At 70.6% G+C, this 54886-nt stretch carries 57 protein-coding genes and 1 pseudogene (2 of these 58 cut by a window edge); 25 read left to right on the top strand and 33 right to left on the bottom strand.

What is annotated here, in order from left to right:
* On the bottom strand, positions 1-228 hold the 5' portion of the coding sequence (locus tag ACTWP9_RS25285) for a response regulator (RefSeq protein ID WP_443248564.1). Its footprint begins 369 nt before the window's first position; only the first 228 of its 597 coding nucleotides appear in the window; its start codon is at positions 226-228; its stop codon lies beyond the left edge, outside the window.
* A gap of 316 nt (positions 229-544) precedes the next feature.
* On the opposite strand from ACTWP9_RS25285, the gene ACTWP9_RS25280 reads away from it, so the two are divergent.
* On the top strand, positions 545-2425 hold the full coding sequence (locus ACTWP9_RS25280; protein WP_443248563.1) for a SpoIIE family protein phosphatase: 1881 nt from the start codon (positions 545-547) through the stop codon (positions 2423-2425).
* 57 nt (positions 2426-2482) lie between these two features.
* Here ACTWP9_RS25280 and hemW read toward each other — a convergent pair whose 3' ends face one another.
* From hemW to ACTWP9_RS25265, 3 genes are read right to left on the bottom strand one after another with little or no spacing between them, the layout of a single operon-like run.
* Positions 2483-3706, bottom strand: coding sequence for a radical SAM family heme chaperone HemW (gene hemW, locus ACTWP9_RS25275; RefSeq protein WP_443248562.1), 1224 nt, complete (start codon positions 3704-3706; stop codon positions 2483-2485).
* A 57-nt stretch (positions 3707-3763) separates the two neighbouring features.
* Positions 3764-4624: a DUF3097 domain-containing protein gene (locus tag ACTWP9_RS25270; RefSeq protein WP_443248561.1), complete on the bottom strand. Its 861-nt coding sequence runs from the start codon at positions 4622-4624 to the stop codon at positions 3764-3766.
* Between the two features lie 31 nt (positions 4625-4655).
* Positions 4656-5408: an MBL fold metallo-hydrolase gene (locus ACTWP9_RS25265; RefSeq protein WP_443248560.1), complete on the bottom strand. Its 753-nt coding sequence runs from the start codon at positions 5406-5408 to the stop codon at positions 4656-4658.
* A 224-nt stretch (positions 5409-5632) separates the two neighbouring features.
* Between ACTWP9_RS25265 and hrcA the strand changes: the two genes are divergently transcribed.
* The 6 genes from hrcA to ACTWP9_RS25235 all read left to right on the top strand — a co-directional run bounded on the left by hrcA (position 5633) and on the right by ACTWP9_RS25235 (position 11110).
* A complete protein-coding gene (gene hrcA / locus ACTWP9_RS25260) occupies positions 5633-6649 on the top strand; it encodes a heat-inducible transcriptional repressor HrcA (protein WP_443248559.1) in 1017 nt (338 codons plus the stop codon).
* Positions 6649-7782 carry a molecular chaperone DnaJ gene (gene dnaJ / locus ACTWP9_RS25255; RefSeq protein WP_443248558.1) on the top strand — a complete coding sequence of 378 codons (1134 nt, stop codon included), beginning with the start codon at positions 6649-6651 and terminating at the stop codon, positions 7780-7782. The genes hrcA and dnaJ overlap by 1 nt, the downstream gene beginning before the upstream one ends.
* Positions 7783-7889: 107 nt before the next feature.
* A complete protein-coding gene (locus ACTWP9_RS25250; protein ID WP_443248557.1) occupies positions 7890-8975 on the top strand; it encodes a nitronate monooxygenase in 1086 nt (361 codons plus the stop codon).
* Positions 8972-9709 carry a 16S rRNA (uracil(1498)-N(3))-methyltransferase gene (locus tag ACTWP9_RS25245; RefSeq protein WP_443248556.1) on the top strand — a complete coding sequence of 246 codons (738 nt, stop codon included), beginning with the start codon at positions 8972-8974 and terminating at the stop codon, positions 9707-9709. Before ACTWP9_RS25250 ends, ACTWP9_RS25245 begins: the two co-directional genes overlap by 4 nt.
* A gap of 83 nt (positions 9710-9792) precedes the next feature.
* Positions 9793-10176, top strand: coding sequence for a histidine triad nucleotide-binding protein (locus ACTWP9_RS25240; RefSeq protein ID WP_443248555.1), 384 nt, complete (start codon positions 9793-9795; stop codon positions 10174-10176).
* Between the two features lie 13 nt (positions 10177-10189).
* Positions 10190-11110 (top strand): ribonuclease Z, encoded by a 921-nt coding sequence (locus tag ACTWP9_RS25235; RefSeq protein ID WP_443248554.1) that lies wholly within the window; start codon positions 10190-10192, stop codon positions 11108-11110.
* Between the two features lie 38 nt (positions 11111-11148).
* Here ACTWP9_RS25235 and era read toward each other — a convergent pair whose 3' ends face one another.
* The 3 genes from era to ACTWP9_RS25220 form a co-directional block, all read right to left on the bottom strand.
* Positions 11149-12123 (bottom strand): GTPase Era, encoded by a 975-nt coding sequence (gene era, locus ACTWP9_RS25230; protein WP_443248553.1) that lies wholly within the window; start codon positions 12121-12123, stop codon positions 11149-11151.
* A gap of 49 nt (positions 12124-12172) precedes the next feature.
* On the bottom strand, positions 12173-12532 hold the full coding sequence (locus ACTWP9_RS25225; protein ID WP_443248552.1) for a cytidine deaminase: 360 nt from the start codon (positions 12530-12532) through the stop codon (positions 12173-12175).
* 67 nt (positions 12533-12599) lie between these two features.
* Positions 12600-13481 carry a helix-turn-helix transcriptional regulator gene (locus tag ACTWP9_RS25220; protein WP_443248551.1) on the bottom strand — a complete coding sequence of 294 codons (882 nt, stop codon included), beginning with the start codon at positions 13479-13481 and terminating at the stop codon, positions 12600-12602.
* A gap of 86 nt (positions 13482-13567) precedes the next feature.
* On the opposite strand from ACTWP9_RS25220, the gene ACTWP9_RS25215 reads away from it, so the two are divergent.
* Positions 13568-15055 carry an MFS transporter gene (locus ACTWP9_RS25215; RefSeq protein ID WP_443248550.1) on the top strand — a complete coding sequence of 496 codons (1488 nt, stop codon included), beginning with the start codon at positions 13568-13570 and terminating at the stop codon, positions 15053-15055.
* A 164-nt stretch (positions 15056-15219) separates the two neighbouring features.
* Here the strand turns inward: ACTWP9_RS25215 and ACTWP9_RS25210 are convergent, their stop codons facing one another.
* The 7 genes from ACTWP9_RS25210 to ACTWP9_RS25180 form a co-directional block, all read right to left on the bottom strand.
* Positions 15220-16032, bottom strand: a complete 813-nt coding sequence (locus ACTWP9_RS25210) for a hypothetical protein (protein ID WP_443248549.1) — start codon at positions 16030-16032, stop codon at positions 15220-15222.
* A 106-nt stretch (positions 16033-16138) separates the two neighbouring features.
* On the bottom strand, positions 16139-16501 hold the full coding sequence (locus ACTWP9_RS25205; protein ID WP_443248548.1) for an MmcQ/YjbR family DNA-binding protein: 363 nt from the start codon (positions 16499-16501) through the stop codon (positions 16139-16141).
* 130 nt (positions 16502-16631) lie between these two features.
* Positions 16632-17969, bottom strand: a complete 1338-nt coding sequence (locus ACTWP9_RS25200; RefSeq protein ID WP_443248547.1) for a hemolysin family protein — start codon at positions 17967-17969, stop codon at positions 16632-16634.
* Positions 17966-18466 carry an rRNA maturation RNase YbeY gene (gene ybeY / locus ACTWP9_RS25195; protein ID WP_443248546.1) on the bottom strand — a complete coding sequence of 167 codons (501 nt, stop codon included), beginning with the start codon at positions 18464-18466 and terminating at the stop codon, positions 17966-17968. Before ybeY ends, ACTWP9_RS25200 begins: the two co-directional genes overlap by 4 nt.
* Before the next feature lie 12 nt (positions 18467-18478).
* The gene (locus ACTWP9_RS25190; RefSeq protein ID WP_443248545.1) at positions 18479-19558 is read right to left on the bottom strand and encodes a PhoH family protein; all 1080 of its coding nucleotides are present in this window, start codon (positions 19556-19558) and stop codon (positions 18479-18481) included.
* Between the two features lie 159 nt (positions 19559-19717).
* Positions 19718-20584 (bottom strand): isocitrate lyase/PEP mutase family protein, encoded by an 867-nt coding sequence (locus tag ACTWP9_RS25185; protein ID WP_443248544.1) that lies wholly within the window; start codon positions 20582-20584, stop codon positions 19718-19720.
* Between the two features lie 183 nt (positions 20585-20767).
* Positions 20768-22039 carry a PfkB family carbohydrate kinase gene (locus ACTWP9_RS25180; protein WP_443248543.1) on the bottom strand — a complete coding sequence of 424 codons (1272 nt, stop codon included), beginning with the start codon at positions 22037-22039 and terminating at the stop codon, positions 20768-20770.
* A 436-nt stretch (positions 22040-22475) separates the two neighbouring features.
* On the opposite strand from ACTWP9_RS25180, the gene ACTWP9_RS25175 reads away from it, so the two are divergent.
* Complete coding sequence (locus tag ACTWP9_RS25175) at positions 22476-23279, top strand: HAD family acid phosphatase (protein ID WP_443248542.1); 804 nt, start codon at positions 22476-22478, stop codon at positions 23277-23279.
* A 27-nt stretch (positions 23280-23306) separates the two neighbouring features.
* Here the strand turns inward: ACTWP9_RS25175 and ACTWP9_RS25170 are convergent, their stop codons facing one another.
* A complete protein-coding gene (locus ACTWP9_RS25170; RefSeq protein ID WP_443248541.1) occupies positions 23307-23612 on the bottom strand; it encodes a protealysin inhibitor emfourin in 306 nt (101 codons plus the stop codon).
* 77 nt (positions 23613-23689) lie between these two features.
* Entirely contained in the window at positions 23690-24787 is a 1098-nt protein-coding gene (locus ACTWP9_RS25165; RefSeq protein WP_443248540.1) for a M4 family metallopeptidase, read from the bottom strand.
* A gap of 302 nt (positions 24788-25089) precedes the next feature.
* On the opposite strand from ACTWP9_RS25165, the gene leuA reads away from it, so the two are divergent.
* From leuA to ACTWP9_RS25125, 8 genes and pseudogenes are all read left to right on the top strand, one after another.
* Positions 25090-26883: a 2-isopropylmalate synthase gene (gene leuA / locus ACTWP9_RS25160; RefSeq protein ID WP_443248539.1), complete on the top strand. Its 1794-nt coding sequence runs from the start codon at positions 25090-25092 to the stop codon at positions 26881-26883.
* Between the two features lie 222 nt (positions 26884-27105).
* Positions 27106-27774: a TerB family tellurite resistance protein gene (locus tag ACTWP9_RS25155; protein WP_443248538.1), complete on the top strand. Its 669-nt coding sequence runs from the start codon at positions 27106-27108 to the stop codon at positions 27772-27774.
* Between the two features lie 103 nt (positions 27775-27877).
* The gene (locus tag ACTWP9_RS25150; protein ID WP_443248537.1) at positions 27878-29230 is read left to right on the top strand and encodes a GH1 family beta-glucosidase; all 1353 of its coding nucleotides are present in this window, start codon (positions 27878-27880) and stop codon (positions 29228-29230) included.
* Between the two features lie 207 nt (positions 29231-29437).
* The gene (locus ACTWP9_RS25145; protein ID WP_443248536.1) at positions 29438-31597 is read left to right on the top strand and encodes an MMPL family transporter; all 2160 of its coding nucleotides are present in this window, start codon (positions 29438-29440) and stop codon (positions 31595-31597) included.
* A gap of 51 nt (positions 31598-31648) precedes the next feature.
* Positions 31649-32950, top strand: coding sequence for a sensor histidine kinase (locus tag ACTWP9_RS25140; RefSeq protein ID WP_443248535.1), 1302 nt, complete (start codon positions 31649-31651; stop codon positions 32948-32950).
* Positions 32947-33666, top strand: coding sequence for a response regulator (locus tag ACTWP9_RS25135; RefSeq protein WP_443248534.1), 720 nt, complete (start codon positions 32947-32949; stop codon positions 33664-33666). The genes ACTWP9_RS25140 and ACTWP9_RS25135 overlap by 4 nt, the downstream gene beginning before the upstream one ends.
* An 88-nt stretch (positions 33667-33754) precedes the next feature.
* Positions 33755-34501: pseudogene (gene recO / locus ACTWP9_RS25130) on the top strand (DNA repair protein RecO); the annotation flags it as partial.
* Between the two features lie 76 nt (positions 34502-34577).
* Complete coding sequence (locus ACTWP9_RS25125; protein ID WP_443248533.1) at positions 34578-35411, top strand: isoprenyl transferase; 834 nt, start codon at positions 34578-34580, stop codon at positions 35409-35411.
* Positions 35412-35416: 5 nt separating this feature from the next.
* Here ACTWP9_RS25125 and ACTWP9_RS25120 read toward each other — a convergent pair whose 3' ends face one another.
* The gene (locus tag ACTWP9_RS25120; protein WP_443248532.1) at positions 35417-35689 is read right to left on the bottom strand and encodes a DUF4190 domain-containing protein; all 273 of its coding nucleotides are present in this window, start codon (positions 35687-35689) and stop codon (positions 35417-35419) included.
* A 2-nt stretch (positions 35690-35691) separates the two neighbouring features.
* Positions 35692-35853 carry a hypothetical protein gene (locus tag ACTWP9_RS25115; protein WP_443248531.1) on the bottom strand — a complete coding sequence of 54 codons (162 nt, stop codon included), beginning with the start codon at positions 35851-35853 and terminating at the stop codon, positions 35692-35694.
* Positions 35854-35992: 139 nt separating this feature from the next.
* Here ACTWP9_RS25115 and ACTWP9_RS25110 point away from each other — a divergent pair, with 139 nt between their 5' ends.
* Complete coding sequence (locus tag ACTWP9_RS25110; protein ID WP_443248530.1) at positions 35993-36655, top strand: TetR family transcriptional regulator; 663 nt, start codon at positions 35993-35995, stop codon at positions 36653-36655.
* A gap of 18 nt (positions 36656-36673) precedes the next feature.
* On the opposite strand, the gene ACTWP9_RS25105 is transcribed toward ACTWP9_RS25110, so the two are convergent.
* Together ACTWP9_RS25105 and ACTWP9_RS25100 are read right to left on the bottom strand one after the other, a co-directional pair.
* A complete protein-coding gene (locus ACTWP9_RS25105) occupies positions 36674-37429 on the bottom strand; it encodes an ABC transporter permease (RefSeq protein WP_443248529.1) in 756 nt (251 codons plus the stop codon).
* Positions 37422-38363, bottom strand: coding sequence for an ATP-binding cassette domain-containing protein (locus tag ACTWP9_RS25100; RefSeq protein ID WP_443248528.1), 942 nt, complete (start codon positions 38361-38363; stop codon positions 37422-37424). The genes ACTWP9_RS25105 and ACTWP9_RS25100 overlap by 8 nt, the downstream gene beginning before the upstream one ends.
* Before the next feature lie 120 nt (positions 38364-38483).
* Between ACTWP9_RS25100 and ACTWP9_RS25095 the strand changes: the two genes are divergently transcribed.
* On the top strand, positions 38484-39260 hold the full coding sequence (locus ACTWP9_RS25095) for a TetR/AcrR family transcriptional regulator (protein WP_443248527.1): 777 nt from the start codon (positions 38484-38486) through the stop codon (positions 39258-39260).
* 102 nt (positions 39261-39362) lie between these two features.
* Here the strand turns inward: ACTWP9_RS25095 and ACTWP9_RS25090 are convergent, their stop codons facing one another.
* The 4 genes from ACTWP9_RS25090 to ACTWP9_RS25075 form a co-directional block, all read right to left on the bottom strand.
* Positions 39363-39776, bottom strand: a complete 414-nt coding sequence (locus ACTWP9_RS25090; protein ID WP_443248526.1) for a Fur family transcriptional regulator — start codon at positions 39774-39776, stop codon at positions 39363-39365.
* Between the two features lie 102 nt (positions 39777-39878).
* Positions 39879-40811, bottom strand: coding sequence for a metal ABC transporter permease (locus ACTWP9_RS25085; RefSeq protein WP_443248525.1), 933 nt, complete (start codon positions 40809-40811; stop codon positions 39879-39881).
* Positions 40808-41608 (bottom strand): metal ABC transporter ATP-binding protein, encoded by an 801-nt coding sequence (locus ACTWP9_RS25080; RefSeq protein ID WP_443248524.1) that lies wholly within the window; start codon positions 41606-41608, stop codon positions 40808-40810. Before ACTWP9_RS25080 ends, ACTWP9_RS25085 begins: the two co-directional genes overlap by 4 nt.
* 38 nt (positions 41609-41646) lie before the next feature.
* Positions 41647-42648: a metal ABC transporter substrate-binding protein gene (locus ACTWP9_RS25075; RefSeq protein ID WP_443248523.1), complete on the bottom strand. Its 1002-nt coding sequence runs from the start codon at positions 42646-42648 to the stop codon at positions 41647-41649.
* Positions 42649-42846: 198 nt separating this feature from the next.
* Here ACTWP9_RS25075 and ACTWP9_RS25070 point away from each other — a divergent pair, with 198 nt between their 5' ends.
* On the top strand, positions 42847-44229 hold the full coding sequence (locus tag ACTWP9_RS25070) for a glycine--tRNA ligase (protein ID WP_443248522.1): 1383 nt from the start codon (positions 42847-42849) through the stop codon (positions 44227-44229).
* Positions 44230-44310: 81 nt separating this feature from the next.
* On the opposite strand, the gene ACTWP9_RS25065 is transcribed toward ACTWP9_RS25070, so the two are convergent.
* Positions 44311-45048: an SAM-dependent methyltransferase gene (locus tag ACTWP9_RS25065; RefSeq protein WP_443248521.1), complete on the bottom strand. Its 738-nt coding sequence runs from the start codon at positions 45046-45048 to the stop codon at positions 44311-44313.
* Between the two features lie 301 nt (positions 45049-45349).
* Entirely contained in the window at positions 45350-45688 is a 339-nt protein-coding gene (locus ACTWP9_RS25060; protein ID WP_443248520.1) for an ArsR/SmtB family transcription factor, read from the bottom strand.
* A gap of 108 nt (positions 45689-45796) precedes the next feature.
* Here ACTWP9_RS25060 and ACTWP9_RS25055 point away from each other — a divergent pair, with 108 nt between their 5' ends.
* Entirely contained in the window at positions 45797-46897 is a 1101-nt protein-coding gene (locus ACTWP9_RS25055; RefSeq protein ID WP_443248519.1) for an NADH:flavin oxidoreductase/NADH oxidase, read from the top strand.
* An 82-nt stretch (positions 46898-46979) separates the two neighbouring features.
* Here the strand turns inward: ACTWP9_RS25055 and ACTWP9_RS25050 are convergent, their stop codons facing one another.
* Both ACTWP9_RS25050 and ACTWP9_RS25045 read right to left on the bottom strand, forming a co-directional pair.
* The gene (locus ACTWP9_RS25050) at positions 46980-47390 is read right to left on the bottom strand and encodes a hypothetical protein (protein WP_443248518.1); all 411 of its coding nucleotides are present in this window, start codon (positions 47388-47390) and stop codon (positions 46980-46982) included.
* A gap of 173 nt (positions 47391-47563) precedes the next feature.
* Positions 47564-48202 carry a LysE family translocator gene (locus ACTWP9_RS25045; protein ID WP_443248517.1) on the bottom strand — a complete coding sequence of 213 codons (639 nt, stop codon included), beginning with the start codon at positions 48200-48202 and terminating at the stop codon, positions 47564-47566.
* Positions 48203-48328: 126 nt separating this feature from the next.
* On the opposite strand from ACTWP9_RS25045, the gene ACTWP9_RS25040 reads away from it, so the two are divergent.
* Positions 48329-48682, top strand: a complete 354-nt coding sequence (locus ACTWP9_RS25040) for a hypothetical protein (protein WP_443248516.1) — start codon at positions 48329-48331, stop codon at positions 48680-48682.
* A 25-nt stretch (positions 48683-48707) separates the two neighbouring features.
* Here the strand turns inward: ACTWP9_RS25040 and ACTWP9_RS25035 are convergent, their stop codons facing one another.
* Positions 48708-49253 (bottom strand): hypothetical protein, encoded by a 546-nt coding sequence (locus ACTWP9_RS25035; protein ID WP_443248515.1) that lies wholly within the window; start codon positions 49251-49253, stop codon positions 48708-48710.
* 115 nt (positions 49254-49368) lie between these two features.
* On the opposite strand from ACTWP9_RS25035, the gene ACTWP9_RS25030 reads away from it, so the two are divergent.
* Positions 49369-49659 (top strand): hypothetical protein, encoded by a 291-nt coding sequence (locus ACTWP9_RS25030; protein WP_443248514.1) that lies wholly within the window; start codon positions 49369-49371, stop codon positions 49657-49659.
* A 15-nt stretch (positions 49660-49674) separates the two neighbouring features.
* On the opposite strand, the gene ACTWP9_RS25025 is transcribed toward ACTWP9_RS25030, so the two are convergent.
* Both ACTWP9_RS25025 and ACTWP9_RS25020 read right to left on the bottom strand, forming a co-directional pair.
* A complete protein-coding gene (locus ACTWP9_RS25025; protein WP_443248513.1) occupies positions 49675-49884 on the bottom strand; it encodes a DUF397 domain-containing protein in 210 nt (69 codons plus the stop codon).
* Positions 49881-50732 carry a helix-turn-helix domain-containing protein gene (locus ACTWP9_RS25020; RefSeq protein WP_443248512.1) on the bottom strand — a complete coding sequence of 284 codons (852 nt, stop codon included), beginning with the start codon at positions 50730-50732 and terminating at the stop codon, positions 49881-49883. Before ACTWP9_RS25020 ends, ACTWP9_RS25025 begins: the two co-directional genes overlap by 4 nt.
* Before the next feature lie 234 nt (positions 50733-50966).
* On the opposite strand from ACTWP9_RS25020, the gene ACTWP9_RS25015 reads away from it, so the two are divergent.
* Positions 50967-51377, top strand: a complete 411-nt coding sequence (locus ACTWP9_RS25015; RefSeq protein WP_443248511.1) for an ATP-binding protein — start codon at positions 50967-50969, stop codon at positions 51375-51377.
* Here ACTWP9_RS25015 and ACTWP9_RS25010 read toward each other — a convergent pair.
* Together ACTWP9_RS25010 and ACTWP9_RS25005 are read right to left on the bottom strand one after the other, a co-directional pair.
* Complete coding sequence (locus ACTWP9_RS25010; RefSeq protein WP_443248510.1) at positions 51374-52174, bottom strand: HEAT repeat domain-containing protein; 801 nt, start codon at positions 52172-52174, stop codon at positions 51374-51376. The two genes, ACTWP9_RS25015 and ACTWP9_RS25010, sit on opposite strands and share 4 nt — an antisense overlap.
* A gap of 251 nt (positions 52175-52425) precedes the next feature.
* Entirely contained in the window at positions 52426-53916 is a 1491-nt protein-coding gene (locus tag ACTWP9_RS25005; RefSeq protein ID WP_443248509.1) for an MFS transporter, read from the bottom strand.
* A 101-nt stretch (positions 53917-54017) separates the two neighbouring features.
* Between ACTWP9_RS25005 and ACTWP9_RS25000 the strand changes: the two genes are divergently transcribed.
* On the top strand, positions 54018-54886 hold the 5' portion of the coding sequence (locus ACTWP9_RS25000) for a helix-turn-helix transcriptional regulator (protein WP_443248508.1). Its footprint extends 22 nt past the window's final position; the window shows 869 of its 891 coding nt (coding positions 1-869); it begins with the start codon at positions 54018-54020; its stop codon lies off the right edge, out of view.

The following is a 54886-nucleotide window of genomic DNA, read 5'->3' as shown; positions in this document are numbered from 1 at the left end:
CTCGAAACCGTCCATCCCCGGCATCACCACATCCAGCAGGACCAACGCGAACTCCTGCCGCAGCAGCGCCTGCATCGCCTCCTCGCCCGACCGTGCCCGCACCAGCGGCACCTGGAGCACGCCGAGCACGGCCTCCAGCGCGACGAGATTGTCCTCCATGTCGTCGACGAGCAGGATGCCGGTTTCGTGTGCTGTGGCGCTGGTACGTCCAGGGGATTCTGTGGTCATCGCTGCCCCGTTGGCTGTCGTGTGCTGGCCGGTCACCCGGTCACGGGCCGATGAGGACGGCGGTGCGCGTAGAGCGAGTGCCGATCGCGAACCGATCGCCGTTCGCGGATCGGGAAAAGGGACCGAGGAAGGCGAGCAGAGTACCGGGCGGCCGACCGATGTCAACCGTTCAGGGACGGAAACGGCGGTGTTCAGCCACGATTTCCGTGACTCGGCGCGTATGACCGGCCCCCTTCTGTCACTCTTGCTCTACCGCGCCGAGCGCGGTGACCGAACGACCGGGGGAGCGCCCGGGAACTCCCGGGGGAGGGGTGCGATGGACAGCGCGCACGATGTGGATGCCACAGGGCCGGACAGGCCGGCCGCGACGTCACCGACAGGTGCCGTACAGACCGGGAGCGAGATGCCGCACGCGGTCCGTACCGAACTGCCGCCCAACGCGCTCGCGGCGGCGGCAGCCCGTGGCTTCACCCGGGCGGCGCTCGCCAGGTGGCAGGTGGGCGGTGACGCGGCCGACGACATGGTGCTGCTGGTCAGCGAACTGGTCACCAATGCCGTCGTGCACGCGGGTACGTCCGTCGGGCTGGAGTGCCGCTGCGCCGCCGGCGTCGTCTACGCGGAGGTCGCCGACCGCCATCCGGCACGCCGGGTGGCCGCACCCGGCGAGGAGGGCCACGGCCTCGGCCTGCGACTGGTCGGTGCCCTCGCCAAGGAGTGGGGCATCAGCTACCGCAGGGACCGCAAGGCCGTCTGGTTCCAGCTCGGCACCGCGCCGCAGTCCCTCGACGCCGCAGCCGAGATCCACACCGGCGAGGCCCTCCCCGGCGAGGCTCTCCCCGGCGAGGCTCTCCCCGGCGAGGCTCTCCCCGGGGAAATTCTCCCCGCCGAGGCTCCCGAGGATGTCGTGCCCCCGCCCTGCGCCGAGCCCCCCGCGGCGCCATCGGCCCTCCACCCGTATCCGTACCGCGAGTGGACGGACAGCGGCGCGCTCTGCTTCCTCGCCGAGGCGTCGGATCTGCTGACCGGGCACACCGACGAGGACAAGGTCGCCTCGCTCGCCGGGCAGTTGATGGTGCCGCGCTTCGCCGACTGGTGCGCCGTATGGCTGTGGGACGGCGAACGCTCCCGGCTGCCCCGGCTGGCCCGGGTGTGGCATGCGCAGGAGAGCCGCATCGAGGAGCTGCGGGCCCAGCTCGCCGGGGAGCCGCCCGTCGCCGCGTCCCGCGTACTGCCGGGCCAGGCCGCCCCTTGGCGCTGGCCCGCCGGTGCTGCGACGGGCAGCGGCGGTGGTGCCTCGATCCTGTGCGACCTGGTCGTCGGTGGCCGTCAGGTCGGCACGCTGGTGATCGGCCGGGCCGGGCTGCTGCGGATTCCGGACGAAGTGATGGCGCTGGTCGAGGACTTCGCACGCCGGGTGGCGCTCGCGGTGCTCTCCGCGCGCCGCTACACGCTCCAGGCGAATATCAGCCAGATTCTCCAGCGCGGGCTGCTGCCCACCGAAGAGGTGCGCGTACCCGGCCTGGACACCGCGCTCGTCTATGAACCCGCAGGCGAGGGCGCCTGGGCGGGCGGCGACTTCTACGACCTGCTGCGACTGCCCGACGGCCGCTGGCGTTTCGCGCTCGGCGACGTGTGCGGCAACGGTCCTGAGGCGGCCGTGGTCACCGGACTGGCCCGCCCGGTGCTGCGGCTGCTGGCCAGGGAGGGCCACTCCGTGCCCGAGACCCTGGACCGGCTCAACCGGGAGGTGGGCGAGCAGGCGCGGTTCCTCTCCGTCGTCTACGGCGAACTGGCCTTCCGCGACGGGCTCGTGGACTGCACTCTGACCTGCGCCGGACACCCGCTGCCGCTGGTACGGGATGCCTCCGGCACCGTACGGACGGCCGCGGCGCCGCAGTTACTCCTCGGTGTCGCCCAGCAGGTCAGCTACGAGTGCCAGTCCTTCACGCTGCACCCCGGCGACACCCTGCTGTGCGTCACCGACGGAGTGACCGAACGCCGCTCCGGCCGCCGGCTGTTCGACGACGGCGACGGCCTCGCGACCTGCTTCGCCGACTGCGCGGGCCTGGATGCGGGCGGCACGGCCGAGCGCCTGCGCCGTGCGGTGTACGCCTTCGCCCCCGACCTGCCCGCCGACGACCTGGCCATGCTGGTGCTGCGGCTCCCCGAGCGGGCCGAAGCCGCGCTCGACGGCTGACCGGCCCGGTGTGCGGAACAGGTCGGCCGGCCCGGTTTGCGGAACAGGCCCGCCCCCTCAGTCCACCAGGCCCCGGACCACCGCGTCCGCCAGCAGACGACCCCGCAGCGTCAGCACCGCGCGGCCCTCCTCGTACGGGCCCGGCTCCAGCAGACCCTCCTCGCGGGCCCGCTCGGCGGCCTTCGCGCCCTGCGGCGCAAGCAGCGAGAGCGGGCAGCCCCGGCCGAGCCGCAGCTCCAGCAGGATCCGCTCGACGCGCCTGTCCTCCGCGGTGAGCACCTCACGCCCTGCGCCGGGCGAACGGCCCTCGGCCAGCGCCTGCGCATAGGCGGATGGGTGCTTGACGTTCCACCAGCGCACCCCGCCGACATGGCTGTGCGCGCCAGGGCCCGCGCCCCACCAGTCGGCACCCGTCCAGTACAGCTCGTTGTGCCGGCACCGTGCCGCCGCGTCGCCCGCCACCGCCCAGTTGGAGACCTCGTACCACTCCATACCGGCCGCCGTCAGCCGCTCCTCCGCGATCAGATAGCGGTCCGCGTGGACATCGTCGTCGGTCATCGGCACCTCGCCCCGCCGGATGCGCCGGGCGAGCTGGGTGCCCTCCTCCACGATCAGCGCGTACGCCGAGATGTGGTCCGGTCCTGCGCCGAGCGCGGCGTCCAGGGAGGCCCGCCAGTCGTCGTCGGTCTCACCCGGAGTGCCGTAGATCAGGTCGAGGTTCACATGCGAGAAGCCCGCCTTGCGTGCCTCCGCGACGCACTCCTCGGGGCGCCCGGGGGTGTGCGTACGGTCCAGTACCCGCAGCACGTGCGGGCGGGCGCTCTGCATACCGAAGGAGACCCGGTTGAAGCCCGCCTCCCGCAGTTCGCCGAGGTAGCCCGCGTCCACCGACTCCGGATTCGCCTCGGTGGTGACTTCGGCGTTCTCGGCCAGCCCGAACTCGTCCCTGATCGCCGCCAGCATCCGGCCCAGCTCGGCGGCCGGGAGCAGGGTGGGGGTGCCGCCCCCGACGAACACCGTCTCCACCCGGCGCGGATCGTCGCCGAGCACCCTGCGGGCCAGCCGGATCTCCTCGACGGCCTGCTCCGCGTACCGCTCCCGGGAGAATCCCCCCAGCTCGGTGGCGGTGTAGGTGTTGAAGTCGCAGTAGCCGCAGCGGGTGGCGCAGTACGGAACGTGCAGATAGAAGCCGAGCGAGCGGGCGTCGGCCCCGTCGAACGCGTGCGGAGGCAGTGCGCCGTCACCGGGCACGGGCTCACCATCGGGAAGTGCGGAGGGCATGCTCTCCATTGTCCGGTACCGCTCGGATTCCGATGAGACCGCGGCCGCCCCCGAAGATCACTCCGCCGGGGCCGTGACGAAGTCGATCAGCTCCTCGACGCGGCCCAGCAGCGCCGGCTCCAGGTCCTTGTAGGAGCGGACGCGGCCGAGCAGGTGCTGCCAGGCCGCGCCGGTGTTCCGGGGCCACCCCAGCGCGCTGCACACGCCGGTCTTCCAGTCCTGGCCGTGCGGGACGCGTGGCCAGGCCCGGATGCCCGCCGAGGCGGGTTTCACGGCCTCCCAGATGTCGATGTACGGATGCCCCACCACCAGGACGTGGTCCCCGCTCACCTGGGCGGCGATCCGCGACTCCTTCGAGCCGGGGACCAGATGGTCCACCAGCACCCCGAGCCGGGCCCCCGGGCCGGGGGAGAAGGCTTCCACGACGGCGGGCAGATCGTCGACGCCCTCCAGATACTCCACGACCACCCCCTCGATCCGCAGGTCGTCGCCCCACACCTTCTCGACCAGCTCGGCGTCGTGCCGCCCCTCGACATAGATCCGCCCCGCCCGCGCCACCCTGGCCCGCGCGCCGGGGACGGCAACGGAGCCGGAAGCCGTCAGCCGCCGCCCGGCCGCCGGGGCACCATCCCCGGCGCCCGCACCCGCGCCCGCACCGGTGCGGGGACGTACGAGCGTCACCGTCCGCCCCTCCAGCAGGAAGCCCGCCGGTGTCATCGGGAAGACCCGGTGCTTGCCGAAGCGGTCCTCCAGCGTGACCGTCGGCCCCTCAGCCGTCTTCTCGCAGCGCACGACCGCTCCGCAGAACCCGGTGGTGACCTCCTCCACCACCAGATCCGGCTCGGCGGCCACCTCGGGCACGGGCCGAGCCCGCTTCCAGGGAGGCGTCAGATCGGGGTTGTCGTAGCGGCTGCGCATGCGCTCATTCTGCTACGCGCCGCACGACCCGCTACGTGCCGTACGACGCGAACCGGCGTGCCAGCTCCTCCCGTTGTGCCCGTACGAACGCCGCGTCCACCAGTGCCCCGTGCCCCGGTACGTACACCGCGTCCTCGCCGCCCAGCGCCAGCAGCCGGTCCAGCGCGGCCGGCCAGCGGGAGGGATGGGCGTCGGCGCCGGCCTGGGGGGCGCCGGACTCCTCCACGAGGTCGCCGCAGAAGACGACATCGGGGGTGCCGGGCACCAGCACGGCCAGGTCGTGCTCGGTGTGCGCGGGGCCGACGTTGACCAGCACGACCTCCCGCCCGCCCAGGTCGAGGGTCAGCTGCCCGCTGACCGCATGGTGCGGGCGCACCAGCACGTCAGCCGCCTCCCCGGCCTCGTCCTCCAGCAGGCCGTGTGCCACGGCGTCGTCCCGCAGCAGGTCGGTGTTGCGGGCCAGCAGATCGCGGACGCCGACCGCCGCGTACACCTCGGCGCCGGAGAAGACGGCAGCGCCGAAGATGTGATCGAAGTGCGGATGGGTGAGGACCACCCGCGTCACCCGGCGCCCCAGCAGCGCGGTCACATCGGCACGGATCTCGGAGCCTTCCAGCAGCGAGGACCCGGTGTCGATCACCAGCGCCTCGTTGTCGCCCCCGACGGCGCCGACCGTCGCGTCCCACTGCGGCAGTCTGCGCCGCAGCACCCCGGGTGCGATCCGCTCCCAGCGCCGGTCGTCGGCCGGCGAATCCTGCCTCGCGTCTTTACCGAACGGCTGCATACGACGACGCTAGCGGCAGCCCGACCACCGTGCCTTCGGCCGCGCGGAAGCAGCGCTGCCGCCGCAGCGGCGCGGTACGGTCGGGCCTGCGAGCAGGCGGCCCTTGCCCTGGCCGTGGTGACCGGCCGTACACTGGCTCAGGGACTTGGCACTCCGGCACGAAGAGTGCCAGAGACCGCCAGGGAATCGGACTCAGACCAGCGGCCGGACGGGAGGTGTGCGCCGTGCTCAGCGAGCGTCGACTCGAAGTCCTCCGCGCCATCGTCCAGGACTACGTGGGCACCGAGGAGCCGGTGGGCTCCAAGGCCCTCACGGAGCGCCACAACCTGAAGGTGTCCCCGGCCACCGTCCGCAACGACATGGCGGCGCTGGAGGACGAGGGGTACATCGCCCAGCCCCACACCAGCGCGGGCCGGATCCCCACCGACAAGGGTTACCGCCTCTTCGTCGACAAGCTCGCCGGAGTCAAGCCGCTGTCGCCCCCCGAGCGGCGCGCCATCCAGAACTTCCTGGAGGGCGCCGTCGACCTCGACGACGTCGTCGGCCGTACGGTCCGGCTGCTCGCCCAGCTCACCCGGCAGGTCGCGGTGGTGCAGTATCCGTCGCTGACCCGCTCGACGGTGCGGCACGTGGAGCTGCTGGCGCTGGCGCCCGCGCGGCTGATGCTGGTGCTGATCACGGACACCGGCCGGGTCGAGCAGCGGATGATCGACTGCCCGGCGCCGATCGGCGAGACGGTACTGGCCGATCTGCGTGCCCGGCTCAACAGCCGGGTGGTCGGCGAGCGCTTCACCGAGGTCCCGTCCCTGGTGCAGGACCTGCCCGAGGCGTTCGACGCCGACGACAGAGGCACGATCCAGACGGTGCTGGCCACCCTGCTGGAGACCCTGGTCGAGGAGACCGAGGAGCGGCTGATGATCGGCGGCACCGCCAATCTGACCCGCTTCGGGCACGACTTCCCGCTCACCATCCGGCCCGTACTGGAGGCGCTGGAGGAGCAGGTCGTTCTGCTGAAGCTGCTCGGAGAGGCCAAGGACCCCGGCATGACCGTACGAATCGGGCATGAGAACCAGCATGAGGGACTGAGTTCCACATCGGTCGTCTCGGTCGGCTACGGTTCGGGCGACGAAGCGGTCGCCAAGCTCGGTGTGGTCGGACCGACCCGCATGGACTACCCCGGAACGATGGGAGCTGTACGCGCAGTGGCACGGTACGTCGGACAGATCCTGGCGGAGTCATAGTGGCGACGGACTACTACGCGGTCCTCGGCGTGCAGCGTGACGCCTCGCAGGACGAGATCAAGAAGGCGTTCCGCAGGCTCGCGCGCGAGCTGCACCCGGACGTCAACCCGGATCCGAAGACCCAGGAGCGGTTCAAGGAGATCAACACCGCTTACGAGGTGCTCTCGGACCCGCAGAAGAAGCAGGTCTACGACCTTGGGGGGGATCCGGCCTCGGGCGCCGCGGGCGCCGGTGCCGGCGGCTTCGGCGGGGGCTTCGGCAACTTCAGCGACATCATGGACGCCTTCTTCGGCACGGCGGCGCAGCGCGGACCGCGCTCGCGCACCCGCCGGGGTCAGGACGCCATGATCCGGCTGGACATCGACCTGGAAGAGGCCGCTTTCGGCACCACCAAGGACATCCAGGTCGACACCGCCATCGTCTGCGGCAGCTGCAGCGGCGACGGTGCCGCGCCGGGCACCTCGGCGCAGACCTGCGACATGTGCCGCGGCCGTGGCGAGGTCTCCCAGGTCACCAGGTCCTTCCTGGGCCAGGTCATGACCTCCCGGCCGTGCCCCCAGTGCCAGGGCTTCGGCACCGTCGTGCCCACCCCCTGCCCGGAGTGCGCGGGCGACGGGCGGGTGCGCTCGCGGCGCAGCCTCACCGTGAAGATCCCCGCCGGTGTCGACAACGGCACCCGCATCCAGCTCGCGGGCGAGGGCGAGGTCGGCCCGGGCGGCGGCCCCGCCGGTGACCTCTACGTGGAGATCCACGAGAACGCCCACCCGGTCTTCCAACGCCGCGGTGACGATCTGCACTGCACTGTCACCATCCCCATGACGGCCGCGGCTCTCGGTACGAAGGTGCCGTTGGAGACGCTGGACGGTATGGAGGAGGTCGATATCCGTCCCGGGACCCAGTCCGGGCAGTCGATCCCGCTGCACGAGCGTGGCATCACTCACCTGCGTGGTGGTGGCCGTGGTCAGCTCATCGTGCATGTCGAGGTGACGACGCCGACGAAGCTGGAGCCGGACGAGGAGGAGCTCCTGCGCCGACTGGCCAAACTCCGCGGCGAGGAACGGCCCACGGGCCAGTTCCAGCCGGGCCAGCAGGGGCTGTTCTCCCGGCTGAAGGACGCCTTCAACGGCCGCTGAGGCGAGCACCCCGTTCGGCTCGGCCGGGGGTTCGGGGGTCGGGGGTGGTCTTCTGGGGCGTCGGGGGTTGGGCCGGGGCTGTGGTGGGGGCGTGACAGGATGTGGTCATGTCGACCTCGTCGTCTTCGCTCTACGAGCTGACTGCGCATCCCGTCATCCAGGCACCGATGGCGGGCGGGGTCTCCCGGCCCGCGCTGGCTGCAGCGGTGAGCGAGGCGGGGGGCCTGGGCTTCCTCGCCGCCGGGTACAAGACGCCGGAGGCGATGTACGAGGAGATCAGACAGCTGCGGCGGCTCACAGAGCGCCCGTTCGGCGTCAACCTCTTCATGCCGCAGCCCCGGACCACCGACCCGTCAGCAGTCGTCGTCTACCGCGAACAGCTCGCGGGCGAGGCCACCTGGTACGAGACCGAGCTGGGCGACACCGACGGCATGACGGACGACGCGTACGAGGCGAAGCTCGCGATCCTCTACGACGACCCCGTCCCCGTCGTCTCCTTCCACTTCGGCTGCCCCGCCCGCCGGGTACTGGAGCGTCTCGCGGAGCTGGGCACCCGCACCCTCGTCACCGCGACCTCGGTCGCGGAGGCGCAGGCGGTGCAGACGGCCGGTGCGCACGCAGTGTGTCTGCAAGGCATAGAGGCGGGCGGGCACCAGGGCACACACCGCGACGACCCGCAGAGCGACCGGGGGAGCGGCGGCATCGGACTGTTGTCGCTGATCACACAGGTCAGGGAAGCCGTGCAACTGCCCCTCGTCGCTGCGGGCGGACTGATGCGCGGTGAGCAGATCGCTGCCGTGCTCGCGGCCGGCGCTGTGGCGGCGCAGTTGGGCACCGCCTTTCTGGCCACCGAGGAGTCCGGCGCCCACCCGCTGCACAAGCAGGCGCTGACCAACCCGCTGTTCACCCGTACCGAGCTGACCCGGGCCTTCTCGGGGCGCCCGGCGCGGGGACTGGTCAACCGCTTCCTGCGTGAGCACGGTCCGTACGCGCCCGCCGCATATCCCCAGCTCCACTATCTGACGGCCGGGCTGCGCACGGCGGCGGCGAAGGCGGGCGACCCGCAGGCGATGGCGCTGTGGGCGGGCCAAGGGCACCGGCTGGCCCGGGAGTTGCCCGCCGGACAACTGGTGGAGGTGCTGGCGGCCGAGCTCGCCGAGGCGCGTGCGGCACTGCGGGAGGTGCCCTCATGAGCGCGCCGGTCTTCCTCGCCGACTCCGGACTGCTGCATCCCGGCACGGTGGTGCTCGACGGGCCGGAGGGTCGGCACGCCGTCTCCGTCCGCAGGCTGCGGCCGGGGGAGGAGGTCGTACTCACGGACGGCGCGGGCACCGGCGCGTACGGGAGCGTGACCGCCGCCGAGGGCAAGGACCGGCTGGAGGTCGCCGTCCGCGAGATCCTCAACGAGCCGGAACCGCGCCCCCGGATCACCGTCGTACAGGCGCTGCCCAAGGGGGACCGGGGGGAGCTGGCCGTGGAGACGATGACGGAGACGGGGGTGGACGCCGTCGTGCCGTGGGCGGCTTCGCGGGCAGTGACCCGGTGGAAGGGCGAGCGGGCTGCCAAGTCGCTCGCCAAGTGGCGGAACACGGCGCGGGAGGCGGGGAAGCAGGCGCGGCGCCTGCGCTTTCCGCAGGTGGCCGACCTCGCATCGGCGCGGGAGGTCGCGGAGCTGTTGCGGGCCGCCGACTTCGCGGGCGTGCTGCACGAGGAAGGCAGCACACCGCTGGCCACCGCCGAGTTGCCCTCGGCAGGGGAGATCGTGCTGGTGGTGGGCCCCGAGGGCGGGGTGGCTCCGGAGGAGCTGGAGCTGTTCGCCGGAGCCGGCGCCGCGCCCTTCCGGCTCGGGCCGAGCGTGTTGCGGACCTCCACCGCCGGGACGGCCGCCACCGCGGTGGTGCTCGCGCGCTGCGGCCGCTGGGGTTGAGCTCCCGCGGCCGCTGGAGGTGCGGGGCACGGGGGCCGGGCCGAACACCGGGGCCCTGACCGGTGCTCGGGTAACATCCCGGCATGGCTTCCAACGGAGAACCGCAGCAGGACTGCCTGTTCTGCAAGATTGCCGCGGGTGAGGTGCCGGCGACGCTGGTGCGGGAGACCGAGACGACCGTCGCGTTCCGGGACATCAACCCGCAGGCGCCCACCCACGTGCTGGTGATCCCGAGGGCGCACTACCCGGACGCGGCCTCCCTCGCGGCGGCCTCCCCGCAGTTGATCGCCGATATGGTGCGGGAGGCCGGTGAGGTGGCGCAGCTGGAGAAGATCGCCGTGCCGCACGGCGGCCCGGGCACCGGCTACCGGGTGGTCTTCAACACCGGTTCGGGCGCGGGGCAGACGGTCTTCCACGCACATGCGCACGTTCTCGGGGGCCGTGGCCTCGAATGGCCGCCCGGGTGAGGCGGTAGCCGCGATGTCGGTGCGAGAACTGGTCGTGCTGGGTACCGCCAGCCAGGTACCCACCCGGGAGCGCAACCACAACGGGTACGTCCTGCTGTGGGACGGCGAGGGCATCCTGTTCGACCCGGGTGAAGGCACCCAGCGGCAGATGCTGCACACCTCCGTCGCCGCACACGATCTGACCCGTATCTGCCTGACGCACTTTCACGGCGACCACACCCTCGGGCTGCCCGGCGTCATCCAGCACATGAGCCTCGACGGGGTGCCGCACGAGGTGACGGCCTACTTTCCGGCGAGCGGGCGCGACTACTTCGACCGGCTGCGCAATGCCACGCCGTTCCACGACACGATCAGGCTGCGCGAGGTGCCCATCGCCGGTCCCGGAGTGCTCGCCGGGGGCGCGGAGGAGCCGCAGATGCCCTTCACCCTGGAGGCGCGTCGGCTCTCGCACCGTATCGACACCTTCGGATACCGGCTCACGGAGCCCGACGCGCGCCGAATGCTGCCCGACCTGCTGGCGGAGCGCGGTATCAGCGGTCCGGACGTGGGCCGTCTCCAGCAGGAGGGGGAGCTGCGCGGGGTGCGGCTGGAGGAGGTCAGCGAGCCGCGGCGGGGCCAGCGCTTCGCCTTCGTCATGGACACCCGGTTGTGCGAGGGGGTCCATGAGCTGGCCGCGGGCTGCGACATGCTCGTCATCGAGTCGACGTTCCTGCAGGCCGACACCGAGCTGGCCGAGGTCTCCGGCCACCTGACGGCCTTTCAGGCGGGCCGGGTCGCTGCCGAGTCGGGCGTACGGCATCTGGTGCTGACGCACTTCTCGCAGCGCTACCAGGACACCGCCCTGTTCGCCGCCGAGGCCCGCGCCGCCGGGTTCGAGGGCGAACTGACGGCGGCCCAGGACCTGATGCGCGTGCCGGTGCCCAAGCGGGTCTGAGCCCTCCCGGAGTCGGCCCTCCCGGAGTCCGCGGGCCGTCAGAAGCCGAGGCGGCGCAGCTGCTTGGGGTCGCGCTGCCAGTCCTTGGCGACCTTGACATGCAGGTCGAGGTAGACAGGCGTGCCCAGCAGCGCCTCGATGTGCCGGCGCGAGCTGCTGCCGACCTCCTTGAGGCGCTTGCCCTTGGGGCCGATGACGATGCCCTTCTGGCTGGGCCGTTCGATGAAGATGTTGGCGTGCACGTCCAGCAGCGGGCGGTCCGCGGGGCGGTCCTCGCGGGGCACCATCTCCTCGACCACCACCGCGATCGAGTGCGGCAGCTCGTCCCGTACGCCCTCCAGCGCCGCCTCGCGGATCAGCTCGGCGACCATGACCTGCTCGGGCTCGTCCGTCAGATCGCCGTCCGGGTACAGCGGCGGGCCCTCCGGCAGCAGCGGCACCAGCAGCTCGGCCAGCAGTCCCACCTGGGAGCCCTCGGTGGCGGAGACCGGGACGATCTCCGCCCACTCGACGCCCAGCTCCCGCCCGAGCTGGTCGACGGCGAGCAACTGCTCCGCCAGCGCCTTGCCCGAAACCAGGTCGGTCTTGGTGACGACGGCCACCTTCGGCGTGCGCTTCCTCAGCTCGGCCAGCTCACCCGCGATGAAGCGGTCACCCGGGCCGATCTTCTGGTCGGCGGGCACGCAGAAGCCGATGACGTCGACCTCGGCCCAGGTGGTGCGCACCACGTCGTTGAGGCGTTCGCCGAGCAGGGTGCGCGGCTTGTGCAGGCCCGGGGTGTCCACCAGGACGAGCTGCGCCTCCGGGCGGTGCACGATGCCGCGCACCGTGTGCCGGGTGGTCTGCGGACGGGTGGAGGTGATCGCGACCTTCGTGCCCACCAGCGCGTTGGTCAACGTCGACTTGCCCGCGTTCGGACGGCCGACGAAGCAGGCGAAGCCCGACCGATGCGGGTGCGCTTCGCGCGGAGTACCGCCTTCTGTGGTGCCGGCGGCGGCAGAAGATGCGTTCATGACGACCATTGTCCCCGATGGACGGGGAGGCCCGGCCCTGGGCCGGTACTCAGCCCGCCGTCACCGTCGAGTGGACCTCGCCGTCCGGACCGGCGAGGTGCACCGGGGTGGTGGGCCCGCCCAGGTCCCGTACGGTCGCCAGGTCCTCGGCCGGGAGCTGCTCGGCCTGCGAGACCACGGCCGCCGCCTCCAGGGACGTGGCGCCCGAGGCCACCGCCATCGCCACCGCCGTACGCAGCGCGGACAGCTGGAGCGAGGGCAGCGCGACCGACCCGGCGACGTAGGTGCGGCCCGTCTCGTCCCGTACGGCGGCGCCCTCCTGGACGGCGTTGCGGGCGCGGGCGCTGCGCGCCAGGGTGACGATCTTGCGGTCTTCCGGATCCAGCCCGGCGGTGCTCTGGTCACTCATGACGGCGAGCATATGCGGTGGCCACGACAACCGTGCCGGGTGCCTCGGCCCTCGGCCGCCGGGCGCCTCACCCCGCGACCCGGTGGATCGTGGCGCGGCGTACCTCCGGCTCGGCCAGCCGCTGGAGCTTCTCGGCGGTGCCCGTGCCCGCGACCGGGTTGTGCAGGATGAGCCTGAGGTCGGGGCGGGCCGGCACCTGGAGCGTCGTCGACTCGAAGTGCAGCGCGCCCACCACCGGATGGTCCAGCTCCTTGAGCCGCTGTCCGGGGCGGGAGACATCGCCCAGCTCCCACAGCCGGCGGAAGTCCTCGCTGTTCGCCAGCAACTCCTCCAGCAGCAGCTGGAACCCCTCGTCCTCGGGCCACTCCGCCAGCGAGGCGCGCAGCTCCGCGACGACGCCCGGAGCGTTCTGCTCCCAGCTCTTCGAGCGGGCACGGTAGCGCTCGTCGCAGAAGAAGTTGATGATGCAGTTCTCCTGTGCGTCCATGCCCATCACCAGCCGCGCCGACTCGTTGAGCCCGACGGCGCTGAAGTACGGGTCCATGATGTGTGCCGGGTACGGCATCCAGCCGTCGATGAGCCGCTGCATCCCGTCGCACAGATAGTCGCGGTCGTACTCGGACTCGGGCAGCGGCGGGTTGAGGCCCGCCAGGACGTACAGATGCCAGCGCTCTGCGGGGTTCATCCGCAGCACCCGTGCCACCGCGTCGAGGACCTGCGGCGAGACGGTGATGTCCCGGCCCTGTTCCAGCCACTGGTACCAGGAGGCGCCCACGCCGGCCAGCACCGCCACCTCCTCGCGGCGCAGCCCCGGGGTCCTGCGCCGCGCACCCCCGTCCGGCAGCCCGGCCTCGGCGGGGGAGACCCGCGCCCGGCGGGAGCGCAGGAACGTGCGCAACTCCTCACCGCGCCGGGATTTCTCCGGTCGACTCCTTGGGGTGCTGGCCACCTGATCCCCTCCCTGAGTGTGGTGGTGCGGGCACCACCATAAACAGCAGCTCCCCACGGTCTGTTCCGCGCCAGCAGGCTGTGACCATGCCAACGACCGCTTCCGTACCGGAGACGACCGCGCCCGAGCCGGTCACCGACTCTGTCCGTTCCGAACAACCGGCTGATTCCCACCGCTTCACCCCGCGCGAGGTGCTGCTCCTCGTGGTGCTGTGCGCCTCGCAGTTCCTCGTCGCGCTCGACTTCTCCGTACTGAACGTCGCGCTGCCCGTCCTCGGCCCCGACCTCGGGCTGGGCGAGGCCGGACTGCAATGGGCCGTCACCGCGTTCGCGCTGCCCACCGGCAGTTTCCTGCTGCTCTTCGGCCGGCTGGGCGACCAGCTGGGCCGCCGCCGTACGTTCCTGACCGGGCTGGCCGTCTTCACTGGCGCCTCGGTGCTGGCAGCGCTCGCGCCCAGTGCACCGCTCTTCCTGGCCGGGCGCGCACTCCAGGGGCTCGGCGCCGCCGCGCTGGTGCCCACCGGTATGGCCCTGATCACCACCTCGTTCGCCGAGGGCCCCAAGCGCACCAAGGCGCTGAGCATCAACGGTTCGCTGATGGCGCTCGGGTTCACCGTCGGCATGGTCCTCGGCGGCATCCTCACCGACACCCTCGGCTGGCGCTCCACCATGGGCCTGCTCGGCGTGGGAGGCGTGCTGGTACTGCTGGCCGCACCCCGGCTGCTGAGCGAGAGCCGGGGGGAGCGCGCCCGGCTGGACGTCCCCGGCGCGCTGACCGTGACCGGCGGGCTGTTCGGCATCGTCTACGGGCTGTCCACCGCCGCCGAGGAGGGCTTCACCCGGCCCGACGTGCTGGTCGCGATCATTGCCGGACTGCTGCTGCTCGCCCTGTTCGTCCGGGTGGAGGCGCGCAGCGCCGAGCCGCTGCTGCCGCTGTGGATGCTGCGCCGGCCCTCCGTCGCCTTCGGCAACCTGGCCGGGCTCGTCACCGTCTCGATGATGACCGCCGTCGTCTTCTTGATGACGCTCTATCTCCAGGACCTGCTGGGAGTCTCCGCGCTCGTCTCCGGGCTCGTCTTCGGTGTGCAGGGGCTCGCCTCCGTCGCGGGCGGCGCCCTCGCACCCCGGATCGCCCGCCGGATCGGTGCCCCGCGCACCCTCGCGCTGGGCCTGCTCGGCCAGGGCGTGCTGACGGCGGCGCTGCTGGGCCTGGGCGTCGAGAGCGGGCTGTGGCTGGTCGTGGTCGCCGTCTCGCTGGCCAGCGGACTGCACCTGGTGGCCGTCGTCACCTACGGCGTCACCGCCACCTCCGGCCTCGACGACGCCGACCAGGGCCGCGCCACCTCCCTGGTCACCAGCGCCATGCAGCTCGGCCTGGCCCTCGGTATCCCGCTGCTGAGCGCCCTGTCCGTCGGCTGGGCGGGCGTCCTGCGCGACGGTGGCACCCCCGCCGCGGATGCCACCCTCGGAGGGATCAAGCTCGGCCTCGGCGCCGACACCCTCGTCCTGCTCGCCATCGGCACCTTGGTGGCCCTCACCCTGGGCCGCCGCCGGCCTGCTGCGCAGCGGCGCTAGTCGGGGAGGGGGTGCCCCGTCCGTTGTATGCGGGCTGCGGGTTTCGTTGTGGCTGGTCGCGCAGTTCCCCGCGCCCCTTACGGGGCGCGTCCCCCTGCTGTGCTTGGGCAGTCTGCGCCAGGGGCGCAGGGTGGGCAAGCGCAGCCCCCCATGCCGGGCACGCGCTAGTCGCCCTCCGGCGGCACCGTCGGCGAGGGGATGCGCCCGGCGGTCACATCCTTGAGCCGCTCGGCGGCGGCCCCCGCCACCCGCGCGGTCAGCGCCTTGTCGCCGTCGCCGACGGACAACAGCGCCAGCCCCGTCGTTGACTGCTTCACCCGCGCCAGCACAAGGTCGAGGGTGAGCTGCTTCCCATCGGCCGGGCCGCCCCTGGCGGTACCCCGCAGCCGGGCGCACGCACTGTCCGCGCCGGGCTCGACCTTCAGCGGGGAGACGGTGAAGTCGACGGTGACCGCGTTGTTCTCGGCGGTGAACTTCTTGCAACTGGCGCGCACGCTCTTGAAGGTGCTCAGCGCCCGCTTCGAGCCGTCGCCCTCCTCCTTGTCGTAGGAGGCGATCTCGCTGGAGAGGTACGGACCGTTCGCACTCCTGCGGTAGTCTCGGGAGGCGTCGGTCCGTGCCTCGTGCCGGTCCACGTCGCCGCCGAGCGCGTCGAGCAGCTGCTTGCAGTTGCGGTCCTTGGTGCTCAGATCGTCGGGCGCGTCCCCCGCCGCGGTGCTGTCGTCCAGATCCGCGTGCCGCCACCCGGCGGGCAGGTTGCCCTCCACCAGCAGCGCGGCCCGGGCCTGCTGTTCGCTGAGCGGCCCGGTCACTTTCGAGGGCGAACCGGTAGGGGTGGCGCCGGGCTTCGACGGCGGCGGCGAGGGCGAGGAGGTCTTGCCGGAGTTCACACCGTCGTCGCCGCCGCAGCCCGCCAGGGTCAGCAAGGCGGCGGCGACCAGGACACCGGCGACGGGAGAGCAGCGTGCAGCGCGCATGGGATCGCCTTTCGGACGGCCTCTGACTCAACCCACCAGCCGCAGCACCGCACCGCGAGCCGACGACCGCCGAACAGGTGGCGGACGGCGGCGCGCGGCCCTGCCGTCAGCTCTGGCCCAGCCGCAGCCGCTCCCACCGGGGCAGCCCGGCGACCACCAGGTCGTAGGAGTCCTCGATCATCTCCCGCACGGTCCGGTCCGGGAGGCTCCCGTCGAGGAACACCGTGTTCCAGTGGCGCTTGTTGAGGTGCCAGCCCGGCTGCACCGCCGGATGTGACTCGCGCAGCCGCACCGCGATCTCCGGGTCGCACTTGAGGCTCACCCGGAGCGGGGCCTCGTCCAGGGCGCTGATGGCGAAGATCTTCTCCCTGATCTTGAACGTGGAGAGCCCTGGATTCCCGGGGAAGGGAAAGTCCTCCCACGCACCGTTCTGCTCCAGGCAGCAGGCTCTGAGCTCTTCAGGCGTCATGGCTCTGAGCGTAGGTGCCGCCTATGACAACCGCCGGACGGTCGGCCTCTGCGGCAGCAGCCGCTGGACGGTCGGCGTCTGGGGTATCAGCCACCGGACGGTCGCCTCTGCTGCATCAACCGCCGGAGAGTCAGCTCTCGCTGAGCGCCGTGCTCTCCTCGCCGTCCGTGCGCACCGGCTCCCGTACGGGCTCGACGAGCACCGTCACGATCTTGTTCCGGCGGCCCGCCGGGGACTCGGCGGTCAGCCGAAGGCCCGTCAGGGTGGGGTCGGAGCGGTCCTCGGACACATCGACCGTGGTGGTGGCACCGGCGATCGGCACCCGGCCCAGCGACTTGGCGAGCAGCCCGCCGACCGTCTCCACGTCCTCGTCGTCCAGCCCCGTCAGCCCGAACAGCTCGCCCAGATCGCCGATGTCCAGCCGCGCGGTGACCCGGTAGCGGCCCTCGCCCAGCTCCTCGACCGGCGGCAGTTCGCGGTCGTACTCGTCGGCGATCTCGCCGACGATCTCCTCCAGGATGTCCTCGATGGTGACGATCCCGGCCGTGCCGCCGTACTCGTCGATCACCACGGAGACATGGATCCGGTCCTTCTGCATCTCCCGCAGCAGATCGCCCGCGTTCTTGGTGTCCGGTACGAACGTGGCGGGCCGCATCGCGGTGGAGACCAGTTCGGTCTCCGCGTCCCGGCTGATGTGCACCTTCCGGGCCAGGTCCTTGAGGTAGACGACGCCCACCACGTCGTCCTCGCTCTCCCCGACCACCGGGATCCGCGAGAAACCCGAGCGCAGCGCCAGCGTCAGCGCCTGCCGGATCGTCTTGAACCGCTCGATCGTGATCAGGTCCGTGCGCGGCACCATCACCTCGCGCACCAGCCGGTCGCCGAGCTGGAAGACGGAGTGCACCATCTTCCGCTCCTCCGCCTCGATCAGCGACTCCCGCTCCGCGAGGTCCACCATCGCGCGCAGCTCCGCCTCACTGGCGAACGGTCCCTTGCGGAAGCCCTTACCCGGGGTGAGCGCGTTACCGAGCAGGATCAGCAGCTGCGGCACCGGGCCCAGAATGCGGGCCAGCGGTAGCAGTACGTACGAGGCGGCCGTCGCCGTGTTCAGCGGGTGCTGGCGGCCGATGGTGCGGGGCGAGACGCCGATGGCGACATAGGAGACGAAGACCATCACTCCTATCGCGACGGCAAGCGCCTGCCAGGTCCCGTCGATGGCGCGCAGACAGGCGTACGTCACCAGCGAACCGGCCGCCACCTCGCAGGCCACCCGCAGCAGCAGGGCCAGGTTGAGATAGCGGGTCGGCTCGGCGGCGACCGCCGCGAGCTTCGCGCCGCCGCGCCGCCCTTGGCGCACCGCCTCCTCGGCCCGGTAACTGGTCGTACGCGCCAGCCCGGCCTCCGCGCAGGCGGCCAGCCACGCGACGATCACCAGCAGGACGACAGCGGCGACGAGCGGAGTGCTCACGATGTCGTCGTGGGGGCGGGTGAGGGGCCGGTCAGGCCGCGCTCGGCGCGCCAGCCGTCGACGATCGCGGACTGGAGACCGAACATCTCGGCCCGCTCGCCGGGCTCCTCGTGGTCGTAGCCCAGCAGGTGCAGCACTCCGTGCACGGTGAGCAGTTGCAGCTCCTCGTCCATGGAGTGCTTCGTCGGAGCGTCCGCGCCCTGCTTCTCGGCCACCTCGGGACACAGCACGATGTCACCGAGCAGGCCATGCGGGGGCTCCTCCTCGTCCCGGGAGGGCGGGCGCAGCTCGTCCATCGGGAAGGACATCACATCCGTGGGTCCCGGCAGTTCCATCCACTGCCGGTGCAGCTGCTCCATGGTGGCCGCATCGACGGCGATCACCGAAAGCTCCGACAGCGGATGGATACGCATCCGGGCCAGTGAGTAGCGGGCGATGTCGAGCACCGCCTCCTCGTCGACCTGGCGGCCGGACTCGTTGTTCACGTCGATCGACATGGTGGGTGCCGGTTACTTCCTCTTGCGGTGGCCGCGGTTCGCGCCCGCGCCCGCGCTGTCGCCTTCGGCCGGACCGGTCTGCTGCTGGTCGTTGTCGTAGCGTTCGTACGCGTCGACAATACGGCCCACCAGCTTGTGCCGGACCACGTCCGTGCTGGTCAGCAGCGAGAAGTGGACATCTTCGACGCCCTCCAGGATCTCCCGCACCTGGCGCAGCCCGCTCTTCGTCCCGCCCGGCAGATCGACCTGGGTCACATCGCCCGTGATCACGATCTTGGAGTCGAAGCCGAGCCGGGTGAGGAACATCTTCATCTGCTCGGGGTTCGTGTTCTGCGCCTCGTCCAGGATGATGAACGCGTCGTTCAGCGTCCTGCCTCGCATATACGCCAGCGGCGCCACCTCGATCGTCCCGGCCGCCATCAGACGGGGGATCGAGTCGGGGTCGAGCATGTCGTGCAGCGCGTCGTACAGCGGCCGCAGATACGGGTCGATCTTTTCGTAGAGCGTGCCGGGCAGATAGCCGAGCCGCTCGCCCGCCTCGACCGCGGGCCGGGTCAGGATGATGCGTGTGACCTGCTTGGCCTGGAGCGCCTGCACCGCCTTGGCCATCGCGAGATACGTCTTGCCGGTGCCGGCCGGGCCGATGCCGAAGACGACCGTGTGCTTGTCGATCGCGTCCACATAGCGCTTCTGGTTGAGCGTCTTGGGGCGGATCGTGCGGCCTCGGTTGGAGAGGATGTTCTGGGTGAGCACCTCGGCGGGCGTCTCGTCGACGGCACCCGTGCCGTTCTCCTGCGCGCGCAGCATGGAGATCGAGCGCTCCACCGCGTCCTCCGTCATCGGCTGGCCGGCGCGGAGCACCAGCATCATCTCGTCGAAAAGGCGCTGGACGAGGGCGACCTCCGCGGGGTTACCGGTCGCGCTGATCTCGTTGCCCCGGACATGAATATCCGTACCGGGGAACGCATCCTCGATCACGCGCAGCAGAGAGTCTCCGGAGCCCAGCACCGTCACCATGGGGTGCGTGGGTGGCACGGTGAAGCGGGCTGTCTGCTGCCCGGATCCGGCCTGGGGTGGGGTTGTCTGCGTCATGGGCGGCCTCAGGGGCCTGCTCATCTCCCTCGCTGCGGTGTTGTTCTCTACGGCTCCCAGGGTACGACGGCCCTCTGACACGGCTCACTGATTTTGTGAACGGTGCGGACGGGGGGGGGACGGGGTTGCGGGTGCGGACAGGGGCAGCCGCGAGCGGACTCAGCCGGAGACGAGCTGGGAGGCGAGCGGGTGGTGCCTGCTGATGTTCTTCTCCAGCAGTTCCGTGGAGGCCCGTACGCCGATCGATCCGGGGACGGAGAACTCGGGCAGGCGTCCGTCGGACGCCTTGAGCTCGCTCAGCGCGGTGTCGATGGCGGAGTGCGCGGCGAACAGACAGGGCGTGCTGTAGATCGCCACCTGGCACCCCAGTTCCGTCAGTTCGCTCAGCGAGAGCCGGGGGGACTTCCCGCCCGCGAGCTGGTTGAAGAGCAACGGCTTGTCTCCGATGACGTCCCGGACCCGGCTGATCCACTCGACGCTGCGTACCCCGTCGACCAGCACGACGTCCGCGTCGGTCTCCGCCAGTGCCTGGGCCCGGCGCAGGACGTCGGCCTCCTCCGTGGCGTCGGTACGGGCGACGACCACCAGGTCACGCCTGCTCTCCAGCACGAGCTGGAGCTTTTCGAGGTACTCCTCCAGGGGAAGCACCAGCTTCCCGTCGGCGTGGCCGCACCGGCGCGGGCGTTTCTGGTCCTCCAGGACGACTCCGGATGCGCCGATCCGCTCCAGATGCTGCACGACGTGGCAGGCGGCCTCCGGGTCCCCGTAGCCGTCGTCGATGTCGACCAGCAGATGCTGGGCGGGGAAGGCCAGGCGCAGCCGGCTCACGAACCCCACCATGTCGGGCCACGCGATGAAGCCGATGTCCGGGAGCCCGTAGTGCGAGGCGGCAAAGCCGAACCCGGAGACGAAGAGCCCGTCGTAGTGCTGGGTGGCGATCGACGCCGAGTACATGTCGTAGACCCCGATGAGCGGGGTGGTTCCTGGGGAGCGAACTTCCGCCCGCAGCGCTTTTCCGTAGCGCATGGCGCGTCCTTTCGAGGCTCAGGGGAAGGAGCAGGCCAAGTGAAGTGAACCCACCGAAAGGGGCGAACAGCCTCTTCGCGGACATGCGCATATATATACGGAAAGTTACCGTTTATTTACTTTACGACGCCCCGAGCTTTACCCCGCCCGGCCTCCGGACGACGAGCCCCGCCGCCCGCGAGGTCAGCCCGCCGGGGGGCGGAACCCCAACGTCGGTACCGCCCGGCGCGGGGGAGCCGAGGCGGCGCAGTTGGTGAGGATGCGCTCCAGAAAGGCGTACCGCGCGCACCCGGAGCCCTTGGAGCCGAACTCGCGCCACCAGGCGGCGATCTCCGGCCAGCCGGGCGCCGAGAGGGAGCCGCCGAACTCCTGGACGGACAGCGCGGCGGTCAGCCCGGCGAAGGCGAGCCGGTCGGTCAGCGGCCACCCGGCGAGGCTGCCGGTCACGAAGCCCGCGACGAACACATCGCCCGCCCCCGTGGTGTCCAGCGCCTCGACGGAGATGCCCGGCACGGTCGCGGTCTCCCCGGTGCGTGCGTCCACGGCGTACGCACCGTCCGCTCCCATGGTCACGACGGCGACCGGTACGTGCTCGGCGAGTGCGTGCGCGGCGGCGTGCGGGGTCTCGGCGCGGGTGTAGCGCATCGCCTCGGCCGCGTTGGGCAGGAACGCCTCGCAGTCGGGCAGTTCGGCCAGCGCCGCGAGGTCCCAGCGACCGGTCTCGTCCCAGCCGACGTCGGCGAAGATGCGGCTGCCGCGCCGCGCGGCCGTCGCGATCCACTCCTGGGGGCGCCCCGGTACCAGCGAGGAGACGCACGCGGTGGCCGGGGGCGGGCATTCGGGCGCGTCCGGGTCGTAGGCGGTGGCCGCGTTCTTGGGCGGTGCCTCGTGCCCGTGCGAGATCATCGTGCGTTCGCCCTCGTACGCCATCGAGACGGTGACGGGCGAGTGCCAGCCGGGGACGGTGTGCGAGAGGGAGAGGTCGATGCCCTCGCCCGACTCCAACTCCTCACGGCAGTAGTCGCCGTACATGTCGTCGCCGAACGCGGCGGCGAGCGATGTGCGCAGGCCGAGCCGGGCGAGCGCGGTGGCCATGTTGGCGATGCCGCCGGGCGAGGAACCCATGCCGCGGGCCCAGGACTCGGTGCCGCGTACGGGAGCCGAGTCGAGCCCGGTGAAGATGATGTCGAGGAAGACGGTGCCGGTCAGATAGACGTCCCAGCGCGGGTCGCCCGGTACGCGGACCGCTGCCAGCGGGTCGAACAGCGGGCGGGAGAGCGCGGCGCGGTGCGGCTGCCGCGGGTGCGCGCGGGTGGGGTGCGGGCAGGGCGCCGGGTGCCCGTGGCGCGGGGGATGTACGGAACCGCCTCCAGGCCGGCCGGGCTGGTGATCCCCCCGGCCGGGGGCTGCGGGAGGACCGGCCTCGGGGGTCCTGCGCGTGCTCACCGTGCTCACCGTGCCTTCCCCGTAGACCGTCGACTCGCTGTCCCCGTCCGCCCCGGCCTCCGGCCGGAGGCCGGGGAAATTTCACCGACCGTGCGGCGTGCCACCGACCATAGTGCTTCCGGAACGCGGCCGGTGCTCGCGCAAGGGCGCGCCCCCGCGCGGAACCCCGGCGTGGGAGAGGTGGGCGAGGCGGGAGAGGCCGAAGAGGTGGCCGTAAGAGGAGCGTCCGGCTGCCCGGCATGACGTAATCAACACAACACTCAGAGTGCTAACACTCCGACTCGGCCACCCGCCCTGGCTGCGACGCCGTCGCAGCCGCGCAGGTTTTACACATCGTTGAATCTCCGCGCGTAGATGACCGGTTGAGTGCGCTGCTACGTTCCCCGGGAACTTCACCGGGCTCTCATGCCCCTGCCAACTGCCAACTGCCGCGAGGAGCCGCGCAATGCCCCGTTCTCTCCGTTCAGTTCTGCCCCTTGTGGCCGTCGCCGCCGTCGCGGGTACGGCCTTCTTCGGGGTCGGGCAGGCCACGGCCGACCACGCGGCGCCCAGGACCGACAAGGAGATCCCCAACCTCGACCAGGTGAAGACCAAGATCGAGGCGTACTACGGCGACATCGAGACCCCGGACGGCGAGCACTACGCCTCACCGCACAGCAATTACGCCAAGCAGACCCGCAGCATTGCCGCGAAGGCTCGCAAGGACCTCGAACGCGACCTGCGCAAGTACGACTCCGGGCACGGCTCCGCAGCCGGCTCGGGGAACAAGCCCGCCGTGGTGTTCGACGTGGACGACACCACGCTGCTCACCTACAACTTCGAGCGCGAGATCGGCTACCACTTCACGCCGCAGGCGCAGGACGAGTACCTGCGCACCAAGAACATGGACCCGGTCTTCGGCATGCGGAAGCTCGTCAACTGGGCCCACAGCAAGGGCATCACGGTGTTTCTGGTGACCGGGCGCAAGGAGCACCAGCGCGACTGGAGTGTGCGGAACCTCAAGAAGGTCGGCTACAAGAACCCGGTCGGCAAGGACCGCTTCTTCCTCAAGAACGAGGAGCACCCGCCGCCCTACCTCGACTGCGGCAGCGACTGTACGACCGTCGAGTACAAATCGGGCACGCGCAAGCACATCGAGGGCCAGGGCTACGACATCCTCGCCAACTTCGGCGACCAGTACAGCGACCTGAAGGGCGGGTACGCCGACCGGAAGGTCAAGCTGCCCAACCCCATGTACTACCTGCCCTGATCAGGCACGGACCAGGGCAGGGCTCGCTCATGCTCCTTCCTTGAGCACCTTTCTCACCAGCGCCGACTGGGCCTCGGTGAGCTTGGGGTCGGCGAAGTGGGCGGTGGCGGGCCTGGAGGCGTCTCCCGGCCGGTGGCCGGCGGAGCCGCTCTCGATGCTCACCTCGTAGTGGAATCCGTCGGGCACGCCCATCGGCGCCTCGCTGAGGCCCTCGCGCACCGCCTGGTCGGCCAGGTGCGCGAGCTCCTCGGCGTCGGGTCGGCCCGCGGTGTCGAGGGTGGCCCGGCGGGAGAGCCCGCCGAAGCCACCCGTGCGAATGACAGTGATACGCATACGTCCATCTTCCCGGCCGTCCGGCCGCACGTTAAGTGCCGGAAAGGCTGCTTCGGGCCGACGGCGTCAGCGAGTCGTCACTCCGTGGTCACACCCACCTCGGACCAGCACTTGCGTACCGCCTCGTGTTCGTCGCTGCCGTCGCCGTAGCGGGACTTGGCGGTCTCGGTGGTCGCCGCGGCGAAGGCCGCGAAGTCCGTGTCCGGCTGGAGCGAGCCACCGGTGAGGGTGTCGTACCAGATCTGGCCCGCGCGTTCCCAGGCGTTGCCGCCCAGATCCACGGCGAGCTTGTAGAAGGCGTGGTTGGGGATGCCGGAATTGATGTGCACCCCACCGTTGTCGGTGCCGGTCTCTACGTAGTCCTCCATCGTCGCCGGCTGCGGGTCCTTGCCGAGCACGTCGTCGTCGTAGGCCGTGCCGGGCGCCTTCATCGAGCGCAGGGCCTCGCCCTCCACCCGGTCGGTGAACAGTCCGGAGCCGATCAGCCAGTCTGCCTCCTGTGCGCTCTGGCCCAGGCCGTGCTGCTTGATCAGCGAGCCGAAGACGTCGGAGACCGACTCGTTGAGCGCTCCGGACTGGCCGAAGTACTCCAGATTGGCCGTGTACTGCGTCACGCCGTGGGTCAGCTCGTGGCCGATGACCTCGACCGGCAGCGTGAAGTCGCGGAAGAGCTCGCCGTCACCGTCGCCGAACACCATGCGTTCGCCGTCCCAGAAGGCGTTGCCGTACTCCTCGCCGTAGTGCACGGTCGCGTCCAGGGGCAGCCCCGCGCCGTCGATCGAGTAGCGGTCGTAGACGCTCAGAAACAGCTCGAAGGTGGCGCCCAGACCCGCGTACGCGCGGTTGACCGAGGCGTCCTGGACGGGCTCGGAACCCTCCTCGCGGACCGTCTTGCCGGGCAGCTGCTCCTTGTTCTCCGCGTCGGAGATGGTGCGCTGCGGCTTGCGGTCCGCAGCGTCGACGTCCGGCGCAGCCGGTGCTGCCGCGAGGAGGCCGTGACGCACCGTGGTGATCCGGCGCCGGGTGCGCTGGGTCGCGTCCCGCTCCAGGGTGCGCCGGGCCGGCCTGGAGAGGACGTCGTCGCTGTGCCTGGATACCTGGTCGAGAAGGTGCGGAGGCACGATCGTGCAGAAGACGGGATGGGCCTGCGGTGAGTGCGCGCGGTGTGCGTTCATAGAAAGCAATGTGGCACTGGGTTACCGAGCTGTCACCGGTAGCGGCCATGATTCGCACAAAACGGTGTTGAACGGGGCGGCGGGATGTCCTTTTCGCCGACATCCCGCCGACATCCCGCATGGTGATACGCCACTGGCTGCACAGCAGGGCTCGGCTATGCTGCCAACATCATGCGTTTCGGGCTGCTTCTTCTTAGCTGCCGCGGCGAGGGTCTGTAGCCACCGCAAGGCCGACCCCCTCCCCGCGGAGTTCAGTGCTGTCGTCGGTCTTGGAACAGCCACCTCTCAGGAGCCTGAACGCCATGACATCTCAGCAGCCGGCCAGCTCTGCCCGCCCGACCCAGGCACCCATCGGCCGCGCCACTCCGCTCACCGCCGCCTCCGTACGCCAGCGCCCCTCCGGCATGCCGGTCCACAGGTACGGACAGTACGAGGCCGTCGACCTGCCCGACCGCACCTGGCCCGGCAACCGGATCACCAAGGCCCCGCGCTGGCTGTCGACCGATCTGCGGGACGGCAACCAGGCGCTGATCGACCCGATGTCCCCGGCCCGTAAACGGGAGATGTTCGATCTGCTGGTCCGGATGGGCTACAAGGAGATCGAGGTCGGCTTCCCCTCCTCCGGCCAGACCGACTTCGACTTCGTGCGCTCCATCATCGAGGAGGACGCGATCCCCGAGGACGTGACGATCTCCGTCCTCACCCAGGCCCGCGAGGAGCTGATCGAGCGGACCGTCGAGTCGCTGAAGGGCGCCCACCACGCCACGGTCCACCTGTACAACGCCACGGCTCCGGTCTTCCGCGAGGTCGTCTTCCGCGGCACCCGCGACCAGGTCAAGCAGATCGCCGTGGACGGCACCCGGCTGGTGATGGAGTACGCCGAGAAGCTGCTGGACGACCGCACCGTCTTCGGCTACCAGTACAGCCCGGAGATCTTCACCGACACCGAGCTGGACTTCGCGCTGGAGGTCTGCGAGGGCGTCATGGATGTTTGGCAGCCCGAGGACGGCCGCGAGATCATCCTGAACCTGCCCGCCACCGTCGAGCGCTCCACGCCCAGCACGCACGCCGACCGTTTCGAGTGGATGGGCCGCCACCTCTCCCGCCGCGAGCACGTGTGCCTGTCCGTGCACCCGCACAACGACCGCGGCACCGCCGTCGCCGCCGCCGAGCTGGCCGTGATGGCGGGCGCCGACCGCGTCGAGGGCTGTCTGTTCGGCCAGGGCGAGCGCACCGGCAACGTCGACCTGGTGACGCTGGGCATGAACCTGTTCAGCCAGGGCGTCGACCCGATGATCGACTTCTCGCAGATCGACGAGATCCGGCGTACCTACGAGTACTGCAACCAGATGGAGGTCCACCCGCGCCACCCGTACGTGGGCGACCTGGTCTACACCGCCTTCTCCGGCTCCCACCAGGACGCCATCAAGAAGGGCTTCGACGCCATGGAGGCCCGCGCGGCCGAGGCCGGCAAGAGCGTGGACGAGATCGAGTGGGCCGTTCCGTACCTGCCCATCGACCCCAAGGACGTGGGCCGCTCCTACGAGGCCGTCATCCGCGTCAACTCGCAGTCCGGCAAGGGCGGTATCGCCTACGTCCTCAAGGGTGAGCACAGCCTGGATCTGCCGCGCCGGATGCAGGTGGAGTTCTCCAAGATCATCCAGGAGAAGACCGACACCGAGGGCGGCGAGGTGACGCCCGCCGACATCTGGGCGGCCTTCCAGGACGAGTACCTGCCGACCCCCGAGAAGAGCTGGGGCCGCATCGCGCTGCGCGGCGCGCAGACCTCCACCACCAGCGAGGGCGCCGACGCACTGACCGTCGAGGCCGTGGTGGACGGCGAGCCCGTGGTGCTGAGCGGCACCGGCAACGGCCCGCTGGCCGCCTTCTTCGACGCCCTGCACGCCATCGACGTGGACGTACGGCTGCTCGACTATGTGGAGCACACCATGAGCGAGGGCGTCGGCGCCCAGGCCGCCGCCTACATCGAGTGCGCCATCGGCGGCCAGGTCCTGTGGGGGGTGGGCATCGACGCCAACATCGTGCGAGCCTCCATCAAGGCCGCCGTCTCCGCCGTGAACCGCGCCTACCGCTGAGCACCCGGGCCCCATCTCCCGGGGCCCGCCCTCGCGTTGGGGGTGCCGGGTCCGTTTCCGTACGGGAGCGGACCCGGCACCACCCCTCTTATGGCGGAGCTGCGGGTGCCGAACGTGACCGGCACGGCCGAAAACGGCTCCAGGGGCTGTCTCCGGCGCTCGGCTGTGGTTAATATCACGTCACCCGGCGGCGTTGCCGAATCGTGATGGAGGTGCGAGGTCATGCGCCAACGACCCTTCCGTGTACGTCTCGCAGGGGTCCGCACGAGCTGGCGCACCCTCGACGACGGCGACTTCTTCTGCCCCGGCTGCGGAGGTGACCGTCGCTACCGCAGGCGCACGGGCCGGCGCCGGTTCGTCGTTCTGGGCCTCCCGCTGATCCCGCGCGGCGTCGCGGGGCCCGTCGTCGAATGCGTCGCCTGCCGGGGCCACTTCGGCGCCGACACCCTCGACCGGCCCACCACCGGGCGCCTCGCCACCATGCTGCGCGAGGCGGTGCACAGTGTGGCGCTCGCCGTGCTGGCCGCCGGCGGCTCGGACGCACGGGCGGCGCGCGAGACGGCCGCGGAGACCGTACGGGCCGCGGGCTTTCCCGGCTGCACCGAGGAGGAGTTGACCGCGCTGCTCGCGGTGCTCACCGCGGAGAGCAGACAGCACGGCCGCGGCAGGATCTCCCTGGAGATCGAGCTGCACGAGGTGCTCGCCCCGCTCACCCCGCAGCTGGCCGTGCCCGGCCGTGAAAGCCTGTTGCTGCAAGGAGCGCGGATCGCGCTGGCCGACGGGGTGTACTGCGCGGCCGAGCGCGAGGTGCTGGCCACCATCGGGCGGGCGCTGGAGCTCGGGGCCGCGGACGTGGACCGGCTGCTGGCCCAGGCCCGTACGCCTTCCTGACGGCCCGTCACCGTCGTTCGGACTCACCGGTTACGCTCGTTCGGACTTCCAGGTTACGCACGGGTATTGACTCCTGGTCGGCACGCTGGTGGGCTCCCCTGGCATGACGAGCCAGCAGCCGTTGCCCGCCTTCCCCGACGGCTTCCTGTGGGGCGTATCGACCTCCGCGTTCCAGATCGAGGGCGCGCCGGCGGAGGACGGGCGCGGACCGTCGGCCTGGGACGCCTTCGTCCGTGAACCCGGCCGGATCAAGGACGGCAGCGACGCCACCGTCGCCACCGACCACTACCACCGCTGGCCCGAGGACATCGCGCTGCTGCGCGAACTCGGCGTCGGTGCCTACCGGTTCTCGATCTCCTGGCCCCGCGTCCTGCCCTCCGGCAGCGGGCGGGTCAACGGGCCGGGGCTCGACTTCTACGACCGGCTCGTCGACGCGCTGTGCGAAGCCGGTATCCGGCCGGCGCCCACCCTCTTCCACTGGGACACCCCGCTCGCGCTGGAGGAGGGCGGCGGCTGGCTGCGGCGGGAGACGGCGCAGCGGTTCGCCGACTACGCCGAGGTGGTCGCCGCCCGCCTCGGGGACCGCGTCGCGCACTGGATCACGCTCAACGAACCCGCCGAGCTGACCCTCCTCGGCTACGGACTCGGCGTGCACGCACCCGGCGAACGGCTGCTGTTCGACGCGCTGCCCGCCGCGCACCACCAGTTGCTCGGGCACGGACTGGCGGTCCGCGCGCTGCGGGCCCACGGCGCCTGCTCCATCGGCATCGCCAACTCGCACGGTCCCGTCCAGCCGCTGTCCGACAGCGCCGCGGACACCGGCGCCGCGGACTTCTACGACACCCTCAGCAACCGGCTGTTCGCCGATCCGTTGCTGCTGGGGCGGTACCCCGACCCTGGGTTGGCCGCGCTGCTGCCGGGGCCCGTCGACGAGGACCTCAAGCTGATCAGCGAGCCGCTCGACTGGTACGGCGTCAACTACTACCAACCCACCCTGGTCGGCGCGGACGGCTCAGCCGGTGACTTCGCGGGCATCGACATTCCCGCCGAACTCCCCTTCGCCCTGCACCGGATGCCGGACCGGGAACGGACCGGATCCGGCTGGGCCGTCGTCCCCGAAGGGCTTACGGAGACACTGCGCACGCTGCGCGAACGGTACGGCGAGCGGCTGCCGCCCGTCGTGATCACCGAGAACGGCTGTGCCTATCCGGAGCGGACCGAGGACACCCGCCGCATCGCCTTCCTCGACGCGCACCTGCGTGCGCTGCACGCGGCCCTCGCCGAAGGGGCCGACGTACGCGGCTACTTCGTGTGGTCCTTGCTGGACAACTTCGAATGGGCCGAGGGCTGCACCCAGCGCTTCGGCCTCGTCCATGTGGACTACACGACCCTGGAGCGCACCCCGAAGGACTCCTTCCACTGGCTGCGTCACGCCCTGCGAGGCAACCGCCGCTGACCCCGCCTCCGCGGCCGGAGGTTGGGCGAGGAGAGAGCACTGCGGCGGGATCAGCGGGGAGTACATCCGGGGGAGTAACGGGTGCCCCGGGACGACCGGGGGTGTAGTGGGGGGTTCGGTCGCTGGGGCGACGATCGGGGCGCGGAGGGCCGGGAGCCTGGTCGGGAGTCAGCAATCCCGACGCAACAGACCGAGAAGGGGGCCCGGATGGGACCCGCGACCGAAGTGACCGAGAGGGCGGCCACGCCCACGCCGCCACCCGGGGGCCGAGCTCCCGAGAACAGACGGCCCCGCGCCGTTCCGTGGGCCGTCATAGCACTGTGGGTCGTCGTCCTCGCGCTGGCCGTACCGTTCGCGGGGAAACTCATGGACGTCACCCGCGACAAGCCCACCGACTACCTGCCCGGCGGCGCCGACTCCACTCGCGTGCAGCACCTGGTGGAGCAACTGCCCGGTGGCGGCACCAGCGCGCTGCTGCTCGTACACCACCGCGACGGCGGGCTGACGGCTGCGGACCGGGAGCTGGCCCGAAACCAGGCGCGCAAGATCGCCACCACCTACGCCCTCGCGGGTGAGAAGAACGGCGTCCTCCCGCGCACCGTCCCCGCGAAGGACGGGAAGACCCTCCTCACCGCGTTCTCCCTCACGGGGATGGGGGACGAGGACGTACGGGACAAGGCGGTGCACCACATCCGGGACCGGATCATCCGGGACGGGAGCGCCGATCCGCCGCACGGGCTGACCGTCGAGCTGGGCGGTCCCGGGGCGATGGCGGCGGACAGCAGTGAGATCTTCGAGTCCGTCGACGGGACGCTGATGCTGGGGACGGCGGTGGTCGTCGCACTGCTGCTGATCCTCACCTACCGCAGCCCGGTGCTGTGGCTGGTCCCGTTGCTGGTGGTCGGGGTGGCGGCGCTGGCTGCCCGGGCGCTCGTCTACGGGCTTGTGCAGGCGTTCGATCTGACGGCCACCACCATGAACACCTCGGTGATGACGGTGCTCATCTTCGGCGCCGGTACCGACTACGCCCTCCTGCTGGTGTCGCGCTACCGCGACGAACTGCGGACCCACGAGCGGCCGTTCGACGCGATGACCGCCGCGCTGCGCGGCTGCGGGCCCGCGGTGCTCGCCTCGTCCGGCACGGTCGCGGCGGGGCTGCTGTGCCTGCTGGCGGCGGACATGAACAGCGTCAACGCGCTGGGCCCGGTAGGCGCCGTCGGGGTCGTCTGTGCGCTCGCCGCGATGATGACACTGCTCCCCGCGCTGCTCGTACTGCTCGGGCGGCGGCTGTTCTGGCCGCTGATTCCCGCGTACGGCAGCAAGCCGCAGCTCCGCCGCACCCTGTTCACCTTGATGGGCAGCTCGGCGGGGCGCCGCCCGGTCACCGTCCTGGTGGGCGGCGCGCTGCTGCTCGGTGCGCTCTGTCTCGGCTCCTTCGCGATGCCGGGCGATCTGCGCGAGCAGGACACCTTCACGGAGAAGCCCGAGTCGGTCTCCGCGCAGGAGACGGTGCAGCAGGCGTTCCCCGAAAGCAGCAGCCAGCCGGTCACGGTGCTGGCCCGCAGCAGCGCGGCCGGGGACGTCGAGCGGACGGTACGCGGCACGGACGGCGTCGTACGGGTCGAGAAGGGGCGCAGCGGTGGCGGCTGGACGGAGTTCTCCGCGTATGCGAAGGACAAGCCGGAGTCGGCGGGGGAGAAGGCCACCATCCGGCAGCTGCGCGGCGAACTGGACGCGCCGGCCGGGGCCGAGGCCATGGTCGGCGGGCCCAGCGCCCAGCAGCTGGACCTGCAGGAGACCAACGCGGACGACCGTATGCGAGTGATACCGCTGGTGCTGGTGGCGGTGCTGGTCATCCTGATCGCGCTGCTGCGCAGCCTGGTGGCGCCGCTCATCCTGACGGTCGCCGTCGTCGCCTCCTGGGGGGCCGCGCTGGGGCTGGGCGGGCTGGCCTTCGAGCCGGTGCTGGGCTTCGCAGGGCTGGATCCGGGCATCCCGCTGATGACCTTCGTCTTCCTCGTCGCACTCGGCGTCGACTACGGCATCTTCCTGATGCACCGCACCCGCGAGGAGTCGCTGCGCGGGGTGCCCGTCACCGATGCCGCACTCGTCGCGCTGCGCACCACGGGCGGGGTGATCGCCTCGGCTGGCATCGTGCTGGCCGCCACGTTCTGTGTGCTGGCGACGCTGCCGATGGTGCTGATGGCTCAGCTGGGTCTGGTCATCGCGGTGGGCGTGCTGCTGGACACCTTCCTGGTGCGCACGTATCTGGTCACCTCCGCCAGTCTGTTGCTGAAGCGGTGGATGTGGTGGCCGGGCCGGCTGTTCCGCACGGCGGGCGAGGGCGAGGGCATACATCGTGAGTGACGGGCACACCCCGCTGCCGCAACCCGTGGCCCGTACCGCAGGATTGGGGCTGTGCAGCTGCCCCGGAATCCGGTGAACACCCTCGTGCAGCGCTCCCTGCGTCCGCAACAGCGGGGAGCGCCCGTCACCCGGCGCGATGTGGTGCTCGCGGTGGTCATGTGCGCCGTGCAGACCGCGATGGCGCTGACCGCCTCGCCCGCCGGCGGGCGCTTCCCCACATTGCTCGGCTGGGCGCTGCTGACCTGCTCCGGCGCACTGTTGATCTTCCGCCGCCGGGCGCCGTGGCTGACCATCGTCGGGATTCTGGTGTGCGTCGGCCCGTACCACGCGCAGGACTTCTCCCATACGGCCGCTGTGCCCGCTGCGCTGGTCGCGCTCTACTCGATGGCCGTCGCCGGGCCACCGCTGCGCTCGCTGGTCACCCTGTGCGCGATCGTCGGCCTCATGGTGACGGTGATGAGCAGTACCGGCCGGACCCACGAGCTGAGCGACATGTTGCGCTCCTCCGGGTGGATCGTGGTGTGTGTGCTGTTCGGCGAGACGGTGCGGATCCACCGGGACTATCTCGCCGCTGTCGTGGAACGCGCCGAGCGGGCCGAACGCACCCGCGAGGAGGAGGCGGCCCGCCGGGTCGCGCAGGAGCGTCTGCGCATCGCCCGCGACCTGCACGATCTGCTGGCGCACAGCATCACCTTGATCGGAGTGCAGACGTCCGTCGCCGCACATGTACTGGTCGCCGACCCCGAACGGCTCGACCGGGAGGCGGTCGCCAAGGCACTGGAGGGCATCTCCGACACCTGCCAGGGCGCGCGGGCCGAACTGCGTACCACGCTGGAGGTGCTGCGCGCCGGGGACGCCGACGGGATGGAGCCGCTGCCGGGTCTGTCCGGACTGCCCGACCTGGCCAGGGCCGCCTGCGACGCGGGCGCGCACGTCGAGCTGTCCGTACGCGACTCGGCGCACGCCCTGGCGCCCGCGCCCGCTGTGGGCGCCGCCGCGTACCGCATCGTTCAGGAGGCGCTGACCAACGCCGTACGGCACGCTGGCGCCTCCGTCTGCGTACGGGCCGAGGTGGAGGCGGTGGGCGGGGCGCTGCGGGTCAGCGTCGTCGACGACGGCGGGGGCGCAGCACCGGCGGATGAGGGGGAGGGGACGAGCGGCCCCGGCGGGTTCGGTATCGCCGGGATGCGGGAGCGGGCCCGCAGCGTCGGCGGCACCCTTGAGGCCGGACCCCGCGCTCCCCGTCCCGGGTTCGCCGTGACAGCCCTGCTACCCGCCCGACCGTCCGCCGCAGCACCGACATCCGCCGCGCCACCGGCATCCGCCGCAGCACCGAGGGAGGCCCTGTCATGACGGAAACCCCGCGCAACGCCACCGGCGGCAGCAGCCCGGTCCGGATCGTCCTCGCGGACGATCAGACGCTGGTGCGGGCGGCGTTCGCCATGCTCATCGCCTCCGCGGAGGACATGACCGTGGTGGGGGAGGCGGCGACGGGCCGGGAAGCCGTCGCGCTGGCCCGCGCCACCCGCGCGGACCTCGTCGTCATGGACATCCGCATGCCCGACCTCGACGGCATCGAGGCCACCCGGCACATCGCCGCCGAGGAGGACCTGGCCGGAGTGAAAGTCCTCGTCCTGACCACCTACGACACCGACGAGCACGTGGTGGAGGCACTGCGTGCCGGGGCCTCCGGCTTCCTGGTCAAGGACACCCGCCCCGCCGAGCTGCTGGACGCGATCCGTACCGTCGCCGCGGGCGATGCGCTGCTCTCGCCGGGGCCGACCGCCAGGCTGATCGCCCGCGTGCTGCGCGCCCCGGCGCCAGACGTGCCGGGGACGCCGTATCCAGAGGCCCTGGCCGCTCTCTCGGCCCGCGAGCGCCAGGTCCTCGCCCTCGTCGGGCGCGGCCTCAACAACACCGAGATCGCCGAGGCGCTTGCGCTCTCGCCACTCACCGCGAAGACCCATGTGAGCCGCATCATGGGCAAGCTCTCCGTGCGTGACCGCGCACAGTTGGTGATCGTCGCCTATGAGTCCGCCCTCATCACCCCGGGGGGTGCCCCTGCCTGACGTCCGTCGGCTGCGGGTGGTTCGTGGTCGCTCGCGCAGTTCCCCGCGCCCCTTCGGGGCGCGGGGACCCGTGCGGGACAATGCGTCCATGACCCTGTTCCGCGACGACGGCATCGTCTTGCGAACCCAGAAGCTCGGCGAAGCCGACCGCATCATCACGTTGCTCACGCGGGGGCACGGGCGGGTGCGGGCTGTGGCGCGAGGGGTGCGGCGGACGAAGTCGAAGTTCGGGGCGCGGCTGGAGCCGTTCAGCCATGTCGATGTGCAGTTCTTCGCGCGGGGCAGTGAGCTGGTGGGGCGCGGCCTGCCCCTCTGTACGCAGACGGAAACGATCGCCCCGTACGGCCAGGGCATCGTCGCGGACTACGACCGCTACACCGCGGGGACGGCGATGCTGGAGACCGCCGAGCGGTTCACCGACCACGAGGGCGAGCCGAACGTGCAGCAGTATCTGCTGCTGGTCGGCGGACTGCGCACCCTCGCGTCGGGCGAGCACGGTGCGGGTCTGGTGCTGGACGCCTTTCTGCTGCGCTCCCTCGCGATGGGCGGTTACGCGCCCAGCTTCGCGGACTGCGCCAAGTGCGGGCTGCCGGGGCCGAACCGGTTCTTCTCCGTGGCGTCGGGCGGCGTGGTGTGTGCCGACTGCCGGGTGCCGGGCAGCGTCGTACCCTCCCCGGAGGCGCTGCGGCTGCTGGGCGCGCTGCTGACCGGCGACTGGGAGACGGCGGACGCCGCCGAGCCCCGGCACTGCCGGGAGGGCTCGGGTCTGGTCTCGGCGTATCTGCACTGGCACCTGGAGCGCGGGCTGCGCTCCCTGCGCTACGTCCGGCAGGCGGCAGGCGGCCAGGAGCGGCTAGGCTCGGGCGGGTCAGCACTGCCCCCGAGTCCCGCCCGCTGGAGATGAGTACCGAATGGCACGCCGCGGAATGCTGTCCTGGTCGCAGCAGCGCGAGTACGCGAGGCCCGAACCGCACCCTTCCGGTGCCCGGCCGCCCAAGATCCCGGGCGAGCTGGTCCCCAACCATGTGGCGGTCGTCATGGACGGCAACGGCCGGTGGGCCAAGCAGCGGGGGCTGCCGCGCACGGAGGGCCACAAGGTCGGTGAGGGCGTCGTCATGGACGTGCTCAAGGGTTGCATCGAGATGGGCGTGAAGAACCTGTCGCTGTACGCCTTCTCGACCGAGAACTGGAAGCGCTCGCCCGAAGAGGTGCGCTTCCTGATGAACTTCAACCGGGACGTGATCCGCCGCCGCCGGGACGAGATGGACGCGCTGGGGATTCGCATCCGCTGGGTGGGCCGGATGCCCAAGCTGTGGAAGTCCGTCGTGCAGGAACTCCAGGTCGCCCAGGAGCAGACGAAGAACAACGATGCGATGACGCTGTACTTCTGCGTCAATTACGGCGGCCGTGCCGAGATCGCGGACGCGGCGCGTGGTGTCGCCGAGGACGTGGCCGCGGGCCGGCTGGATCCGGCCAAGGTCAACGAGAAGACCTTCGCGAAGTATCTGTACTACCGCGACATGCCGGACGTGGACCTCTTCCTGCGCCCCTCGGGCGAGCAGCGAACGTCCAACTACCTGATCTGGCAGAGCGCTTACGCGGAGATGGTCTACCAGGACGTGCTGTGGCCGGACTTCGACCGCCGCGATCTGTGGGCGGCCTGCCTGGAGTACGCCCGCCGCGACCGCCGCTTCGGCGGTGCGCGGAACGACGAGAACGAAAAGGGCACCGCCAAGGGCGCGTAGTGGCGTCAGCCCCCGAAGCTCCAGGAGACCGTGCCGTTCGCGGTGACCAGTACGGCCAGCACGATCAGGTCGGCGGCGCCCAGGGCGGTACCCAGCAGGGCGCGGCCGCGCCGGGTGGTGCCGCGGGTGAGGGCCAGTCCGCCCAGCACCAGGGCGCAGGGGCCGAGGATGATGTTGAAGACCAGCAGCCCGACCAGACCCATGACGAATGAGGCCACGGCCATGTCGTCGGCGTCCCCCGTCCGGGTACGGCCCTTGCGGAGCAGCACGGTGCTCATGGTCAGCTCCTCTGCCGGTTGCGGCGGGTGCGCTCGCGGATGGTGAAGACCAGCAGCCAGGCGGCGATGACCGCGGCTGCCGAGAGAGTCACCGGGGGCGGCAGTTGGGCCGGCGGGCCCACCAGTACGCCCAGCAGGAGGAACGCTGCGACGAGGAAGATCATCTGTTCCTCTCTCCCAACTCGCTGTGTGTGAGCGGTCGTCGTGAGCTTGAATGTTCAGTGAACAGTTGTTGTTACAACTGTTCACTGAGTTCGAGACTACAGCATTGCAGGGCTCGGCGCACATCTGTTTACTGAGACCATGAGCAGCACCCCCCACTCGACAGCGCACTCGCAACGGGACCTCCAGAAGGCCCGGACGCGGCGCGCACTGCTGGACGCCGGACTGGCTCTGCTGGAGGAGCAGAGCCTCAGCAGCATCGGCCTGCGCGAGATCACCCGCGCCGTGGGCATCTCGCCCGCGGCCTTCTACCGGCACTTCCGGGACGTGAGCGACCTGGGAGTCGCCCTGGTCGAGGAGTCGCTGGGCAGCCTGCACGCGGTGATACAGGCCGGGCTGACCGAGCGCACCGAGGACGGTGAGCGTATCGACCACCTCGTCGACGCCATCGCCCGCTTCGTGCACGAACACCCCGAGCACATCCGCTTCGTATGCCGCGAACGGCACGGCGGGGTGGCCGCCGTACGCGTCGCCATCGGCGCCCAGCTCGACCGGTTCGCCGAGGAGGTGGCCGAGGCGCTCGCCCGCGACGAGGTCTCCCAGGGCTGGAGCGCTGAGGACCTGCGCATGCTGGGTGAGATCTACGTCGACCACATGGTGATGACCGCCTCCGCGTTCCTGGAGGCGGCCCAGGGTGAGGGCCCGCCGGAGGACGTCGTGGCCCGCACGGCCCGCCGCCAGCTCCGGCTGATCAGTCTCGGCCGCCGCTACTGGACCTCCGACCCGGCGACCCTCACCCCGTAACACCGTTGACCGGCGCGGTCAGCCGGTGCGCCGCCGGAACAGCACAGCGCACAACGGCAGCGTCACCGCCAGCAGCCCCAGGCACCAGACGAGGGCCAGCCAGGGGCTGTTGCCGGCGGGCTGGTCCAGCAGCAGCCCGCGCAGAGACTCGATCACGGGGGTCACCGGCTGGTTGTCGGCGAAGCCGTGCAGCCAGTCCGGCATGGTGTCGATCGGTACGAACGCGCTGCTGGGGTACGGCAGGAAGAGCATGCCGAAGGTGAACCCGCCCGCCGCCTCCGGGGTCTTGGCCAGCAGCCCTGCCGCGGCGCCCAGCCAGGAGAGCGTGGTGATGTAGAGCAGCAGGATGCCGATCGCCGCCAGCCAGCCCACCACGTCCGCCTGCGGCCGGAACCCGATCGCGAACGCGACGGCCAGCACTGCCGTCGTGGCTGCCAGGTTCCGTGCCACGCTTGCCGCGACATGGCCGGTCAGCACGGCGGTGGGGCTGGTGTCCATCGAGCGGAAGCGGTCGATGATGCCGCCCGTCATGTCGTTCGAGACGGTGGTCGCCGTCATCGACGCGCCGTACCCCGCGCACAGGATCAGCACGCCGGGCGCCACATAGGTCACGTACTTCCCGGTGCTCGTCTCGATGGCGCCGCCGAAGAAGTAGACAAACACCAGCATCAGCAGCACCGGCAGCACCAGAGCCGTGATCACCGCGTCCGTGTTGCGCCGGGTCAGCCGGACGGAGCGGCCCGCCAGCACTGTGTAAGCCGCGCAATCACTCATGGGTCAGCTCCAGGAAGACGTCGTCGAGGGTGGCGCTGTGCAGTGCGAAGCGCGCGACGTGCTCGCGCGTGGGATCCAACTCGTCCAGCAGCGCCCGCACATGGGCCGCGCTGCCATCGGTCGCCACTCCCAGCACCAGCTCCTCCGGAGTCTGGTGCAGCACCCTCCCGCCGAGCCGGACCGCCAGCTCCGCGTATGCCTCGCGCCCGGCCATCGTCAGATCGAGACGCTGGGCCGTGACCGTCTTCTTCAGCTCCTCCGGCGTGCCCTGGGCGATGACCCGGCCCCCGTCCAGCACGGCCACCTGGTCGGCCAACTGGTCGGCCTCCTCCAGATACTGCGTGGTCAGAAAGACGGTCACGCCTGCCTGGGTCAGTGAGCCGACCGTCTCCCACATCGTGCGGCGGCTGCGCGGGTCGAGGCCCGTCGTCGGCTCGTCCAGGAAGACCACCTCCGGGTCGCCGACCAATCCGGCCGCGATGTCCAGCCTGCGCCGCATCCCGCCCGAGTACGTCGACACCCGGCGGCACCCCGCCTCGGTGAGCGCGAAGCGCTCCAGCAGTCCGTCCGCGCGGTGGCGTGCCGCAGCGCGGGAGTGGCCGCGCAGCCGCGCCATCATCCGCAGGTTCTCCAGCCCCGTCTGCTCCTCGTCGAGCGCCGCGTACTGTCCGGTGAGGCTGATGGCGCGGCGCGCCCGGGACCGGGCTGTGAGCACATCGTGCCCGGCCACGGTGGCCTGCCCCGCGTCGGCGTCGGTGAGCGTCGCCAGGATGCGGACGGTGGTGGTCTTGCCCGCCCCGTTCGGTCCGAGCAGTGCGAAGACGCTGCCGCGCCGCACCCGCAGATCGAGCCCTTGGAGCACCTGTACGGAGCCGTACGCCTTGCTCAGCCCGTGCGTCTCGACCGCCCAACTCGCCTCTGGTGCTGGGTACATGGCACGTCCCCCCTCTTCTGTGTATCCGATACGCGCTACTGCGTATGCCATAAACTTTACTGCGTATGCTATACACGCCTCAAGCGGTGAAGGGCAACCCGAAGGGCGGAACGGCGAACGATGGCGAAGAGCCGGCAGCAGTCACCCAGCGTTCTCCCGGCAGGCGTGGCCGCCGCCTGGGGCCTCAAGGAGCGGCCCGGCAAGGGCCCGGCACGCGGGCTGGACGTACGGCGGATCGTCGCCGCCGGCATCGACATCGCCGACGCCGAGGGGCTCGGCGCGCTCTCGATGAGCCGCGTCGCCTCCGAGATCGGCGTCTCGACCATGGCGCTCTACCGCTACGTCACGGGCAAGGACGACCTGCTGATCCTGATGGAGGACGCGGCCATCGGCGCCCCCGTGCCGGGCCCACCGGCGGAGGAGGGCTGGCGTCCCGGTATCGAGCACTGGGCCCGCGCCTACCATGCCGTTCTACGGCGCCACTTGTGGATCGTCCGCATTCCCATCGGCACCCCACCGCTGTCCCCGCACGGGGTGGAGTGGATGGAGCAGGCACTGGCCTGTCTGCGGGACACCGGGCTGGACGCCGAGGAGAAGCTCGGCGTCCTGATCACCCTCAGCGGCTACACCCGCAGCAACGTCGCCCTCCTCGCGGACATCGACGAGGCGAGCCGGTCGAACGGCTCCGACTGGGAGGACGCGCACAAGCGCTACTGGAAGCTGCTGACCGACCTCACGGCCACCGGCGACTTCCCCGCCATCCGCGAACTCCTCGCCTCTGGCGAGCTGGCCGACGGCCCCCCGGACGACGACTCGGAAGGCACCGGCGACTTCACCTTCGGCCTGACCACGATCCTGGACGGCGTGGAGGCACGCATCTCGGCGCGGAGCAACTGAGCCGCGAAGGTCGGCAATTCTTCGCGCCGCAACGGCGCGTAACCACAACGGACCGGGTTCGGCGCAGCACAACGGCACCGCAACCACAACGTCCGACGACGACTACCCCGCCGCCGCGCACTCCCCGCACGTACCGAAGATCTCCACCGTGTGCCCCACGTTCACGAAGCCGTGCTCGGCCGCGACCGAGGCGGCCCATTTCTCCACCACGGGGCCCTCGACCTCCACGGCCTTGCCGCAGACGCGGCAGACAAGATGGTGGTGGTGGTCGTCACTGTGGCAGCGCCGGTAGACGGCCTCGCCGTCGTCGGTACGCAATACGTCGACCTCGCCGGCGTCGGCGAGGGACTGGAGGGTGCGGTAAACCGTGGTGAGCCCGACCGAGTCGCCCCGGTGCTTGAGCATGTCGTGCAGTTCCTGCGCGCTGCGGAACTCCTCGACCTCGGCGAGTGCCGCCGAGACGGCGGCGCGTTGCCGGGTCGACCGGCCGCGTACGGGGGGACCTGCGGTGGTCACGCTCTGGCTCCTTACGTTCGTCGGCTCCGGGGAGGCGCCGAGGCCGGATCGGCGCGGCGTTCGCGGACCCCCATTGTGCCAGGCACTCCCCGTGGCCGGGTATTACACCCTGCTCGGGCGGTCCACCTGCCCCCTGCCGTCGCCGGCCTTCTCGTTCCCGTCCGCTACCAGGGTGCCCTCTGACTCCCCTCCGGCGACAGTCCTTCCTCGGTCACGCGAGGCCCTGCGCCGGGCCAGCGGCGCGGCCAGCACCGTGACCAGGCCGAAAAGCACGATCGCGAGGACGACGATGCTGGCGCCGGGCGGCACATCGGCGTAGTAGGACGTCATCGTGCCGGAGAGGGTGACGGCGACGCCGAAACCCATCGCCAGCCCCAGCGTGGCGGCGAAGCCGCGGGTGGCCTGCTGCGCCGCGGCCACCGGGATCACCATCAGCGCGCTGACCAGCAGCAGCCCGACCACCCGCATCGCCACCGTGACGGTCACCGCGGCCGTGACGGCCAGCAGCAGGTTCAGCAGCCGCACCGGAAGCCCCGTGACCCGGGCGAACTCCTCGTCCTGGCAGACGGCGAACAACTGCCGCCGCAGCCCGAGCGCGACGAGCAGCACGAAGACGGACAGCCCGACGATGGCGGCGATGTCCTCGGGGGAGACGGTGGTGATGGAGCCGAAGAGATACGTGGTGAGGTTGGCGTTCGAGCCGTTCGGCGACAGATTGATGATCAGGACGCCGCCCGCCATACCGCCGTAGAACAGCATCGCCAGTGCGATATCGCCCCGCGCCTTGCCGTACCAGCGGATCAGCTCCATGGTGACCGCGCCCAGCGAGGAGACAAGAACGGCCATCCACACCGGGTTGGCGCTCAGCAGGAAGCCCAGCGCCACACCGGTGAGCGCAACATGGCCGATACCGTCGCCCATGATCGCCTGGCGGCGCTGAACGAGGTAGATGCCCACGGCGGGCGCCGCGATGCCGACCAGCAGCGCGGCGAGCAACGCACGCTGCATGAACGGGTAGTCCAGCATCTCGATCATGAGAGCAACCCCGTCTCGATCCTCGGTGCCGCCTCCGCGGCCGGTACGGAGCCGTTCGGATGGCAGGCCAGGTCGTGCAGCCGGTCGGGGTTGTCCACCCGCTCGACCTGCCCGTCCCGCAGCACCACGGCGTGGTCGATCAGCGGTGCGAGCGGGCCGAGTTCGTGCAGGACGAGCAGTACGGAGGTGCCCTGCTCCACCTGCCGGCGCAGGGTGTCGGCCAGTACCTCCTGGTTGGCCACGTCCACGCCGGCCAGCGGCTCGTCCATGATCAGCAGCTCCGGTTCGGCGACCAGCGCCCGGGCGATCAGCACCCGCTGGTGCTGTCCGCCGGAGAGGGACTCGACCGGGTCCCGCATCCGGTCCGCCATGCCGACCAGCTCCAGCGCTTGCCGAACTGCTGCCTTGTCCTCGCGGCCCAGCGGCCTGAAGCGGCGCCGCGCCAGCCGGCCGGCCGAGACGACCTCCCGTACGGTCGCCGGGACCCCGGCAGCGGCCGTGGAGCGCTGCGGCACATAGCCGAGCCGCCGCCACTCCCGGAAGCGGGCAGACGGGGTGCCGAACAGCTCCAGTTCACCGCCGGTGAGCGGCACCTGGCCCAGCACGGCGCGGATGGTGGTGGACTTGCCCGAGCCGTTGGCACCCAGCAGCGCGACCGTCTCGCCGCGCGCCACCGTCAGGTCCACTCCGCGCAGTACGGGCCGCCCGCCCAGCGCGGCGGTGGCGCCGCGCAGGGCGACGGCCGGCGGCTTCTCGGCTATGCCGGTGCCGTCCGGGGCCGCTGTCGTCCTCGTCATGCCTCACGTCCTCACTACGCGCAGAGCGCCGCCCTGACTCACTGGGCGTCGAGCGCCGTCTGGAGCGCGGTCAGGTTCTGGTGCATCACGGAGAAGTAGTCGTCCTTCTTCGGGTCCTTGATGGTCTCGATGGGGCTGAGCACCGAGGTCTTCAGGCGCAGGTCACCGGCGAGAGTCTTGGCGGTCTTGTCGCTGGCGGTGTTCTCGAAGAAGACGGTGTCCACGTCGTCCTTCTTGGCGACCTTGTGCAGCTCCTTCATCCGGGCCCCGCTCGGCTCGGACTCCGGGTCGATACCCGAGACCGCCTCCTCGTGGAGACCGTACCGCTCGGCGAGGTAGCCGAAGGCGGCGTGGGTGGTGATGAAGGTGTCGCTCTTCTTCTTCTTGAGGCCGTCCTTGAAGTCCTTGTCGAGGCCCTTGAGCCGGGAGACGAGTTTCTCGGTGTTCTTCTTGTACTCGTCCTTGTGGTCGGGGTCCGCCTTCTGGAGCTTCTTGCCGACCCCCTCGGCGACCTCGGCGTAGCGCATCGGGTCGAGCCAGATGTGCGGGTCGCCCGCGGCGTCCTCGCCGTGGTCGTGGCCCTCGTGCTCCTCGTGGCCCTTTTCCCCGTGCTCGTCGTGCCCGTGCTCCTCGTGGCCTTCCTCGCCGTGCACGTCGGTGCCGTGCTTCTCCAGGGTGGTGAAGGAGGCGGCATCCGCGGTGTTCTTGACGCCGGACTGGTCGACCGCCTCGTCCACGGCGGGCTGGAGCCCCTTGAGGTAGACGATCAGGTCCGCCTCGCTGAGCTCCCCGGTCTGCTTCGGGCTCAGCTCGAGGTCGTGCGGCTCGGTGCCGGGCTTGGTGAGGTTCTGCACCTCGACGTGATCCCCGCCGATCTGCTGAGCGAGATACGCCATCGGGTAGAAGGAGGCGGCCACCTTCACCTTCCCGTTGTCGCCGGAGCCACTGCCACAGGCGGCGAGGGAGAGGGAGGCGAGGCCGAGAGCACTGAGGGCGGCGCCGGTACGTATGAGCCGACGGGGGCGGGGACGGATGTTCATGACACTCATTTTCATCCGAATTGGAAACGATTGTCAACTAGAGGTTTGCGCTCCGTGATCACGCCGCCCAGCGCTGCCGAGTTCGGGCGGAACACAGCGGAACGGCTGCGCGAACCAATACCCGAACCGATTTGCCGCGCCCCCTACGGCCCCCAGTAATCTGGGGTATTCCGTCTCGTCGTCAATGAAGAGAGCACCGTGGCCGCCGACAAGATCGACACAATTGTCAGCCTCAGCAAGCGCCGTGGCTTCGTCTACCCGTGCAGTGAGATCTACGGCGGTCAGCGTGCCGCCTGGGACTACGGGCCGCTGGGCGTGGAGCTGAAGGAGAACATCAAGCGCCAGTGGTGGCGCTCCATGGTCACCTCCCGCGACGACGTGGTGGGCATCGACTCGTCGGTGATTCTGGCCCCCGAGGTCTGGGAGGCATCGGGTCATGTCTCCACCTTCACCGATCCGCTCACCGAGTGCACCTCCTGCCACAAGCGCTTCCGTGCCGATCACCTGGCCGAGGCGTACGAGGCCAAGCACGGCCGGGAGCCGGAGAACGGTCTGGCCGACATCAACTGCCCGCACTGCGGCAACAAGGGCGGCTTCACCGAGCCCAAGCAGTTCTCCGGGCTGCTCTCCACCCACCTCGGCCCCACCCAGGACTCCGGCTCGGTCGCCTATCTGCGTCCCGAGACGGCGCAGGGCATCTTCACCAACTTCGCCGCGGTGCAACAGACCTCCCGCAAGAAGCCGCCGTTCGGCATCGCGCAGATGGGCAAGTCGTTCCGGAACGAGATCACGCCGGGCAACTTCATCTTCCGTACCCGCGAGTTCGAGCAGATGGAGATGGAGTTCTTCGTCAAGCCGGGCGAGGACGAGGAATGGCACCAGTACTGGATGGACCAGCGCTGGGCCTGGTACCGCGACCTGGGCATCCGCGAGGAGAACATCCGCTGGTACGACCACCCGAAGGAGAAGCTCTCCCACTACTCGAAGCGCACTGCCGACATCGAGTACCGCTTCAACTTCGGCGGCACCGAATTCTCCGAGCTGGAGGGTGTCGCCAACCGCACCGACTTCGACCTCACCGCGCACTCCAAGGCGTCCGGCCACGACCTGTCGTACTTCGACCAGGAGGCTGGCGAGCGCTGGACGCCGTTCGTCATCGAGCCGGCGGCCGGTGTCAACCGGGCGATGCTCGCATTCCTGCTGGACGCCTACATCGAGGACGAGGCGCCCAACGCCAAGGGCAAGATGGAGAAGCGCACCGTGATGCGCCTCGACCCGCGGCTGGCCCCGGTCAAGGTCGCCGTGCTGCCGCTGTCCCGCAACGAGCAGCTCTCGCCGAAGGCCCGCGGCCTCTCGGAGACGCTGCGTAAGCACTGGAACATCGAGTTCGACGACGCGGGCGCCATCGGCCGCCGCTACCGCCGCCAGGACGAGATCGGCACCCCGTTCTGCGTCACCGTCGACTTCGACACCCTGGACGACAACGCCGTCACCGTGCGTGAGCGCGACACCATGAAGCAGGAGCGGGTCTCCCTCGACCAGATCGAGAGCTACCTGGCCGGCCGCCTCATCGGCTGCTGAGCCGCTGCGCTGCTGCGTACGCATACGCCGAGGCCCGACACCCTGCGAGGGGGTGCCGGGCCTCGTACGTATGTAACGGGCTCACTCGGTGGTGCGGCGCAGCAGCAGGCACACGAAGCCGAAGCTCTCCCGGTAGTCGTGCAGCCACTCGTCCCGGTGCTGGGTAGCTGCCCGCAGGGCCTCGGCGCTGTCGGGGTGCTCGGGATGGTCCAGCGCCCAGCGGGAGAGGGAGCCGGTCCAGTTCCACTCGTAGTCGTCCAGCTCGTGCCGGGTGGAAAGATGCGCGTAGACCGGCGTCCAGCCGTCGGCCGTGACCTTCTCGACCGTCCCCGCCAGGTCCTCGTACTCGCCCAGCGTCTCCCGCGCCCACGGGCTCGGCTCCCGCTCCCAGTACGCGTCCCCGACCAGCACGGTGCCGCCGGGTGCCAGCTGTTTCCGGGCAGCGTCCAGGGTGGGCAGCAGCCCACCGAACGCGTGCGTGGCGCCGACGCTCAGCACCACGTCGAAGGGGTGCTCGGCCGTGAACGACGCCGCCTCGGTACGGTGCAGCGTCAGCCGCTCCGCGACATCCGCCTCTTCGGAGCGGTGCCGGGCGCGTTCCAGGGCGCCTGCTGAGACGTCGACGCCCTCCGCCGTCACGCCCGGGTGCCGCCGGAGGACGCGCAGCAGCCACGCTCCCTCCCCGCAGCCGAGGTCGAGTATGTGTGCGTCACCGCGTACGACGGCTCGGGCGAGCAGCCGGTCCACGGAGAAGTCGTCGAGCGGCGCCGCGATGGGATGGTCGGCGTGGGCGAGGAGGGAGCGGGTCTGTCTGTCCATGCGGGCACTTTGACAGAGAGGGCGCCTGGCTCACCCCTGCTTTTGCGGTACTTCGCCGAAGGCGGCGGTGTCCAGCTCGAAGTCGAAGGGCGGAGGCAGCCGCACGGGTCGGCCGAAAGCGCGCGTCGTGCACTCGGCGTATCCCCTGGGGGTGGGCTCCGAGAAGACGGAAACAGCGTGGAGCTCTCAAGTGCAGCTGCCATGTGGCCCTCCAGGTGCTGCGATCCAGTCGCAACTCACCGTAGTCAGGTGCACTGACAATGTGAGCGGATCACCCAGCGGGGCCCTCGAAGGATGGGTTTCAGTTCGTCGCGGCCCGCAGTACTGCGTCCAGCAGACCAGGGAAGCGCGCGTCCAGGTCTGCGCGGCGGAGGCAGTTGATCTTGGCGGTGCCGCGGTAGCACTGGTTGATGACGCCCGCCTCGCGTAGCACGCGGAAGTGGTGGGTGGCGGTCGAGGCGGAGACGGGCAGTTCGACCTGGGAGCAGGTGGCCCCGTTGCCCTCGCCCTCGCCGTGGGTGTTCAGCACGGTGGCGATCCGTAGCCGCACCGGGTCGGCCAGCGCGTGCAGTACCGCCTCCAGGCGGATCTCCTCCCGTGCGGGGTGCGGGAGTTCACGTACGGCGGTTGTCGTCGGCACGCCTTCATAGTACGGCAGTCATCGAAATTTGACAGGTGTCGTAGTACGGCGGTTATCGTACTAGGTGCCGTTCGGCCCTCAACGGATTCCAGAGGATTGGAGAGCGCTGTGAGCGCACTGTTCGAGCCCCTCGCCCTGCGGTCGGTGACCGTGCCCAACCGCGTCTGGATGGCGCCGATGTGCCAGTACTCGGCAGCGCCCGACGGCCCCGGCCAGGGCGTGCCCACCGACTGGCACCTCGCCCACCTGGGCGCGCGGGCCTCCGGCGGGCTCGGGCTGGCGCTGGTCGAGGCGACAGCGGTCACCCCTCAGGGCCGGATCAGCCCCTACGACCTGGGGCTGTGGAACGACCGCCAGCAGGAGGCGTTCGCCCGCATCACCCGCTTCCTGTCCGAGCAGGGCACCGTCCCCGGCATCCAGCTGGCGCACGCGGGACGTAAGGCGTCCACCGAGCGCACCTGGGTCGAGCGCGGCGCGCCCCTTGCGCCCGGCCACAACCACGGCTGGCAGCCGGTCGGCCCCAGCCCGCTGCCGTTCTCCGCCGGGCACGCCACGCCCGAGGAGCTGACGCGGGAACAGATAGCGGAGCTTGTACGGCAGTTCGCGGACAGCGCCCGCCGCGCGCACGAGGCCGGGTTCAAGGTGGTCGAGGTGCACGGCGCGCACGGCTACCTGATCAACGAGTTCCTCTCGCCGTTCACCAACCGCCGCACCGACGAGTACGGCGGCTCCTTCGAGGGCCGTACGCGGTTTGCGCTGGAGGTCGTCGAGGCGGTCCGCGAGGTCTGGCCGGAGGAGCTGCCGCTGTTCTTCCGTATCTCCGCCACCGACTGGCTGACCGAGAACCCCGAGGACGACCGCGAGGGGTGGACCGGCGACGACACCGTCCGCCTCGCCAAGGAGCTGCTGTCCCGCGGCGTCGACCTGCTCGACACCTCCACCGGCGGCAACGCGCCCGACGCCCGTATCGAGGCCGCCCCCGGCTTCCAGGTGCCGTTCGCCGAGCGGGTCAGGAAGGAGACCGACCTGCGGGTCGCCGCCGTCGGCCTGATCACCGAGCCCCGGCAGGCCGAGGAGATCGTCGCTTCGGGGCAGGCCGACGCGGTCCTGCTCGGCCGCGAGCTGCTGCGCCGCCCGTACTGGGCGAACGAGGCCGCGGCGGAACTGGGCGCCGAGCCGCGCCGCCCGGTGCAGTACCACCGGGCGTGACGCCGAGCCGGTGACCCGCCGCTCGACCGGTCATCTACATCGCCGCCATCACCGAATGGCTCTGATCGACTTTGAAGAAGCCCTAGCCGGGCCCCTCTTGTGCTTTCTGTAGTTTCATGCGGAGCCAGTCCGGGATATTCCTCTCGTCACGAGGAAATCGCTTCAGGTCCTCGACGAAGCTCGCGGGAGTAATCTCAATAGGGAAGTTCGGTTCGGATTCGTAGTCGAAATGCGTCTCGCACTTCAGAGAACTGTAAACCGTGAAGGTTGCCGTAAACCACGTTCCCGCGCCTTCTCGATACATGCCACGGCGCAGTCTCATCAACGCACGCACACTGGTCAGCGGGACATCGTGCACCTGCGTGCTCGTGTCATCCACCATTGTGACGTCGAGCTCGTAACTGCTCGTGCCACCGGCCGCCACATACGTGAACTCGGCTTTGGACCAACTTCCTGGGACTCGCTGGACAATCCCTTGCGTGACTTCGTTCACGTACTTTGACTGCTCGTCGAGCCCTATCTGGGGACCTGCCACTGCCAGCCTTCTTACGGGGGATTCGCCAGGACCCGTCGGAGCCTAACATCGCCGGAAGCCGCGACCGCCGGTCAGCGCCATCCGTATAACCGCTGTTCACCGTAGGGCAGGTGGGGTCGTTCAGCGCGCGGCTATTCCTTGCGCCCTGTCGCGGCGACGGTGACCCCGAGCCCGATCATGGCGAGCCCGCCCGCGCCGCCGACCATGGACAGCCGCCGCGGCGAGCGCGCGAACCAGCCGCGTGCGGTGGCCGCGGCCAGCCCCCAGGTACCGTCCGAGACGACGGCGATGACGTTGAAGACGAGGCCCAGCAGCAGCATCTGCAAAGTCACATGCCCCTGCTCCCGGTCCACGAACTGCGGCAGTACGGCGGCGAAGAACACGATCGTCTTCGGGTTGGCGACGCCGACCGCGAACCCCTCCCACAGCGTCCGCAGCCCGCCGTGCGCGGCGGCCTGGCCCTCGAACGCGTCCTGCAACGAGCGGCGTTGCCGCCACGCCTTGATGCCCAGATGGACGAGGTAGGCGGCACCCGCCAGCTTCAGCACCGTGAAGACGAGGACGGACCGCTCCACCAGCGTCCCGATCCCAAGCGCCACGGCGATCACCAGCACGTACGCGCCCAAGGTGTTCCCCAGCACCGTGGTGAGCGCCGCCCGCCGTCCGTGCGCCAGCGCTCGCCCGACGACGAACAGCACACTGGGCCCCGGAACGACAATGAGCAGGAACGACATGGCCGAGAAGGCGAGTATGCGGTCGGCGGAGAGCATACGTGCATCAAACCGAAGCCCGGCCTGCTGCGCACCCCCTTTTGCGCCGGTCGGGGGGCTTCACGTATGCCTACAGCTGCCACTGTCGCCGACGGGCCTCCACAGCGCCCGGTCAGGAGTGAACCGATGCCGCTCATTGAAGCCACCTATGCGCCGGACGTTCCCGAACAGACGCTCCGCGAACTCGGCTCGGTGCTGCCGCACCTGGTGTCCGTAGCCGTTGAGTGCCCCGAGGAGCCGTACGACGGCGACCTGCAACCGGGCGATGTGGAGCTCCGCTTCCGCCAGCTCGGCCCCTTCGACCGCTGCGGCCTGGACGTCGTGATCGAGGTGCGCTCCAAATGGTTCGAGAGCAGAGCCGCCAATCGTCAGGAGCGCGTGGACCTGCTCCACGAGAGCATTGAGGAGGCAACCGGCCTCGACGACTTCGGCGTCTACCTCTCCCTCCCGGTGGCCGCCTGGTCCCAGGGGGAGGAGTAGGAACGCTCTCTGTGAGGGCCGTGGCTCAGTTCAGCTGCTGTACGAACGCGATCAGGAACAGCGCGGCGGCCACGCAGCTCAGCAGGACCGTCGGCAGCACCCATGCGGGCCTGCGCTCGCCGCGCAGCGGGGCCGTCAGCCGCCGGTGCAGGGCGGCCAGGCCGTACAGCAGCCCGATCGCCGCCGCGCTTATCGGCACACTCACCCCGAAGTGTGCGAGCCAGGCACCGGCCTTGCTGGGTCCGCCCCAGGAGTCGTCGTATGGACCGCTGTCCACGAAGCCGTAGAACAGCCCGCGGGCGGTGCCCAGGGCGATCACCCCGGCGAGTATCAGCGCCAGTACGCCCAGCAGTGCGGTGAGCGCCGCGTGCACCAGGACCCGAACCTTGCCCGCCCCCGGCCCCGCCCGCAGCGCCCGCCGCGCGGGCCCGGCCTGCCCGCCGAGCCCCATGACGAGGGCGAACAGTCCGACCGGGAACAGCGTGACCGCCTCTCCCAACTGCCGCCCGAATCCTCTTTTGCGGGACGGTGCGGAGGGAGCGGGCGCCGAGGCATTCCGGTAAACGTTCATGAGCGCGAAGCTAGGGCGCCGACAACGCGGCGTACGAGCTACCACGGAGCCAATGCACTCCGCCGGCCCCCTACTGCGGTAGGGGCGATCGCTGCCCGACGGCCATACTGCGCAGATGTCTGAACTCGTCCGCGTCGACCTTCCCAGCAGGGGCTTTGGATTCACACTCCGGCAACCAAGCCTCTGGCTGCGCCCGGACTATGTGCAATTCCTCGGTGACGGCCAACGGGTATGGCTCTTCCGCGAGGTCTCCCAGTTGCGGGACTTCCTCGGCTCCGATGCGGCAACTGCCTTGGACTGGCGGGAGCTTGTGCAGGCGGATGGTGTCCGGGGAGAGAACCACGACCCCATCGACCTCACCGCGATCCCCTGGTCCGTTCGCGAGAGCCACCTCGGCCCGCCGTGAACCGCTGTCGTGGGCTCATTCCACCGTCGGCGAGTCTCCCAGCCCCCTGACGAACGCCTGCCAGGCCGCCGCCCCGAAATACGCGGTCCCGCGCGCGGGGTCCTTGCTGTCGCGGACCGCTTGCCCGCCGTCACCGGTGCAGGCGACTTCCACGCACTCGCTGGCCTGACCGGCGCCTGAGTAGGACGATTTGCGGAAGCGGCCGATGACGGTCCTGCTGTTCACGTTGGTTCCTCTTCCTCGGGGATGCTGGTGACGAGGCTCTGGATGAAGTCCTGGGTCTGTTCGTTTGTCAGGGCGGCAGAGCGCAGAGCGTCAAAAGCATGGGCGTAGGGGGTCGTCAGGTTTTCGTCCTCCAGCACGACGCTCTCCTGATGGGTGTCCTGGACGACCGCGGACGGTGCCCACTCCCCGTCGAAGGACAGCATGGCGAACGGTGGCGAGCTGGCCGCCGCCGACCATTCGCCGAGCGGGAGTACCTGAAGGCTGACCAGCGGCTGCTGTTGAAGCCATAGCAAGTCGAGTAGTTGGGCTCGGTGAGTCTCCGCACTCGGCATGGCGGAAGTCAGTGCCGGTTCCCAGATCACAGCGGCGAGCCGGGCTCCGGACGCGAGGAACTGCTTCCGCCGTTCCTGGCGGATCGCGACGGCACGCTCGATACCTGTTTCACCCCCGAACGTAGGGTTCGTCGCGAGCAAAGCCCTCGTGTACTCCTCCGTCTGCAACAGTCCCGGCACCAGGGCGGTCTGCCAGGTGCGGATGAACGTGGCGTCGGACTCCAGCGCGAGGTAGTCGCCCAGCTTGTCCGGCACCGGAACCGGTTGGTTGACCCACCAGCCGCGCTTGGTCGCGCTGCGGGCCAGCCGCTCAAGCTGCGAGCGCGTCGTCTCGTCGTTCACCTCGTAGAGGTCCAGCAGGTAGCGGACTTCCGCTACGCGGGCGCAGTTCGCACCCGACTCGATACGGCTTATCTTCGCCGTCGAGCAGCCCAGTGCTTGTGCCGCGTGCTCTTGGTCGAGCTTTGCGGCCAGTCGGTATCGCCGCAGCGCGGAGCCGAGCCGCCTGCCGCGCATCGTGGGCTTCCGGTCCGAGGGCATGTGTCCTTCCCTTCGTGCTTTCCCAAGTCTGCACATCAACTGGCTGAGTGGGACAGCAGTTTGAGACTCAGCGTCACTGGCAAACTTGCCATGAGGACGACTTGCCAAGTGCTCTGGTTGGCTTTAGCGTGAGTTACCTCACTCAATGTGCGCACTCAGCCGCAAAAGGTGAGCGAATCAAACCTGCTCATCCGCCCCCGGGGAGGCCCCATGTCCGGGCGTACGAACATCGCAAGGTTCCGCATCAGCAAGGTGTCCGTGCCGAAGGCACGGGAGCACGTGCGGCTGGTGCTCAGAGAGTGGAAGCTCGGACACCTCGACGAGGACGCGGCGCTGATCACAAGCGAGTTGGCGACCAATGTGGTCACCCACGCCGCACGGGGGATCGGCGACTACTTCGAACTCGTACTCCGCCGCCGCGACGGCGTCCTCGTGCTGGAGGTCTCCGACTCGTTCCAGTGGGAGATGCCGGAACTTCGCAAGCCGGACCCGGAGGAGGCATCGGGTCGCGGATTACTGCTGGTCGACGCCCTCTCGCAAGCGTGGGGCGTACGACCTCGCACGGGGGCGGGCAAAACGGTGTGGGTCCACCTCGCTGTGCGCCGCGAGGGAGGGGGCTAGCTGTCCGATTCCGGCGTACGGACCGTCTCCACCGCCTCCCGGACATCCGGGTGCGGGTCGTCGGCGAGACCGTCCAGCAGCTCGGCCACTCCTGGGGTGGACCAGCGGGAGATGGCCCATACGAGGTCCTCCCGTACCGCGGGGTCGGGGTGGGCTGCGAGGTGGGTCAGCTGGGCGAGGGGGCCTCGGCGGCGCTTGCCGAACCAGTGCAGGGTCTCGCGCAGCACGGCAGGGTCTCCGGGGGTACCGGCCGCGGCGACCCGGGCGAGCAGCACCCTGGCCGGTGGCGGCGGACCGTCCAGCGGATGCGGCAACCGCTCGCGCAGGCGCCGCGACCCGTACTCGCCGCGTACCCGGCAACCGTCGCAGGTGCAGGGGCGGACGCCGTGCGCCTCGGGCCAGTACCGCCACCCGACCGCCTGTGGTGCGGTACGGATCCGGTGCACCTCGCGCGGCCGGATCGCCCGGGGGACGAACACCTCCCACCCGCGGGGGTCGTCCAGCGCAGCGATCCGCCGTACTGCCTCGGCGGCGGGAACGGTGGCCCGCTCTCTCGCATAGCGCCCCACCAGCACCTGCTGGGCGTCGTCCAGCCGCACATGGACGGCGACGAGCCCTCCCCCGTTGCCGAACCGGGCCAGCTCGCGCAGCCATTGGTGGGTGAGGGTGTACGACGGCAGCACCGGAAAGCAGTACACGCCGCGTGCATCGCCCTGTCCGCGGCTCGCCGCACGGATTCCGGACCTCCGGATGCGGGGGGCGTTCGCCGCGGACGTCAGATGCACGAACATGGCCATGACCGGCATGCTAGGGCGGCGCCATCCGTTGCTCCGGTAAGGGGGTGCCCCTGCCCGAAGCGCGCGGGCTGCGGGTGAGCTGTGGCTGGTCGCGCAGTTCCCCGCGCCCCTTCGGGGCGCGTGCTCCCCGCGGCGATTGGGAGGTCTGCGCCAGAGGCGCAGGGCTGGCAAGCGCAGCCCCCGACGCGGGGTACGCGGGATCGTCGGGCAAGCCCTGGGCGACCGGTGCCGCCCCCTTCGGGGCGCATCGCTCAGGCGATCGTGCGGGGCATCCGCAGTCCCACGACGAGCAGCGCCAGCAACCCGCAGCCCTGAACGGCCAGCGCAGTGCACAGCGCCTCCCGTATGCCGTAGTGCGGTATCAGGGCGAGGAAGAGGGAGCCCAGCGTGGCGACGCCCAGGGCGAGGCCGGACTGTTGGGCCGTGGCTGCGAGGCCGCTGCCGGCGCCGGCGCGGGCGGTGGGGACGCCGGACAGGAGGATGCGGAAATACGTCGGCAACTGCAGGCCCTGCCCTATGCCGCACAGCGCCAGTCCCGGTGCCAGGGCGACCGGCGGTAGGCCGGGCCACTCGGCGAAGAGGGCCAGCAGCAGCGCGCCCAGTCCCGCGCCCTGTGCAACGGCGCTGAGCGCCAGCACCCGCCCCGCGCCGAGCCGTTCGGTCAAGTGGGGTGCCAGTACGGAGGCGGTGAACTGCGCCAGGCCCATCGGCACCAGGGTGAGGCCCGCCTTCAACGCACCGAAATGCAAACCCTGTTGCAACAGCAGTGCACTCTCGAACATAAAGCTGCTGAAGCCCAGAAAGATCGGTGCACCAGCGAGCAGCCCGCGCCGCACTCCCGGCTCGCGTAGCAATGAGGTCGGCAGCAACGGGCTCCGGCCCTCCCTCTCCTCCCGGCGTTCGACGGCGATGAACGCATACGCCAGCACCACCGCTGCACCCAGCAGTGCCACCGACCACCACGGCCACCCGGCCGCACGCCCCTCCGTCAGCGGCAGCAGCAGCGCCACAAGTCCGCACGCCAGCAGTACGGTTCCGGCGATGTCGCCCCGCGCAGGCGACTCCGAGCGGCTGTCCGGCACCGTGCGGGCGCCCAGCGCCAGCGCGACCAGCACCACAGGAACGTTGATGAGGAAGATCGCCCGCCAGCCGGTGCCCGCCGGATCGGCGGCTACCAGCACACCGCCCAGCACCTGCCCGGTGACGACGGAGATCCCGCCGACCGAGCCGAACAGACCGATGGCGCGGGTCCGTTCCCGCCCCTCACTGGTTGCGTGGATCGTGGCCAGCACCTGCGGGAACATCATCGCGGAGGCGGCACCCTGCGCCATCCGCGCGGCGATCAGCCACCACACGCCGGGGGCGAACCCGCAGGCGAGGGAGGTGAGGCCGAAGGCGAGGACGCCGCAGAGGAAGAGCCGCCGCCGTCCGAAGGTGTCACCCAGCCGTCCGCCCAGTACGAGCAGCGAGGCGTAGGCGACGGCGTAACTGGCGACGACCATCTCCAGCGCCGCCGGGGAGGCATGGAGGTCGGCTTCGATGCTGGGAAACGCGACGTTGACGACAAAGAAGTCGATCATGGGCAGCGCCGCACCCAGCAGCAGGGTGAACAGACCGAGAGGACGCAGCGCGGCAGGGGCCCGGAGCGCCGAGGGACGTGGACTGCCGCTGTCTGCGGGGGCGGTGGCGCTCGTCGGGGCGGCGCCACCTGGTTGCGAGGTGGTGACGGCATCGTTGCTCATGACCATGAGCCTCGGCCAGCCGTCAGCCGGGTACCAGACGGTCCTCATCCTGGTATCAGGACTACCTGGCAACAGGATGCGGCGTGCCTCATCCTGGTTCCATGAGCGTCAGCACTCCCGGTACCGGCCGCCCGGCGGCGGAAGCGCCCGCACCGGCCGACCGCATCCGCCGCGGAGAGCTCGCGGCGTTCCTGCGCAGCAGGCGGGAGCGGATCGCCCCGGAGCAGGTGGGGCTGCCCAGGGGGCCGCGGCGCCGTACGCCTGGGCTGCGCCGCGAGGAGGTGGCGCATCTGTCGGCGGTCGGCGTGACCTGGTACACGTGGCTGGAGCAGGCCCGCGACATCCAGGTCTCGGTGCAGGTGCTGGACTCCCTCTCCCGGGCGCTGCTGCTGGACTCCAGCGAGCGCGCTCATCTGTTCGCGCTCGCCGGCACGGCCGACCCCACGCCCGCGAACGAGACGACGGTGCTGCCGCCCGGCATCCGGAAGATGCTCACCCAGCTCGAACCGTTCCCGGCCTGCGTACAGAACGCGCGCTACGACATCCTGGCCTACAACCGCACCTACGGCCGCCTCCTCGGCGACCTGGACATGCACCCGCCCGAGGACCGCAACTGCATGTGGCTGGCCTTCACCGATCCCGACTGGGCGGCGGCCATGCCGGACCGGGAGGAGACGATCCGGCTGATGGCGGCCCGCTTCCGCTCCCGGATGGCCGAGCATCTGGCGGAGCCCGCGTGGAAGGCGCTGCTGAAGCGGATGGAGCGGTACTCGCCGGAGTTCTGCGAGCTGTGGGAGCGGCACGAGGTGGCCCGCGCCGTCGACCAGACCAAGCGCTTCCGCAACCCGCACGTCGGGATGCTGTCCTTCGCCTACCACGGACTGTGGCTCGGCCCGGCCGAGGGCGCCCGCCTGGGCACGTACGTACCGCAGGACCAGGAGACCCAGGCGCGGGTGGAGCGCCTCTACGA

This window comes from Streptomyces sp. 3N207, assembly GCF_052246355.1.
In the GTDB taxonomy this organism is placed as follows: Bacteria; Actinomycetota; Actinomycetes; order Streptomycetales; family Streptomycetaceae; genus Streptomyces.
This window is presented reverse-complemented; position numbering and strand designations above follow the sequence as displayed.

Coding starts and splice junctions, on each gene's coding strand:
- ACTWP9_RS25030 (WP_443248514.1), top strand. CDS start 49,369: ATGTCTGAACTCGTCCGCGTCGACCTTCCCAGCAGGGGCTTTGGATTC.
- ACTWP9_RS25110 (WP_443248530.1), top strand. CDS start 35,993: ATGAGCAGCACCCCCCACTCGACAGCGCACTCGCAACGGGACCTCCAG.
- ACTWP9_RS25240 (WP_443248555.1), top strand. CDS start 9,793: ATGGCTTCCAACGGAGAACCGCAGCAGGACTGCCTGTTCTGCAAGATT.
- ybeY (WP_443248546.1), bottom strand. CDS start 18,466: ATGTCGATCGACGTGAACAACGAGTCCGGCCGCCAGGTCGACGAGGAG.
- ACTWP9_RS25210 (WP_443248549.1), bottom strand. CDS start 16,032: ATGCGCGCTGCACGCTGCTCTCCCGTCGCCGGTGTCCTGGTCGCCGCC.
- ACTWP9_RS25065 (WP_443248521.1), bottom strand. CDS start 45,048: ATGGACAGACAGACCCGCTCCCTCCTCGCCCACGCCGACCATCCCATC.
- ACTWP9_RS25135 (WP_443248534.1), top strand. CDS start 32,947: ATGACGGAAACCCCGCGCAACGCCACCGGCGGCAGCAGCCCGGTCCGG.
- ACTWP9_RS25185 (WP_443248544.1), bottom strand. CDS start 20,584: ATGCGCTACGGAAAAGCGCTGCGGGCGGAAGTTCGCTCCCCAGGAACC.
- ACTWP9_RS25095 (WP_443248527.1), top strand. CDS start 38,484: ATGGCGAAGAGCCGGCAGCAGTCACCCAGCGTTCTCCCGGCAGGCGTG.
- era (WP_443248553.1), bottom strand. CDS start 12,123: ATGAACGCATCTTCTGCCGCCGCCGGCACCACAGAAGGCGGTACTCCG.
- ACTWP9_RS25115 (WP_443248531.1), bottom strand. CDS start 35,853: ATGATCTTCCTCGTCGCAGCGTTCCTCCTGCTGGGCGTACTGGTGGGC.
- ACTWP9_RS25020 (WP_443248512.1), bottom strand. CDS start 50,732: ATGCGCGGCAGGCGGCTCGGCTCCGCGCTGCGGCGATACCGACTGGCC.
- ACTWP9_RS25205 (WP_443248548.1), bottom strand. CDS start 16,501: ATGACGCCTGAAGAGCTCAGAGCCTGCTGCCTGGAGCAGAACGGTGCG.
- ACTWP9_RS25015 (WP_443248511.1), top strand. CDS start 50,967: ATGTCCGGGCGTACGAACATCGCAAGGTTCCGCATCAGCAAGGTGTCC.
- ACTWP9_RS25250 (WP_443248557.1), top strand. CDS start 7,890: ATGTCGACCTCGTCGTCTTCGCTCTACGAGCTGACTGCGCATCCCGTC.
- ACTWP9_RS25280 (WP_443248563.1), top strand. CDS start 545: ATGGACAGCGCGCACGATGTGGATGCCACAGGGCCGGACAGGCCGGCC.
- ACTWP9_RS25150 (WP_443248537.1), top strand. CDS start 27,878: ATGACGAGCCAGCAGCCGTTGCCCGCCTTCCCCGACGGCTTCCTGTGG.
- ACTWP9_RS25005 (WP_443248509.1), bottom strand. CDS start 53,916: ATGAGCAACGATGCCGTCACCACCTCGCAACCAGGTGGCGCCGCCCCG.
- ACTWP9_RS25035 (WP_443248515.1), bottom strand. CDS start 49,253: ATGAACGTTTACCGGAATGCCTCGGCGCCCGCTCCCTCCGCACCGTCC.
- ACTWP9_RS25120 (WP_443248532.1), bottom strand. CDS start 35,689: ATGAGCACCGTGCTGCTCCGCAAGGGCCGTACCCGGACGGGGGACGCC.
- ACTWP9_RS25045 (WP_443248517.1), bottom strand. CDS start 48,202: ATGCTCTCCGCCGACCGCATACTCGCCTTCTCGGCCATGTCGTTCCTG.
- ACTWP9_RS25080 (WP_443248524.1), bottom strand. CDS start 41,608: ATGACGAGGACGACAGCGGCCCCGGACGGCACCGGCATAGCCGAGAAG.
- ACTWP9_RS25105 (WP_443248529.1), bottom strand. CDS start 37,429: ATGAGTGATTGCGCGGCTTACACAGTGCTGGCGGGCCGCTCCGTCCGG.
- ACTWP9_RS25075 (WP_443248523.1), bottom strand. CDS start 42,648: ATGAACATCCGTCCCCGCCCCCGTCGGCTCATACGTACCGGCGCCGCC.
- ACTWP9_RS25165 (WP_443248540.1), bottom strand. CDS start 24,787: ATGAACGCACACCGCGCGCACTCACCGCAGGCCCATCCCGTCTTCTGC.
- ACTWP9_RS25235 (WP_443248554.1), top strand. CDS start 10,190: ATGTCGGTGCGAGAACTGGTCGTGCTGGGTACCGCCAGCCAGGTACCC.
- ACTWP9_RS25010 (WP_443248510.1), bottom strand. CDS start 52,174: ATGGCCATGTTCGTGCATCTGACGTCCGCGGCGAACGCCCCCCGCATC.
- hemW (WP_443248562.1), bottom strand. CDS start 3,706: ATGCCCTCCGCACTTCCCGATGGTGAGCCCGTGCCCGGTGACGGCGCA.
- ACTWP9_RS25145 (WP_443248536.1), top strand. CDS start 29,438: ATGGGACCCGCGACCGAAGTGACCGAGAGGGCGGCCACGCCCACGCCG.
- ACTWP9_RS25245 (WP_443248556.1), top strand. CDS start 8,972: ATGAGCGCGCCGGTCTTCCTCGCCGACTCCGGACTGCTGCATCCCGGC.
- ACTWP9_RS25125 (WP_443248533.1), top strand. CDS start 34,578: ATGGCACGCCGCGGAATGCTGTCCTGGTCGCAGCAGCGCGAGTACGCG.
- ACTWP9_RS25225 (WP_443248552.1), bottom strand. CDS start 12,532: ATGAGTGACCAGAGCACCGCCGGGCTGGATCCGGAAGACCGCAAGATC.
- ACTWP9_RS25190 (WP_443248545.1), bottom strand. CDS start 19,558: ATGACGCAGACAACCCCACCCCAGGCCGGATCCGGGCAGCAGACAGCC.
- ACTWP9_RS25100 (WP_443248528.1), bottom strand. CDS start 38,363: ATGTACCCAGCACCAGAGGCGAGTTGGGCGGTCGAGACGCACGGGCTG.
- ACTWP9_RS25215 (WP_443248550.1), top strand. CDS start 13,568: ATGCCAACGACCGCTTCCGTACCGGAGACGACCGCGCCCGAGCCGGTC.
- ACTWP9_RS25170 (WP_443248541.1), bottom strand. CDS start 23,612: ATGCGTATCACTGTCATTCGCACGGGTGGCTTCGGCGGGCTCTCCCGC.
- ACTWP9_RS25155 (WP_443248538.1), top strand. CDS start 27,106: ATGCGCCAACGACCCTTCCGTGTACGTCTCGCAGGGGTCCGCACGAGC.
- ACTWP9_RS25040 (WP_443248516.1), top strand. CDS start 48,329: ATGCCGCTCATTGAAGCCACCTATGCGCCGGACGTTCCCGAACAGACG.
- ACTWP9_RS25175 (WP_443248542.1), top strand. CDS start 22,476: ATGCCCCGTTCTCTCCGTTCAGTTCTGCCCCTTGTGGCCGTCGCCGCC.
- leuA (WP_443248539.1), top strand. CDS start 25,090: ATGACATCTCAGCAGCCGGCCAGCTCTGCCCGCCCGACCCAGGCACCC.
- ACTWP9_RS25265 (WP_443248560.1), bottom strand. CDS start 5,408: ATGCAGCCGTTCGGTAAAGACGCGAGGCAGGATTCGCCGGCCGACGAC.
- ACTWP9_RS25085 (WP_443248525.1), bottom strand. CDS start 40,811: ATGATCGAGATGCTGGACTACCCGTTCATGCAGCGTGCGTTGCTCGCC.
- ACTWP9_RS25270 (WP_443248561.1), bottom strand. CDS start 4,624: ATGCGCAGCCGCTACGACAACCCCGATCTGACGCCTCCCTGGAAGCGG.